The organism is Streptomyces sp. NPDC046712, assembly GCF_040645695.1.
Classification (GTDB): Bacteria; Actinomycetota; Actinomycetes; order Streptomycetales; family Streptomycetaceae; genus Streptomyces.
In genome coordinates this window covers 1-55845 of sequence record NZ_JBEYYW010000008.1, presented here as the reverse complement: position 1 = coordinate 55845, position 55845 = coordinate 1, and the positions used below count along the sequence as shown (strand labels likewise).

General features: G+C 71.3%; 54 protein-coding genes, 1 tRNA gene and 1 pseudogene (1 of these 56 only partly in view). 28 read left to right on the top strand and 28 right to left on the bottom strand.

Annotated elements, in window-relative coordinates; all coding sequences use genetic code 11:
* On the top strand, positions 1 to 875 hold the 3' portion of the coding sequence (locus ABZ939_RS13070; RefSeq protein ID WP_361852777.1) for an EAL domain-containing protein. The gene continues 1291 nt to the left of window position 1, outside the view; the window shows 875 of its 2166 coding nt (coding positions 1292–2166); its start codon lies beyond the left edge, outside the window; the stop codon is at positions 873 to 875.
* Between the two features lie 81 nt (positions 876 to 956).
* On the opposite strand, the gene ABZ939_RS13065 is transcribed toward ABZ939_RS13070, so the two are convergent.
* Positions 957 to 1844 carry a LysR substrate-binding domain-containing protein gene (locus ABZ939_RS13065; RefSeq protein WP_361852774.1) on the bottom strand — a complete coding sequence of 296 codons (888 nt, stop codon included), beginning with the start codon at positions 1842 to 1844 and terminating at the stop codon, positions 957 to 959.
* 72 nt (positions 1845 to 1916) lie between these two features.
* Between ABZ939_RS13065 and ABZ939_RS13060 the strand changes: the two genes are divergently transcribed.
* Genes ABZ939_RS13060 through ABZ939_RS13050 form a run of 3 tightly spaced genes read left to right on the top strand, consistent with a single transcriptional unit; the run spans position 1917 to position 5318 of the window.
* On the top strand, positions 1917 to 2627 hold the full coding sequence (locus tag ABZ939_RS13060) for a succinate dehydrogenase (RefSeq protein ID WP_361852771.1): 711 nt from the start codon (positions 1917 to 1919) through the stop codon (positions 2625 to 2627).
* A 1-nt stretch (position 2628) separates the two neighbouring features.
* Positions 2629 to 4572 (top strand): fumarate reductase/succinate dehydrogenase flavoprotein subunit, encoded by a 1944-nt coding sequence (locus ABZ939_RS13055; protein ID WP_361852769.1) that lies wholly within the window; start codon positions 2629 to 2631, stop codon positions 4570 to 4572.
* Entirely contained in the window at positions 4569 to 5318 is a 750-nt protein-coding gene (locus tag ABZ939_RS13050; protein WP_361852766.1) for a succinate dehydrogenase/fumarate reductase iron-sulfur subunit, read from the top strand. The genes ABZ939_RS13055 and ABZ939_RS13050 overlap by 4 nt, the downstream gene beginning before the upstream one ends.
* Before the next feature lie 141 nt (positions 5319 to 5459).
* Here the strand turns inward: ABZ939_RS13050 and ABZ939_RS13045 are convergent, their stop codons facing one another.
* Positions 5460 to 6314, bottom strand: coding sequence for a helix-turn-helix domain-containing protein (locus ABZ939_RS13045; RefSeq protein WP_361852763.1), 855 nt, complete (start codon positions 6312 to 6314; stop codon positions 5460 to 5462).
* A 100-nt stretch (positions 6315 to 6414) separates the two neighbouring features.
* Between ABZ939_RS13045 and ABZ939_RS13040 the strand changes: the two genes are divergently transcribed.
* Positions 6415 to 7002, top strand: coding sequence for a YceI family protein (locus tag ABZ939_RS13040; protein ID WP_361852760.1), 588 nt, complete (start codon positions 6415 to 6417; stop codon positions 7000 to 7002).
* An 18-nt stretch (positions 7003 to 7020) separates the two neighbouring features.
* Here ABZ939_RS13040 and ABZ939_RS13035 read toward each other — a convergent pair whose 3' ends face one another.
* Positions 7021 to 9375: an excinuclease ABC subunit UvrA gene (locus ABZ939_RS13035; protein WP_361852757.1), complete on the bottom strand. Its 2355-nt coding sequence runs from the start codon at positions 9373 to 9375 to the stop codon at positions 7021 to 7023.
* 9 nt (positions 9376 to 9384) lie between these two features.
* On the bottom strand, positions 9385 to 10416 hold the full coding sequence (locus ABZ939_RS13030) for an MsnO8 family LLM class oxidoreductase (RefSeq protein WP_361852754.1): 1032 nt from the start codon (positions 10414 to 10416) through the stop codon (positions 9385 to 9387).
* A 50-nt stretch (positions 10417 to 10466) separates the two neighbouring features.
* Here ABZ939_RS13030 and ABZ939_RS13025 point away from each other — a divergent pair, with 50 nt between their 5' ends.
* The gene (locus ABZ939_RS13025; protein WP_361852751.1) at positions 10467 to 10952 is read left to right on the top strand and encodes a hypothetical protein; all 486 of its coding nucleotides are present in this window, start codon (positions 10467 to 10469) and stop codon (positions 10950 to 10952) included.
* 10 nt (positions 10953 to 10962) lie between these two features.
* Here the strand turns inward: ABZ939_RS13025 and ABZ939_RS13020 are convergent, their stop codons facing one another.
* Genes ABZ939_RS13020 through ABZ939_RS13010 form a run of 3 tightly spaced genes read right to left on the bottom strand, consistent with a single transcriptional unit; the run spans position 10963 to position 12767 of the window.
* Complete coding sequence (locus ABZ939_RS13020; RefSeq protein WP_361852749.1) at positions 10963 to 11178, bottom strand: dodecin; 216 nt, start codon at positions 11176 to 11178, stop codon at positions 10963 to 10965.
* A gap of 25 nt (positions 11179 to 11203) precedes the next feature.
* Positions 11204 to 11968 carry a GntR family transcriptional regulator gene (locus ABZ939_RS13015; protein ID WP_361852746.1) on the bottom strand — a complete coding sequence of 255 codons (765 nt, stop codon included), beginning with the start codon at positions 11966 to 11968 and terminating at the stop codon, positions 11204 to 11206.
* Between the two features lie 31 nt (positions 11969 to 11999).
* Entirely contained in the window at positions 12000 to 12767 is a 768-nt protein-coding gene (locus ABZ939_RS13010) for a GntR family transcriptional regulator (protein WP_361852743.1), read from the bottom strand.
* 182 nt (positions 12768 to 12949) lie between these two features.
* On the opposite strand from ABZ939_RS13010, the gene ABZ939_RS13005 reads away from it, so the two are divergent.
* The 8 genes and pseudogenes from ABZ939_RS13005 (at position 12950) to ABZ939_RS12970 (ending at position 22263) form a co-directional block, all read left to right on the top strand.
* Positions 12950 to 14209, top strand: a complete 1260-nt coding sequence (locus tag ABZ939_RS13005; RefSeq protein ID WP_361852740.1) for an extracellular solute-binding protein — start codon at positions 12950 to 12952, stop codon at positions 14207 to 14209.
* Positions 14206 to 15104: pseudogene (locus tag ABZ939_RS13000) on the top strand (sugar ABC transporter permease). The gene ABZ939_RS13005 and the pseudogene ABZ939_RS13000 overlap by 4 nt, the downstream one beginning before the upstream one ends.
* Entirely contained in the window at positions 15101 to 15934 is an 834-nt protein-coding gene (locus ABZ939_RS12995) for a carbohydrate ABC transporter permease (RefSeq protein WP_361852737.1), read from the top strand. Before ABZ939_RS13000 ends, ABZ939_RS12995 begins: the two are co-directional and overlap by 4 nt.
* Before the next feature lie 9 nt (positions 15935 to 15943).
* On the top strand, positions 15944 to 17446 hold the full coding sequence (locus ABZ939_RS12990) for a beta-N-acetylhexosaminidase (RefSeq protein ID WP_361852734.1): 1503 nt from the start codon (positions 15944 to 15946) through the stop codon (positions 17444 to 17446).
* Entirely contained in the window at positions 17443 to 18900 is a 1458-nt protein-coding gene (locus tag ABZ939_RS12985; RefSeq protein WP_361852731.1) for a cellulose binding domain-containing protein, read from the top strand. Before ABZ939_RS12990 ends, ABZ939_RS12985 begins: the two co-directional genes overlap by 4 nt.
* A gap of 232 nt (positions 18901 to 19132) precedes the next feature.
* Positions 19133 to 20383 (top strand): extracellular solute-binding protein, encoded by a 1251-nt coding sequence (locus tag ABZ939_RS12980; protein ID WP_361852729.1) that lies wholly within the window; start codon positions 19133 to 19135, stop codon positions 20381 to 20383.
* Between the two features lie 138 nt (positions 20384 to 20521).
* Positions 20522 to 21388 carry a GNAT family N-acyltransferase gene (locus tag ABZ939_RS12975; RefSeq protein ID WP_361852726.1) on the top strand — a complete coding sequence of 289 codons (867 nt, stop codon included), beginning with the start codon at positions 20522 to 20524 and terminating at the stop codon, positions 21386 to 21388.
* On the top strand, positions 21385 to 22263 hold the full coding sequence (locus ABZ939_RS12970; protein WP_361852723.1) for a lysophospholipid acyltransferase family protein: 879 nt from the start codon (positions 21385 to 21387) through the stop codon (positions 22261 to 22263). Before ABZ939_RS12975 ends, ABZ939_RS12970 begins: the two co-directional genes overlap by 4 nt.
* On the opposite strand, the gene egtD is transcribed toward ABZ939_RS12970, so the two are convergent.
* Genes egtD through egtA form a run of 4 tightly spaced genes read right to left on the bottom strand, consistent with a single transcriptional unit; the run spans position 22158 to position 26444 of the window.
* Positions 22158 to 23123 carry an L-histidine N(alpha)-methyltransferase gene (egtD, locus tag ABZ939_RS12965; RefSeq protein ID WP_361852720.1) on the bottom strand — a complete coding sequence of 322 codons (966 nt, stop codon included), beginning with the start codon at positions 23121 to 23123 and terminating at the stop codon, positions 22158 to 22160. The genes ABZ939_RS12970 and egtD overlap by 106 nt on opposite strands.
* A complete protein-coding gene (egtC, locus tag ABZ939_RS12960) occupies positions 23120 to 23872 on the bottom strand; it encodes an ergothioneine biosynthesis protein EgtC (RefSeq protein WP_361852717.1) in 753 nt (250 codons plus the stop codon). The genes egtD and egtC overlap by 4 nt, the downstream gene beginning before the upstream one ends.
* Positions 23872 to 25188 carry an ergothioneine biosynthesis protein EgtB gene (gene egtB, locus ABZ939_RS12955; RefSeq protein ID WP_361852714.1) on the bottom strand — a complete coding sequence of 439 codons (1317 nt, stop codon included), beginning with the start codon at positions 25186 to 25188 and terminating at the stop codon, positions 23872 to 23874. The genes egtC and egtB overlap by 1 nt, the downstream gene beginning before the upstream one ends.
* Positions 25185 to 26444, bottom strand: a complete 1260-nt coding sequence (gene egtA / locus ABZ939_RS12950; RefSeq protein WP_361852711.1) for an ergothioneine biosynthesis glutamate--cysteine ligase EgtA — start codon at positions 26442 to 26444, stop codon at positions 25185 to 25187. Before egtA ends, egtB begins: the two co-directional genes overlap by 4 nt.
* 143 nt (positions 26445 to 26587) lie before the next feature.
* On the opposite strand from egtA, the gene ABZ939_RS12945 reads away from it, so the two are divergent.
* Positions 26588 to 27412, top strand: coding sequence for a TIGR02452 family protein (locus ABZ939_RS12945; protein ID WP_361852709.1), 825 nt, complete (start codon positions 26588 to 26590; stop codon positions 27410 to 27412).
* Between the two features lie 4 nt (positions 27413 to 27416).
* Here the strand turns inward: ABZ939_RS12945 and ABZ939_RS12940 are convergent, their stop codons facing one another.
* A complete protein-coding gene (locus ABZ939_RS12940; RefSeq protein WP_361852706.1) occupies positions 27417 to 27914 on the bottom strand; it encodes a type II toxin-antitoxin system PemK/MazF family toxin in 498 nt (165 codons plus the stop codon).
* A 72-nt stretch (positions 27915 to 27986) separates the two neighbouring features.
* On the opposite strand from ABZ939_RS12940, the gene ABZ939_RS12935 reads away from it, so the two are divergent.
* Positions 27987 to 28151 carry a hypothetical protein gene (locus ABZ939_RS12935; RefSeq protein ID WP_361852704.1) on the top strand — a complete coding sequence of 55 codons (165 nt, stop codon included), beginning with the start codon at positions 27987 to 27989 and terminating at the stop codon, positions 28149 to 28151.
* A gap of 126 nt (positions 28152 to 28277) precedes the next feature.
* Here the strand turns inward: ABZ939_RS12935 and ABZ939_RS12930 are convergent, their stop codons facing one another.
* From ABZ939_RS12930 to ABZ939_RS12915, 4 genes are all read right to left on the bottom strand, one after another.
* Positions 28278 to 29693, bottom strand: a complete 1416-nt coding sequence (locus ABZ939_RS12930; protein ID WP_361852701.1) for an SPFH domain-containing protein — start codon at positions 29691 to 29693, stop codon at positions 28278 to 28280.
* Between the two features lie 82 nt (positions 29694 to 29775).
* Positions 29776 to 29994: a hypothetical protein gene (locus ABZ939_RS12925; RefSeq protein WP_361852698.1), complete on the bottom strand. Its 219-nt coding sequence runs from the start codon at positions 29992 to 29994 to the stop codon at positions 29776 to 29778.
* Positions 29995 to 30008: 14 nt separating this feature from the next.
* Positions 30009 to 30716, bottom strand: a complete 708-nt coding sequence (locus ABZ939_RS12920; protein ID WP_361852696.1) for an alpha/beta hydrolase — start codon at positions 30714 to 30716, stop codon at positions 30009 to 30011.
* Positions 30717 to 30741: 25 nt separating this feature from the next.
* Positions 30742 to 32010, bottom strand: coding sequence for an MFS transporter (locus tag ABZ939_RS12915; RefSeq protein WP_361852693.1), 1269 nt, complete (start codon positions 32008 to 32010; stop codon positions 30742 to 30744).
* Between the two features lie 156 nt (positions 32011 to 32166).
* On the opposite strand from ABZ939_RS12915, the gene ABZ939_RS12910 reads away from it, so the two are divergent.
* The 3 genes from ABZ939_RS12910 to ABZ939_RS12900 all read left to right on the top strand — a co-directional run bounded on the left by ABZ939_RS12910 (position 32167) and on the right by ABZ939_RS12900 (position 34836).
* Positions 32167 to 33189 (top strand): LacI family DNA-binding transcriptional regulator, encoded by a 1023-nt coding sequence (locus ABZ939_RS12910; RefSeq protein WP_361852691.1) that lies wholly within the window; start codon positions 32167 to 32169, stop codon positions 33187 to 33189.
* A gap of 33 nt (positions 33190 to 33222) precedes the next feature.
* The gene (locus ABZ939_RS12905) at positions 33223 to 33492 is read left to right on the top strand and encodes a hypothetical protein (protein ID WP_361852688.1); all 270 of its coding nucleotides are present in this window, start codon (positions 33223 to 33225) and stop codon (positions 33490 to 33492) included.
* 156 nt (positions 33493 to 33648) lie between these two features.
* Positions 33649 to 34836, top strand: coding sequence for a thiolase family protein (locus ABZ939_RS12900; RefSeq protein ID WP_361852685.1), 1188 nt, complete (start codon positions 33649 to 33651; stop codon positions 34834 to 34836).
* Positions 34837 to 34965: 129 nt separating this feature from the next.
* Here ABZ939_RS12900 and trxA read toward each other — a convergent pair whose 3' ends face one another.
* On the bottom strand, positions 34966 to 35328 hold the full coding sequence (trxA, locus tag ABZ939_RS12895; protein ID WP_361852682.1) for a thioredoxin: 363 nt from the start codon (positions 35326 to 35328) through the stop codon (positions 34966 to 34968).
* 163 nt (positions 35329 to 35491) lie between these two features.
* On the opposite strand from trxA, the gene ABZ939_RS12890 reads away from it, so the two are divergent.
* Together ABZ939_RS12890 and ABZ939_RS12885 are read left to right on the top strand one after the other, a co-directional pair.
* Positions 35492 to 36943, top strand: coding sequence for an NAD(P)/FAD-dependent oxidoreductase (locus ABZ939_RS12890; RefSeq protein ID WP_361852680.1), 1452 nt, complete (start codon positions 35492 to 35494; stop codon positions 36941 to 36943).
* Positions 36940 to 37803, top strand: coding sequence for a 3'-5' exonuclease (locus ABZ939_RS12885; protein ID WP_361852677.1), 864 nt, complete (start codon positions 36940 to 36942; stop codon positions 37801 to 37803). The genes ABZ939_RS12890 and ABZ939_RS12885 overlap by 4 nt, the downstream gene beginning before the upstream one ends.
* A 60-nt stretch (positions 37804 to 37863) precedes the next feature.
* Here ABZ939_RS12885 and ABZ939_RS12880 read toward each other — a convergent pair whose 3' ends face one another.
* On the bottom strand, positions 37864 to 38478 hold the full coding sequence (locus ABZ939_RS12880; RefSeq protein ID WP_361853215.1) for a TetR/AcrR family transcriptional regulator: 615 nt from the start codon (positions 38476 to 38478) through the stop codon (positions 37864 to 37866).
* Between the two features lie 141 nt (positions 38479 to 38619).
* Here ABZ939_RS12880 and ABZ939_RS12875 point away from each other — a divergent pair, with 141 nt between their 5' ends.
* Both ABZ939_RS12875 and ABZ939_RS12870 read left to right on the top strand, forming a co-directional pair.
* Positions 38620 to 40014 carry a cytosine permease gene (locus tag ABZ939_RS12875; protein ID WP_361852674.1) on the top strand — a complete coding sequence of 465 codons (1395 nt, stop codon included), beginning with the start codon at positions 38620 to 38622 and terminating at the stop codon, positions 40012 to 40014.
* 30 nt (positions 40015 to 40044) lie between these two features.
* Positions 40045 to 41709, top strand: coding sequence for an amidohydrolase (locus ABZ939_RS12870; RefSeq protein WP_361852672.1), 1665 nt, complete (start codon positions 40045 to 40047; stop codon positions 41707 to 41709).
* Between the two features lie 47 nt (positions 41710 to 41756).
* Here ABZ939_RS12870 and ABZ939_RS12865 read toward each other — a convergent pair whose 3' ends face one another.
* The 3 genes from ABZ939_RS12865 to ABZ939_RS12855 form a co-directional block, all read right to left on the bottom strand.
* The gene (locus tag ABZ939_RS12865; protein ID WP_361852669.1) at positions 41757 to 42389 is read right to left on the bottom strand and encodes a DUF305 domain-containing protein; all 633 of its coding nucleotides are present in this window, start codon (positions 42387 to 42389) and stop codon (positions 41757 to 41759) included.
* A gap of 89 nt (positions 42390 to 42478) precedes the next feature.
* Positions 42479 to 42892, bottom strand: a complete 414-nt coding sequence (locus tag ABZ939_RS12860) for a DUF6153 family protein (RefSeq protein WP_361852666.1) — start codon at positions 42890 to 42892, stop codon at positions 42479 to 42481.
* A 108-nt stretch (positions 42893 to 43000) separates the two neighbouring features.
* Entirely contained in the window at positions 43001 to 43345 is a 345-nt protein-coding gene (locus ABZ939_RS12855; protein WP_361852663.1) for a tetratricopeptide repeat protein, read from the bottom strand.
* 142 nt (positions 43346 to 43487) lie between these two features.
* On the opposite strand from ABZ939_RS12855, the gene ABZ939_RS12850 reads away from it, so the two are divergent.
* Entirely contained in the window at positions 43488 to 44453 is a 966-nt protein-coding gene (locus ABZ939_RS12850; RefSeq protein ID WP_361852660.1) for a pirin family protein, read from the top strand.
* 505 nt (positions 44454 to 44958) lie between these two features.
* Here the strand turns inward: ABZ939_RS12850 and ABZ939_RS12845 are convergent.
* The 3 genes from ABZ939_RS12845 to ABZ939_RS12835 all read right to left on the bottom strand — a co-directional run bounded on the left by ABZ939_RS12845 (position 44959) and on the right by ABZ939_RS12835 (position 47334).
* Positions 44959 to 45036 (bottom strand) — tRNA-Trp (locus tag ABZ939_RS12845).
* A 271-nt stretch (positions 45037 to 45307) separates the two neighbouring features.
* Positions 45308 to 45988, bottom strand: coding sequence for an SMI1/KNR4 family protein (locus ABZ939_RS12840; RefSeq protein WP_361852658.1), 681 nt, complete (start codon positions 45986 to 45988; stop codon positions 45308 to 45310).
* 503 nt (positions 45989 to 46491) lie between these two features.
* Entirely contained in the window at positions 46492 to 47334 is an 843-nt protein-coding gene (locus ABZ939_RS12835) for a LysR family transcriptional regulator (protein ID WP_361852655.1), read from the bottom strand.
* A gap of 72 nt (positions 47335 to 47406) precedes the next feature.
* On the opposite strand from ABZ939_RS12835, the gene ABZ939_RS12830 reads away from it, so the two are divergent.
* Positions 47407 to 48630 carry an MFS transporter gene (locus ABZ939_RS12830; RefSeq protein ID WP_361852652.1) on the top strand — a complete coding sequence of 408 codons (1224 nt, stop codon included), beginning with the start codon at positions 47407 to 47409 and terminating at the stop codon, positions 48628 to 48630.
* 226 nt (positions 48631 to 48856) lie between these two features.
* On the opposite strand, the gene ABZ939_RS12825 is transcribed toward ABZ939_RS12830, so the two are convergent.
* Entirely contained in the window at positions 48857 to 49234 is a 378-nt protein-coding gene (locus ABZ939_RS12825) for a hypothetical protein (protein WP_361852649.1), read from the bottom strand.
* A 322-nt stretch (positions 49235 to 49556) separates the two neighbouring features.
* Between ABZ939_RS12825 and ABZ939_RS12820 the strand changes: the two genes are divergently transcribed.
* Positions 49557 to 50135 (top strand): suppressor of fused domain protein, encoded by a 579-nt coding sequence (locus ABZ939_RS12820; protein ID WP_361852647.1) that lies wholly within the window; start codon positions 49557 to 49559, stop codon positions 50133 to 50135.
* Between the two features lie 272 nt (positions 50136 to 50407).
* On the opposite strand, the gene ABZ939_RS12815 is transcribed toward ABZ939_RS12820, so the two are convergent.
* Entirely contained in the window at positions 50408 to 51892 is a 1485-nt protein-coding gene (locus ABZ939_RS12815; protein ID WP_361852644.1) for a hypothetical protein, read from the bottom strand.
* Between the two features lie 251 nt (positions 51893 to 52143).
* On the bottom strand, positions 52144 to 52485 hold the full coding sequence (locus tag ABZ939_RS12810) for a hypothetical protein (RefSeq protein WP_361852641.1): 342 nt from the start codon (positions 52483 to 52485) through the stop codon (positions 52144 to 52146).
* 600 nt (positions 52486 to 53085) lie between these two features.
* On the opposite strand from ABZ939_RS12810, the gene ABZ939_RS12805 reads away from it, so the two are divergent.
* Positions 53086 to 53388 carry a hypothetical protein gene (locus tag ABZ939_RS12805; protein WP_361852638.1) on the top strand — a complete coding sequence of 101 codons (303 nt, stop codon included), beginning with the start codon at positions 53086 to 53088 and terminating at the stop codon, positions 53386 to 53388.
* A 159-nt stretch (positions 53389 to 53547) separates the two neighbouring features.
* Here the strand turns inward: ABZ939_RS12805 and ABZ939_RS12800 are convergent, their stop codons facing one another.
* Complete coding sequence (locus tag ABZ939_RS12800; RefSeq protein WP_361852635.1) at positions 53548 to 54165, bottom strand: hypothetical protein; 618 nt, start codon at positions 54163 to 54165, stop codon at positions 53548 to 53550.
* Positions 54166 to 54710: 545 nt separating this feature from the next.
* On the opposite strand from ABZ939_RS12800, the gene ABZ939_RS12795 reads away from it, so the two are divergent.
* The gene (locus ABZ939_RS12795) at positions 54711 to 55550 is read left to right on the top strand and encodes a hypothetical protein (protein ID WP_361852632.1); all 840 of its coding nucleotides are present in this window, start codon (positions 54711 to 54713) and stop codon (positions 55548 to 55550) included.
* Positions 55551 to 55845: the final 295 nt, after the last annotated feature.

The window sequence follows — 55845 nt, the reverse complement described above, 5'->3', positions numbered from 1 at the left end:
GCGCCGACATCACGATGTACCGCGCCAAGTCGGCGGGCGGCAACCGCTTCGAGTTCGCCGACGCGGAGGCCGACGCCCGCGCGATCACCCGGCACGGGCTGACCACCGCGCTGCCGGCGGCGCTGGAACGCGGCGAGTTCTTCATCGAGTACCAGCCGCTGGTGCACCTCGGCGACGGCAGTGTGCACGGCGCGGAGGCGCTCGTACGGTGGTGCCACCCGCAGCACGGTGTGCTCGGGCCCGACCGGTTCATCCCGCTCGCCGAGAACACCGGGCTGATCGTGCCGCTGGGGCGCTGGGTGCTCCAGGAGGCGGTACGCCAGGCCCGGTTCTGGCAGACCCGGCACTCCGACGGCGGTCCGCTGCGGATCAACGTCAACCTGTCGCCGACCCAACTGCACCACCCGCGGCTGGTCGCCGACACCGTCGACGTCCTGGAGCGCTCCGGCCTGGAACCGGGCGCCCTGTGCCTGGAGGTCACCGAGTCGGCGCTGATAGGCGCGGACGACGATCTGCTGAAGCCGTTGCGGCAGCTCGCCGAGATGGGCGTGGACATCGCACTGGACGACTTCGGCACGGGGTACTCGAACCTGGCGAACCTGCGCCGGCTGCCGGTGAGCGTCCTCAAGCTGGACCGCTCCTTCACACGAGGCATGCAGCAGCATCCGGCGGACCCGGTCGATCTCAAGATCGTGGAGGGGATCGTCTCGCTGGCGCACAGCCTGTCGCTGGCGGTGACGGTCGAGGGGGTGGAGACGGGGGCGCAGGCGCAGCAGCTCCGCGAACTGGGCTGCGACACGGCCCAAGGCTGGTACTACGCCCGCCCGGGCGCCCCGGACCGCATCCACACCCTGCTCCTCGCGGACGCGGTCTAGCCATCGGGGGCGGTGCCCGTGGGTACCGCGTGCACCGCCTCAGGGGGCGAATGCGTACGGCGCGGGGGCCGGGGGTGGTCGTCAGGTGGCCGCGCGCGAGGCCAGCAGGACCCGCTGGAGCTCCCGCGCCGCGCGGGGTGGGGCCACGTCGCTGCGGTGGGCCAGGGCGATCGTCCGCCGCAGGCCCGGCCGGGCCAGAGACGTGACCCGGAGGTCACGCCCCGCACGCGCGGCGACCATCGCCGGCACCACCGCCACCCCGAGACCCGCCCGCACGAACCCGAGCACCGCGTCCATCTCGCCGCCTTCCACCGTGAACGAGGGCTCGAAACCCTCCGCCCGGCACGCCGCCACGGTCAGCTCCCGCAGGTCGTAGCCGTGCCGGAACATCACCAGCGGCTGGTCCCGCAGATCCGCGATCCGCACCGGCCGCCCGGGCGCCGGGGCCGCCGCGCTCGACACCACCACCAGGTCCTCGCGCAGCAGCTCCACCGTCGTCAGCGCCGGTGACGGCGTCGGCAGCGGCAGCACCACCAGCGCCAGATCCAGCGCGCCGCGCGCCAGCTCCCGTACGAGATCGTGCGAGCCGCCCTCCTCGATGAGGAGCCGGATCCCCGGGTGCAGATCGTGGAAGGCGCGCAGCACGTCCGGCAGCAGACCCGTGCACAGGCTCGGCGTCGCGCCGAGCCGCACCCGCCCGCGCTTCAGCTGCACCAGCTCCTGCACCTCGTGCCGGGCCGTGTCGGTGTCCGCGAGGATCCGCCGGGCCAGCGGCAGCAGCGCCTCGCCCGCGTCCGTCAGCGCGATGTTCCCCCGCGCCCGGCTGAACAGCTCCGCCCCCAGCTCCTGCTCCAGGGCCCTGATCTGCTGCGAGAGCGAGGGCTGGGACACATGCACCCGCTCGGCGGCGCGCGTGAAGTGCCGGGTCTCGGCCACGGCCACGAAGTACAGAAGCTGCTGGAACTGCATAGGCTCAGCCTATCGAGATGAGCCGGACCATGTCTTGGACCTCTCGGGCCCTCCGGCCCTAGCGTCGTCCGTATGGCTCTGGCAACGAAGACGGCACCACCGCCGCCCACCCGCTCCCGCGGCTTCTGGTCATCGACCATCGGCAAGAAGACCGTCATGGCCGTGAGCGGTCTGATCATGCTCGGCTACCTCGTGGCCCACGTCATGGGAAACCTCAAGGTCTTCTTCGGCCCCGAGGAGTTCAACGCGTACGGCCACTGGCTGCGCACCATGGGCGATCCCGTCCTGCACTACTCCTGGGCCCTGTGGCTCGTCCGGATCGTGCTGCTCGCCGCCGTCGTCGCCCACGCCGTCTCCGCGTACCAGCTCAGCAAGCGGGACATCAAGGCCCGCTCCGCCGCCTACGTCCACCGCCGCAAGCGGTCCTCCTACGCCACCCGCACCATGCGCTGGGGCGGCGTGATCGTCGCGCTCTTCATCGTCTGGCACGTCCTGGACCTGACCACCGGCACCGTCCACCCCGGCGGTTTCCAGGAGGGCCACCCGTACCAGAACGTCGTCGACACCTTCTCCACCTGGTACGGCAACGTGATCTACATCGTCGCCATGCTCGCCGTCGGCCTGCACATCCGCCACGGATTCTGGAGCGCCGCCCAGACCCTCGGCGTCGGCAACGCGACCAGGGAGCGGCTGCTCAAGGCCCTCGCGAACGGCCTCGCGCTCGTCCTGACCGCGGGCTTCATCTCCGTACCCGTAGCCGTCATGACCGGAGTGGTGAGCTGACATGAGCTACCTCGACTTCCAGACCGGTGAGCCGGTCGTCGACCACAAGGCCCCCGCCGGCCCCATCGCCGAACGCTGGGACACCCGCCGCTTCCAGGCCAAGCTGGTCAACCCCGCCAACCGCCGCAAGCACACCGTCATCGTCGTCGGCACCGGACTCGCCGGCGGCTCCGCCGGTGCGACCCTCGCCGAACAGGGCTACCACGTCGTCCAGTTCTGCTACCAGGACTCCCCGCGCCGGGCGCACTCCATCGCCGCGCAGGGCGGTATCAACGCCGCGAAGAACTACCGCAACGACGGTGACTCCGTCCACCGCCTCTTCTACGACACCGTCAAGGGCGGCGACTTCCGCGCCCGTGAGTCCAACGTCCACCGCCTCGCCCAGATCTCGGTCGAGATCATCGACCAGTGCGTCGCCCAGGGCGTGCCCTTCGCCCGCGAGTACGGCGGTCTGCTCGACACCCGCTCCTTCGGCGGCGTCCAGGTCTCCCGTACCTTCTACGCCCGCGGCCAGACGGGTCAGCAGCTGCTGCTCGGCGCGTACCAGGCGCTGTCCCGGCAGATCGCGGCCGGAAACGTCGAACTGCACGCCAGGACCGAGATGCTGGACCTGATCGTCGTCGACGGCCGGGCGCGCGGCATCGTCGCCCGCGACCTCGTCACCGGCGAGATCTCCACCCACTACGCGGACGCGGTGGTCCTGGCCAGCGGCGGCTACGGCAACGTCTTCTACCTGTCGACGAACGCCATGAACTCCAACGCCACCGCCGTCTGGCGGGCCCACCGGCGCGGCGCGTACTTCGCCAACCCCTGCTTCACCCAGATCCACCCCACCTGCATCCCGCGCACCGGCGACCACCAGTCAAAGCTCACCCTGATGAGCGAGTCGCTGCGCAACGACGGCCGCATCTGGGTCCCCAAGGCGAAGGGCGACACCCGCCCCGCCGCCGAGATCCCCGAGGACGAGCGCGACTACTACCTCGAGCGCATCTACCCTTCCTTCGGCAACCTCGTCCCCCGCGACATCGCCTCCCGCGCCGCCAAGAACGTCTGCGACGAGGGCCGGGGCGTCGGACCGGGCGGCCAGGGGGTGTACCTCGACTTCGCCGACGCGATCCGGCGGATGGGCCGCAAGGCGGTCGAGGAGAAGTACGGCAACCTCTTCGACATGTACGAGCGGATCACCGCCGAGAACCCGTACGAGGTGCCGATGCGGATCTACCCCGCCGTGCACTACACGATGGGCGGACTCTGGGTGGACTACGACCTCCAGACCACCGTCCCCGGTCTCTTCGCCATCGGCGAGGCCAACTTCTCCGACCACGGTGCCAACCGGCTCGGCGCCTCCGCGTTGATGCAGGGCCTCGCCGACGGCTACTTCGTCCTGCCCTCCACCATCAACGACTACCTGGCCCGCCACCCGTCGAGCGAACCGCTCGATGACACGCACCCGGTGGTGCGCGAGGTCCTCGCCGAGACCCAGGACCGCCTCAACCTGCTGCTCGCCGTGGACGGCGACCGGACACCCGACTCCTTCCACCGCGAACTCGGCGAACTGATGTGGGAGTTCTGCGGCATGGCCCGCACGGACGAGGGTCTGCGCAAGGCGCTCGACCGTATTCCGCAGATCCGCGAGGAGTTCTGGCGCCGCATCAAGGTCCCGGGCAGCGGCGAGGAATTGAACCAGTCGCTGGAGAAGGCCAACCGGATCGTCGACTATCTGGAGCTCGCCGAGCTGATGTGTCTCGACGCGCTGAACCGGGCCGAATCCTGCGGTGGCCACTTCCGCGAGGAGTCCCAGACGCCGGACGGCGAGGCCGCGCGGCGCGACGAGGAGTTCTCGTACGCGGCGGCCTGGGAGTTCAACCAGGGCGCCGCCCCTGTCCTGCACAAGGAAGACCTCGTCTTCGAGTACGTCCACCCCACCCAGCGGAGCTACGCATGAAGCTCACCCTGCGCGTCTGGCGCCAGAAGAACGCCGACGCCCCCGGCGCCATGTCCACCTACGACGTGGACGGAATCTCCTCGGACATGTCGTTCCTGGAGATGCTCGACACGCTCAACGAGGAGCTCATCCTGCGCGGTGAGGACCCCGTCGCCTTCGACCACGACTGCCGCGAGGGCATCTGCGGCGCCTGCAGCCTGGTCATCAACGGGGACGCCCACGGACCCGAGCGCACCACCACCTGCCAGCTCCACATGCGGTCCTTCCGCGACGGCGACACGATCGACATCGAGCCGTGGCGCGCCTCGGCGTTCCCGGTCGTCAAGGACCTGGTCGTCGACCGCTCCGCCTTCGACCGCATCATCCAGGCCGGCGGCTACATCAGCGCGCCGACGGGCTCGGCCCCCGAGGCCCACGCGACGCCGGTCCCGAAGGCGGACGCCGACTTCGCCTTCGAGCACGCCGAGTGCATCGGCTGCGGCGCGTGTGTGGCGGCCTGCCCCAACGGCTCGGCGATGCTCTTCACGTCGGCGAAGGTCAACCATCTGAACGTGCTGCCCCAGGGCGCCCCGGAACGGGAGACGCGGGTCCTGGACATGGTGGGTCAGATGGACGCCGAGGGCTTCGGCGGCTGCACGCTCACGGGGGAGTGCGCGACGGCGTGCCCGAAGGGGATTCCGCTGCCGTCGATCGCGGCGATGAACAAGGAGTGGCTGCGCGCCCAGCGCAAGGCCTCCCGCCGGTAGGTCCCGCCTCTATACTCCCTGTGCTCCACCGGCAGGCGCACAGGAGAGAGACCGGGGACACGGGGGAACCATGGCTGAGGCGTACGTGGGGTCGGCGTTGGGAGATGCCGGTCCGCGCGCAGGGTGCCGGGGAGATGCCGGTCAGCCGCCGACCGCGCGCAGGGTGCCCGGGCGGCGGCCGACGAGCCGGTCCAGGGCCACGGAGGACGCCTCGTCGGCGGGCAGCTGCACGACCATGTTCTGCCCGTCGGTCTCGGCCAGTTCGAGTACCTCGTACGCCAGGCGCAGCTCTCCCGCCTCGGGATGCACCAGGCGTTCCACACCCGAGCGCGCCCGCAGTACGCCCGCGGCGGCGAGCCGGTCCGCGAACGCCGCCCCCGCCGTGATCGTCAACTCCCTGGCCAGTTCGGCCATGTAGGGGTCGGAGCCGGTGACGCCGAAGTACAGCGCCGCCACCTGCTGGTCGGCGATCCGGTCCCAGTCCGGGTACACCGCTCGGGCCCGCGGATCGGTGAAGACGTAGCGGAGCAGGCTCGGCGGGCTGCCGTCGAGCAGCCCCACGGGCCCCGCGAGCCGCGCATAGCCCTCGGAGTACGCGACGATCTCGCCCAGCATGTTCGTCACCGCGGCAGGCGTGGCACCGAGCCGGTCGAGCAGCGCGCGCACCGTCGGCCGCACCTCGCGCGCCGGGGTCGGCGCCACCCCGCACATGTGCCGGCCGTCCTGGGACTTCATCAGGCGCCTCATGTGCACCCGGGCGTCGAGCGGCAGCCGCAGCGCGTCGCTGAGCGCGCCGAGCACCTGAGCCGAGGGATTGCGGTCCCGGCCCTGCTCCAGCCGGGCCAGGTACTCGACGCTGATCCCCGCGAGCATCGCCAACTCGGCCCGGCGCAGGCCCGGCGTGCGCCGCCGCGCGCCGGCCGGCAGACCGACCTCCGCGGGTGCCATGGCCTCACGGCGGGCACGCAGGAACGCCCCCAGTTCGTTGTCGCTCATCCCACGATCGTACGAGCGCCGGGGCTGCCGAGGGTGGCCCTGTCACTACCAGCCTCCGCCCGGCCTTCCTCGCGGCGCGGCGAGGCGCCAGCGTGGAGCCATGACCACTGAATCGCAGAGCACCACCGGATCGCAGAGCACCACCGGTACGCAGAGCAGCACGACCGCACTCCCGCTGACCTCCGGGCGCTGGGCCTTCGACCCGCTGCACTCCGCCGTCGGCTTCACGGTCCGTCACCTCGGGATCTCCAAGGTGCGCGGCCGCTTCAACGACCTGCAGGCCGAGCTCGTCGTCGGCGAGAGCCTCGAGGACTCCTCCATCACCGCGACCGTCGGGCTCGCCTCGATCGACACCGGCAACGCGGACCGGGACGCGCATGTGCGCTCGGCGGACCTGCTCGACGTCGAGAAGCGCCCGACGATGACGTTCCGCTCGACCCGGATCAGCGGTGCGGGCGAGGACTGGAGCCTGGACGGCGAGCTCACCATCGGGGACGTCACCCGCCCGATCACCTTCGACGTCGAGTTCGGCGGGGTCGTGGACGTGCCCGTGGACGGCAGCAGGCATGCGGGCTTCGACGCCACCGGCGAGTTCCGGCGCAGCGACTTCGGGCTCGACTTCGCCCCCGGCTTCCTCGGCGACGTGATCAAGGTGAACCTGGAGGTGCAGTTCGTCGAGCCCAAGTAGGCGCCGACCGAGGTGTGTTCAGGCGTCGAGCCGGGCCGCGAGATACGGCGCCGTCCGGCTCGACGCCGCCCGTGCCACCTCGGCGGGCGGCCCCTCGGCGACGATCCGGCCGCCTTCCTCACCGCCGCCGGGCCCGAGGTCGAGCACCCAGTCCGCCGTCGCGACCACGTCCATGTCGTGTTCGACGACGATCACCGAGTGCCCGGCGTCGACCAGGCCGTGGAGCTGGCGCATCAGGACCTCGACGTCGGCCGGGTGGAGGCCGGTCGTCGGCTCGTCCAGCACGTACAGCGTGTGGCCGCGGCGCAGCCGCTGCAGCTCGGAGGCGAGTTTGATGCGCTGGGCCTCGCCGCCGGAGAGCTCGGTGGCCGGCTGCCCCAGCCGGAGATAGCCGAGGCCGACGTCGAGCAGGGTGCGCAGGCTGCGCGCGGCGGCAGGGGTGTCGGCGAAGAACTCGGCGGCCGACTCCACCGTCAGGTCGAGCACCTCCGCGATGGTGAGCCCGCGCAGCCGGACCTCCAGGGTCTCCGGGTTGTAGCGGGCCCCGCGGCAGTCCGGACAGGGCGCGTACGTGCTCGGCAGGAAGAGCAGCTCGACCGAGACGAACCCCTCGCCCTGGCAGGTCTCGCAGCGGCCACCGGGCACGTTGAACGAGAACCGCCCGGCCTTGTACCCACGGGCACGAGCCTCCTCGGTGGCCGTGAACAGCTTGCGTACGACGTCGAAAAGGCCCGTGTACGTGGCCAGGTTGGAGCGGGGAGTCCGCCCGATCGGCTTCTGATCGACCGTCACCAACCGTTCCACGCCCGACAGTTCTGCGGAGAGTTCTCCTACGAGGGTCGACTTGCCCGACCCCGAGACTCCGGTCACCGCCGTGAGGACCCCCATCGGGAAGGCCGCGTCGAGATCCTTCAAGTTGTGCCGGGTGATCGGGCCCGTCCGCAGCCAGCCCGCCGGCTCGCGCACCTCCCGCTCGGGCTCCGGGGCCCGGTCGAAGAGGAAACGGCGGGTCGCGGACTCCTCGACACCGGCCAGCTCGTGCGGCGGGCCGCTGTGCAGGACCCGGCCCCCGTGCACCCCCGCGCGGGGGCCGACGTCCACGATCCAGTCGGCGTGGCGCACCACGTCGAGGTGGTGCTCGACCACGAACACCGAGTTCCCGGCCGCCTTGAGCCGGTCCAGGACCACCAGGAGCGCCTCGGTGTCGGCCGGGTGCAGTCCCGCGGACGGCTCGTCGAGGACGTACACGACGCCGAACAGGCCGGAGCGCAACTGGGTGGCGAGACGCAGCCGTTGGAGTTCCCCGTTGGACAGGGACGGGGTGGTGCGGTCCAGACTCAGATAGCCGAGGCCGAGTTCGGTGACCGTGCCGATCCGCGCGAGGAGATCCTCGGTCAGGACCCGCGCCGTCTCCGAGCCGTCGTGCGCCGTGAGAATCCCCGCCAGTGCCGTGAGCGGCAGGGCTGCCAGCGCGGCGATCGTATGCCCCGCGAAGGTCACGGCGAGGGCCTCGGGGCGCAGCCTGCTGCCGCCGCACACCTGACACGGCGCGCTGGTCAGGAACCGCTCGGCCTTCGCGCGCAGCGTCGCGCTCCTGGAGTCGGAGAAGGTGTGCATCACATAGCGTCGGGCGCTCATGTACGTGCCCTGGTAAGGGCGTTGGATGCGCCTCGCCTCCCGTACCGGATGGACCGTCACGACCGGCTGCTCGTCCGTGAAGAGGATCCACTCCCGGTCCTTCGGGTCCAGCTCCCGCCACGGCCGGTCGACGTCGTGACCGAGGGTGTCCAGGACGTCGCGGAGGTTCTTGCCCTGCCAGGCACCCGGCCAGGCGGCGATCGCCCCGTCCCGGATCGACAAGTCCGGGTCGGGGACGAGCAGTTCCTCACTGGTGTCGTGGACGCGGCCGAGTCCCTGGCACGCGGGGCAGGCACCGGCGGCGGTGTTCGGCGAGAACGCGTCGGAGTCCAGCCGCGCGGCCCCGTCCGGATACGAGCCCGCGCGGGAGAACAGCATGCGCAGCGAGTTCGACAGGGTGGTGACCGTGCCGACCGACGAGCGGGCGTTCGGCGACGAGCGGCGTTGTTCGAGGGAGACTGCCGGCGGCAGGCCGGTGATCTCGCCGACCTTCGGCGCGCCCACCTGGTGGATCAGCCGCCGCGCGTAGGGCGCGACCGACTCGAAGTAGCGGCGCTGGGCCTCCGCGTAGATCGTCCCGAAGGCGAGCGAGGACTTGCCGGAGCCGGACACCCCGGTGAAGACGGCGATCGCGTCGCGCGGAATGTCGACATCGACCCCGGTGAGGTTGTGCTCGCGGGCGCCGCGGACGCGGACGTACGGATCGTGACGGTGGTCGCGGGAGGTCTCGGGCATTCCTCGATACTAGGCGTTTGCCCTGGTCAGGCCCGTGCCCAGGCCCGCGACATGGGCGAGCCCGCGGTAGGAGTCGCGCAGCGCGTCGCGATCGTACGTACTGGTCGTCACCAGCACCTCCTGCGCCCCGCTCTCCTTCACCACCCGCTCCAGTGCGTCACCGACCTGTTCCTCCGTGCCGTACACATGCCCCGTCAGCCCCGACTCGTAGAATCCCCGCTGCTTCTCCGTCATCGCGAGCCCCTCGATCCGCTCGACGGGCAGGAGCGGCGGGAAGACACCCTGGGTGCGCGAGTACGCGAGCGACCACGCCTCCGGGATCAGCAGGCGCCGGGCCTCCTCCTCGGTGCCGGCCACGGCCACCGTGCCCGCGACCACGACGTACGGCTCCTCGGACCAGGGGGAGGGGCGGAAGGCGGACCGATAGGCGTCGATCGCGCGCAGCATCCGCTCCCGGCCCCGCAGATCCCCGATGACCAGCGGGAGGCCGGCCGCGGCGGCGATCGAGGCGCCTTCGCCGGTCGCGAGGACGTACGGCGGTACGCGCAGGCCCTCGGCCGGGCGGGCGTGCACCTGCGGGTGGGCGGTCTGGGTGCCCGTGAACCAGCCGAGCAGCTCGGTCAGCTGTTCCCCGAACCGCTCGGCGTCGTCCTTGTCCCGGCCGAGCGCCCGGCGGATCCCGTCGGTGAAGCCGACCGAGCGGCCGAGCCCCATGTCGATCCGGCCGGGGAACAGCGACTCGAGGACGCCGAACTGCTCGGCGACGACCATCGGCTGGTGGTTGGGAAGCATCACCCCGCCGGTGCCGACCCTGATGGAGGACGTGGCGGCGGCGACGGCGGCGGCCAGCACGGCGGGCGCGGAGCCGGCCACGCCGGGCACGCTGTGGTGCTCCGAGACCCAGAAGCGGTGGTACCCGAGCGCCTCCACCTCGCGTGCGAGGTCGACGGTGGCGCGCAGCGCGGCGGAGCCGTCCTCACCCTCCCGGGTCCGGGAGCGGTCGAGGACGGAGAAGCGGATGCCGTCGAGCGAAGGGGTCACGCAGGGTTCAACGCAGGGGAGCGCCGAGGATTCCCTAGTCTGTCCGGGTGATGCGACACGCCAGGCCCATAGCCGTCTTCGACCTCGACAACACCCTCGCCGGTACCGCCCACCGCCAGCGCTTCCTGGAGCGGCGCCCGCGCGACTGGGCAGCCTTCTTCGCCGCGGCGCCCGAGGATCCGCCGCTCGCGCGGGGGGTCGCGCTGTGCCGGCAAGCTGCGGAGGAGTGCGAGATCGTCTACCTCACCGGGCGCCCCGAGCGCTGCCGCCGGGACACCGTCGCGTGGCTCACCGCGCAGGGACTGCCGGAGGGCCGGATCCACATGCGGCGCAACAGCGACTTCCGCCCCGCCCGCCACACCAAGCTGGAGGTCCTGCGCCGGCTCGGCCGCGACCGCGAGATCCGGATGCTGGTCGACGACGACGAGCTGGTCTGCGACGCGGCCGAACAGGCCGGCTTCCGGGTCGTCCGCGCCCGCTGGGCCGTGGCGTCCGAGGCCCTCGAGGACGCGCAGGAGAAGGAGGGCCGGACCTGACCCGACCGGGTCAGTCGCCGTCCTCCAGCCGGAAGCCGACCTTCAGACCGACCTGGAAGTGCCCGATCCCCCCGTCGACGAGGTGCCCGCGCACCTGCGTCACCTCGAACCAGTCGAGGCCGCGGAGCTTCTGCGAGGCCCGCTCGATGCCGTTGCGAATGGCCTGGTCCACGCTCTCCGTGGAGGTGCCGACGATCTCGGTGACGCGGTAGGTGTGGTTCGACATGAGGGCCGAACTCCTCTCCTTCGGGTTACTCCACCGTGCCCCACCACGCCCCGGTCCGCGACACGTCGGGCGCCGGGTGATCGGCGGCGCCGTCGGCGAGGGCGAGCCGGGAGACGATCCGGTAGCGGTCGCCCCGGTACAGCGAGCGGACGTACTCCACCGGCCGGCCGGCCGTGTCCGAGGTGATCCGGTCGAAGAGCAGGGCGGGGGAGAGCACGGGGACGTCGAGCAGCGCGGCCTCCTCCTCACTCAGGACGGTCGGCTCGATCGACTGGACCGCGTGGGCCGTCCTGATGCGGCACTTCTCGCGCAGAAGGGCGTAGAAGCCGCCCTCCATGTCGGCGGGTGTCAGGCCGGGGACCAGTTCGGCGGGGACGTGCAGATGCTCAAGGGCGATCGGAGCCCCGTCGACGTGCCGCAGCCGCGCCACGTACACCAGCTCCGCCGCGGGGGAGACCCTCAGCTTCCGCCCGATCCGGGCGCCCGCCCGTACGGTACGGAACTCCAGCACCGTGCTCGTCCAGCTGCCGCGGCTCCGGGGCGCGCCCGCCGCGTGGTCCTCGGCGACGAGCTCCTGGGTGATCTTGGCCGGTGCGACGAACATGCCGCGTCCGTGCTCCCGTACCAGCACGCCCGTGGCCACCAACTCGTCCACGGCGGCGCGCAGGGTGGGGCGTGAGACGCCGAGCGTGGCGCACAGGGTGCGCTCGGAGGGGATGGCGTCCCCGGGACGGCGCCCGTCGATCACGGTCAGCAGATGTTCTCGTACCCGCTCCCGCTTGAGCTCCATCGTGTGCCCTCCCCGGCCTGTCGTCCGGCGGTCAGTATGCATCCCCGGCCGTCGACGAGGTCACGACGCCGTCGCGGGTGAAGTCCAGCCGGGAGACGATCCGGTAGCGGTCGCCGCGGTACACCGAGTGGACGTACTCCACCGGTCGGCCCGAGGTGTCGAGGGTGAGGCGCTCGATCAGCAGGGCGGGGGAGAGGACGGGGACGTCCAGGAGGGCGGCCTCCGCCTCGCTCACGACGGTGGGCTCGATCGACTGCGTGGCCTCCCGGACGTGGACGCGGTGGTGGTCCCTGAGGTGGTCGTAGAGGTCGCCGGCCTCCAGTTCCTGCGCGGTGAGCGCGGCGGGGACCAGGTCCGCCGGGATGTGGAGGTGCTCGATCGCCATGGGGGAGCCGTCGACCAGGCGGAGGCGGGCGATGTAGAGCAGCTCGGCGGCGGGGGAGACGCGGAGCTTGCGGCCGATCCGCGCCCCGGCCCGGAGCGTGGCGGACTCCAGCACCGTGCTGGACCAGCTGCCGGAGGCGCGCGGAACGGTGAAGGCCGCGTCGTCCGGGGCGAGTTGCTGGGTGATCTTGGCCGGTGCGACGAACATGCCGCGTCCGTGCTCCCGTACCAGCACGCCCGTGGCCACCAACTCGTCGACAGCTGCGCGCAGGGTGGGGCGTGAGACGCCGAGCGTGGCGCACAGGGTGCGCTCGGAGGGGATCGGTTCGCCGGGTCGGCCCGCCTCGATCAGGCCCAGCAGATGTTCCCGTACACGCTCCCTCTTCAGCACCCCGCCCGAGGGGCCGTCCTTCATGCGTTCTCCCTGGCTGGTCAACTGGTAAGGCTCATCCTAACCAGAGTCCTGGCCATCGAGAGGTCGTCGGTGAGTGAACGACGCATATTTTTCAAGGGGTTGACGGCTCCATTGGTCCATGCCACCTTCTGGTCACGCTTCTGACCACTTGACCAATTGGTCAATCATCCTTCGAGGTGCCCGTGAACATCCGCTCCCTCGCCGGCCCCGTCGCCCTCATGGCGACGCTGGCCCTGTGCGCCACCGCCTGCGGCACGACCGACGACCCCGCGACCGCAGGCGGAGCCGGGAAGGTCACCGTCTGGATCATGAAGGACAGCGTCACGGACGACTTCCTCACCCGCTTCCGCACCGACTTCGAGGCGACCCGCAAGGGCGTCACCCTCGACATCCAGATCCAGGAGTGGGACGGCATCGGCGAGAAGGTCACCGCGGCCCTGGCCAGCAACGACGCCCCGGATGTCATCGAGGTCGGCAACACCCAGGTCGCCCAGTACGCGGCGAGCGGCGGCGTCCGCGACCTCAGCGCCAAGGTCGCCGAGCTGAACGGGGCCGACTGGCTGCCCGGACTCGCCGAGCCGGGAAAGATCGACGGGAAGCAGTACGGCATCCCCTGGTATGCCGCCAACCGTGTCGTCATCTACCACAAGGAGCTCTTCGCCCGGGCCGGCATCAGCGCCCCGCCGAAGACCCGCGCCGAGTGGCTCACCGTCACCGCCAAGCTCAACAAGGGCACGACACAGGGCATTTACCTGCCCGGACAGAACTGGTACACCCTGTCGGGCTTCATCTGGGAGGACGGCGGCGACCTCGCCGTGCTGGCCGGCAAGGAGTGGAAGGGCGTGCTCGACACCCCGCAGGCCCTGGCGGGCATGGAGTTCTACCGGCGGCTCCAGGCTCTCGGCAAGGGCCCCAAGGACTCCGACGAGGCCAAGCCGCCGCAGGCCGATGTCTTCGCCAAGGGCGACGTCGCCCAGATCATCGCCGTACCCGGCGGCGCGAAGATCGTCGAACAGGCCAATCCGGCGCTCAAGGGCAAGCTCGGCTTCTTCCCGATCCCCGGCAAGGCGGCGGACAAGCCCGGCGCGGTCTTCACCGGCGGCTCCGACCTCATCGTCCCCGAGGCCTCCGCCCATCCCGACGCCGCGTACGAGGTCGTCAAGGCGCTCGCCGGCGAGAAGTGGCAGACGGAGATGGCCAGGACGATGAGTTACGTCCCCAACCGGACCTCGCTCGCTCGTGTGATCCAGGACGACGAGGGCACCGCGGCCATGGCCGCAGGCGCCGCGCAGGGCCGCGCGACGCCCAACTCCCCCCAGTGGGCCGCCGTCGAGGCCACCAACCCGATCAAGCAGTACATGACCGCCGTGCTCACCGGCACCGACCCGGCGCAGGCGGCCAAGTCCGCGTCGGAGAGCATCACCAAGACCCTCGGCTCGTGAGCGGGCCGCGTCGCGGGGCCCTCTGGCCCTACCTCCTCGTCGCCCCGACCGTCCTCGGCGGCGCCCTGCTCCTCGCCTACCCTCTGGTCCGCAACCTGCTGATCTCCTTCCAGCACTACGGAATGGGCGAACTGATCCGGGGCGGCGCCGCGTTCGTCGGCCTCCGGACTACCGAACGGTCCTGGCCGACCCGGAGTTCTGGGAGGTTGTCCGGCGCACCTTCTGGTGGACCCTCGTCAACGTCGTCCTGATCATGGTGATCGGCACCCTCGTCGCCCTCATGATGCGCCGGCTCGGCCGGCGGATGCGGATCCTGGTCACGAGCGGGCTCGTCCTCGCCTGGGCCAGCCCGGTCATCGCCACCACCACCGTCTTCCAGTGGCTCTTCGCCTCCCGCCTCGGCATCGTCAACTGGGTCCTCGTACGGCTCGGGTTCACCTCCTTCGAGGGGTACTCCTGGCTCGCCGACGGCACGGCCGCCTTCACCGTCCTCGTGCTGCTCGTGGTGTGGCAGTCGGTCCCCTTCGCCGCCATCACCCTGCACTCGGCCCTGCTGACCGTCCCCGAGGAGCTGTACGAGTCGGCCCACCTGGACGGAGCCGGGGCCTGGCGGATCTTCCACTCGATCACCCTGCCGCTGCTGCGGCCGATCTTCGGTCTGGTCCTGTGTCTCGAAGTCATCTGGGTCTTCCGCTGCTTCGCCCAGATCTGGGCCGTCACCCGGGGCGGGCCCGGCGAGGCGACGACCACCCTGCCGGTCTACGCGTACCGGGTCGCCCAGTCGCTGCACCGCTACGACCTCGGCGCGGCCGTCTCGACCCTGACGGTCCTCATCCTCGTCGCCGTGCTGATCGCCTACTTCCGCCAGATGCTCCGGCAGGAGGCCGACCGGTGAAACCCCGCTCCCTGCGCCGACTCCCCTTGAACACCGCCGCAACGGCCGTCTTCGTCCTGGCCGTCTTCCCGGTGTACTGGATGGTCTCCACCGCCTTCAAACCCACTCCGGACATCCAGGCCGAGACCCCCGTCCTCGTGCCGACCTCCCTCACCCTGGAGCACTTCGCCCACGCCGTCGAGGCGGACGGGTTCTGGCTCTTCTGGCGCAACAGCCTGATCGTCACCGCCGGGTGCGTGCTGCTCGCGCTCGTCGTGGCGCTCGGCGCCGCCTTCGCCGTCGCCCGGATGCGCTGGCGGGGCCGGCGAGCCTTCGTCCTCATGGTGTTCATCGCTCAAGTGGCGCCGTGGGAGGCGTTGTTGATCCCGATGTACGTCATCGCCCGGGACGCCGGCCTGCTCGACCGGCTGGCCACGCTGACCCTGATCTACTTCATGATCACTCTGCCGTTCACCATCGTCACCCTGCGCTCCTTCCTCGCCGCCGTCCCCGCCGAGCTCGAAGAGGCCGCCCAGGTCGACGGCTGCACCCGCGCCGAGGCCTTCCGCCGCGTGACCCTCCCCCTTCTCGCCCCCGGGCTGCTGGCCACCTCGCTCTTCGGCTTCATCACCGCCTGGAACGAGTTCGCCTTCGCCAACATGCTCATCATCAAGAACCAGGACGACCGGACCCTGCCCGTCTGGCTCTCCTCCTTCTCCAACGTCTTCGGCACCGACTGGGGCGCCACCATGGCCGCGTCCACGCTCTTCGCCCTGCCCGTCCTCGTCCTCTTCCTGGTCCTGCAGGGCCGGGTCGCCGCCGGAACGACCGGCGGAGCCGTGAAGGGATAGCGCGCCGCCATGCCCGTGCCCCAGCTCGTCCCGCAGCCCACCCAACTCACCGTCCTGCCAGGCAGGTTCACCTTCGACGCCACCACCGCACTCAAGATCGCCCCCGGTGCCCGAGGCGCCGCCGAGCTGCTGCGCACCCTCCTCCGGCCGGCCACCGGGCTCCGGCTGCCCGAGCGCCCGGACGGCCCCGTCGTCCTCGCACTCGACCCGGCCCTCACCGGCCTCGGAGACGAGGGGTACGGACTCACCGTCGGCCCCGAGGGAGTCCTGCTGCGCGCCGCCCGCCCCCGGGGCCTGCTCGCCGGTGTCCAGACACTCCGTCAACTCCTGCCCGTCCAGGTGCTTCTCAACGAACCCGTCACCGGTGTCGAGTGGTCGGTGCCCTGCGTACAGATCACCGATGTACCCCGGTTCTCCTGGCGCGGAGCCATGCTCGACGTCGCCCGGCACTTCCGTCCCGTCCGCTTCCTCCGGAGGTACGTCGATCTCCTCGCCCTCCACAAGCTCAACGTCCTTCACCTCCACCTCACCGACGACCAGGGCTGGCGCATGCCGGTCGCCGCCCGCCCCCGGCTCACCGAGATCGGCGGGCTCCCGCACGGCGGCGCCTACACCCGCTCCGAACTCGCCGGTCTGGTCCGGCACGCGGCCGAGCGGGGGATCACCGTCGTGCCCGAGATCGAGATGCCCGGTCACGCCCGAGCAGCCCTGGCCGCATACCCCGAACTCGGCAACCGCCCGGACCGCACCCTCGGCGTCTGGGACCGCTGGGGCGTGTGCGACACCGTCCTCGGCGTCCACGACGGGGTCCTCGACTTCTGCCGCGAGGTGCTCGACGAGGTGCTCGACGTCTTCCCCTCGCCCCACGTCCACATCGGCGGCGAGGAGTGCCCCACCACCGAATGGCACGCCTCATCCGTCGCCCGCCGGCGCGTCGCGGAGCAGGGACTCGACGGCCCGGACGCCCTGCACGGCTGGTTCATGGAACAGGTCGGCCGCCATCTCCTCGACGCGGGACGTCGGCCGCTCGGCTGGACCGAGACCGGCGCCGACCTCCCCCCGTACTTCACGGTCATGCCCTGGCGGGACACCTCCCACGGACGCACCGCCGCCCGCCGCGGCCATCAGGTCGTCATGGCGCCCCACCGCTCCACCTATCTCGACCACCCCCAGTCGGCGAGCCCCGACGAGCCGCCGGGCCAGCCGGGTGCCGTCGTCGACCTGCGCGCCGTCCACGACACCGATCCCGCCCCCGCCCACTGGGGCGCCGAGGAGACGGCGCGGGTCCTCGGCACCCAGGCCCAGCTGTGGACCGAGTACGTCCCCACCGCCGCGCACGCCGAGTACCTGACCTTCCCCCGCCTCTGCGCCCTGGCCGAGACCGCCTGGACCGGGCGCCGCGACTGGCCCGGCTTCCAGGCCCGGCTGCACCACCACCGGACCCGGCTCGACACCCTCCGGGTGCCGCGCCGCCTTTCCCCCACCTCCGTCCAAGGAGAGGAATCCTCATGAGTACCCGAACGACGAGTGTCCAGCCGGCCACCGGCCGACCGACCGGCGCCGGCCTGCGGATACGCGCCGCGCTGGCCGTCGCCGCCGTGACCGGCCTCGGTGCCACCGCGCTGACCCCCCTCCCCGCCGCCGCGGCCGGCGAGGCCGTGACCGTCCAGTACCGGCAGAGCGCCACCGGGAGCGACCAGGTCGAGCCCTGGTTCAAGGTGGTCAACACCGGTTCGTCGAGCATCCCGTTGAGCCAGGTGAAGGTGCGGTACTACTTCAAGGCCGACGCGGGAGCCTCGTACACCTACGCCTGTTCCTGGGCCGTGAAGGGCTGCGCCAACCTCACCGGCACCTTCGGCACCCTCGCCCACCCCACCGCCACCGCCGACCGCTATCTGGAGGTCGGCTTCACCGCCGGCGCGGGCAGCCTCGCCCCCGGCGCCGACACGGGCGACATGCAGTTGCGCTTCCACCGCTCCAACTGGCAGCCGCTGAACCAGAACGACGACTACTCCTTCGGCCCGAGCCAGACCACGTACGCGAACTGGAGCAAGGTGACCGCCACCGTCGGTGGCGTCCAGGTCTGGGGCACGGCCCCCGCGGGCAACGAGCCCACTCCGACGCCGACGGATCCGACCACACCGCCGCCCACCGGCGGGCCCGCGCTCTTCGACGACTTCGACTACACCGGCCACACCGACCCGGCGATCGCCGCCCACGGGTGGAGCGTGCGCTCCAACTCCGGCGGACCGGGGGTGCCCGGCGCCACCTGGGCGCCCGAGAACGTGACCTTCGCCAAGGAGGGCGCCAACTCGATCATGAACCTGAGGACCTCGACCGCCGGCACCGCCGAGTCCACCCGGCAGACCGAGATCCTCACCCGCTCCATGAAGTTCAGGAACGGCACCTACGCGGCCCGGGTCCGCTTCTCCGACGCGCCGCTCTCCGGACCGGACGGCGACCGCCTGGTCCAGACGTTCTTCACCATCAACGACCTCAAGGCGCCGATGGCGGACGACTACGCCGAGTACGACTTCGAGTACCTGCCCAACGGCGGCTGGGGCGAGCCCGCCAACATCCTCTACACGACCTCGTGGGAGACCTACCGGCCCGATCCCTGGGAGGCCGTCAACCAGCACTCCGAGGTCCGGGCGAGCTACGCCGGCTGGCACGACCTCGTCCTGACCATCGACGACAGCTCGATCGTCTACTACGTCGACGGCCAGGAGTTCGGCCGGCACGACGCCCGCTATCTCCCCGAACGCCCGATGTCCATCAACTTCAACCAGTGGCTGATCGATCTCGCCGGACAGAGCTCCACGACCGCGCGTGCCTACGACCAGAAGGTCGACTACGTCCTGCACGTGAAGGACCAGGTGCTGACGCCGGCCCAGGTGGCCGCCAAGGTCGCGACGTACCGCTCGGCGGGCACGGCCTTCGAGGACTCCGTCCCGGCCGTCCCGTAACGCCCACAGGCCGCGGCCGGTTCCGACCCCACCGGCCCCGCGCCTACCGGGGGTAATGGGCAGGCGTGCCCGGCGCGCCTGCCCGGAACCGGATCGTCCAGGGCTTGACCAACTGATTGGTCCAGACCAGAATCCAGGCCACATACCCGCGCGAACACGCTGTTCGGTCCCCCCACGACGGGTCAGCTCCCCATGCCGCACTCCATGTCATGGAACGCAGAAGGTGACCTACGTGAAGAACCGCCATCTCGTCTGTCCCCTGGCCGCCGCCACCGCCCTCGCTCTCGCGGGCTGCGGGCTCCTGCCAGGCGACGCCGACCAGCACCGCACGGTCAACGTCTGGCTGATGCGCGACAGCGTCAGCGAGGACTTCCTCCAGCGCTTCACCGTGGCGTACGAGGCCGAGCACGAGGGCATCGAGCTGGAGTTCACCATCCAGGAGTGGACGGGCATCGGCAAGAAGGTCACCGAGGCGATCAGCGGCACCGGAGGGCCCGACGTCATCGAGGTCGGCAACACCCAGGTCGCCCAGTACGCGGACACCGACAAGCTCTACGACCTCACCCTGGAGTCCGTGCGCGACCTCGGCAGCGAGGACTGGCTGCCCGGTCTCGCCGAGCCCGGCCGTATCGGCGGGTCCCAGTACGGCATCCCCTGGTACGCCGCCAACCGCGTCGTCATCTACCACAAGGACCTCTTCGCGCAGGCAGGCGTCACCAAGCCGCCCGCGACCCGGGCCCAGTGGCTCGACGACACCGAGAAGCTCAACCGCGACGGCACCCAGGGCATCTACCTCGCCGGACAGGACTGGTACACCCTCGCCGGGTTCATCTGGGACGAGGGCGGCGAGCTCGCCGAGGACAAGGGCGGCGAGTGGACCGGCGCCCTGGACAGCCCGGCCGCGCTGCGCGGCATGGACTTCTACAAGGAGCTGCAGTCGCTCGGCTCCGGGCCGAAGGACGCCGACGAGCAGACCCCGCCCCAGGCCGAGGTCTTCGCCAGGGGCGATGTCGCCCAGATCATCGCCACCCCCAGCGCCGTCGCCGCCATCACCAAGGCCAACCCGGGACTCAAGGACAAGCTGGGCTTCTTCCCGATACCCGGCAAGAAGGCCGGGCAGCCGTGCGCCGTCTTCACCGGCGGCTCCGATCTGATCGTCCCCGAGAACGCGCCCGAGCGGACGGCGGCCATCGACGTCGTCAAGGCCCTGGCGGGGGAGAAGTGGCAGGCCGAACTCGCCCGTGCCATGAACTACGTCCCCAACAAGACCTCCCTCGCCTCCGTCGTCGAGGGCCAGGAGGCCACCGCCGTCATGGCCGTCGGCGCGGCCCGCGGCAAGGCCACACCCAACTCCCCGCAATGGGCCGACGTCGAGGCGTCGAACCCGATCAAGCCGTACATGACCGCCGTCCTCCAGGGCGACGACCCGAAGCAGGCCGCCGGCTCGGCCTCGGAACAGATCACGCAAGCCCTCGCCGAATAGCATTCAGCGACCGCACACCCGCGATCCCCCGAACGGTCATGTCGAATCCAGCCGGTCACGGAAGAAGTAGGGAGCCGGACCACCGCGCACGCGGTCCGGCCCTCACCGTCCCCCTTCCGTACGCCGGAGGAGCCCGACATGCCCGCACCGTCGCCCGCAGCCGCCGCGGCCCCCGCTGTCCCCGTCCCCGCCGGTCTCCCCGTCACGGCCGCCCCGTTCGCCGGGGTCCCGGCCCAGCCGCAGCCCCGGTCCGCGGTCCGGTCCGCCGAGGAGGAGCCCCGCTACGTCGTCACTCTCGCCCGCACCCAGGAGGAGGTCCGCGCCGCGCAGCGGCTGCGTCACCAGGTCTTCGCCGGTGAGATGGGCGCCCGGCTCGACGGCCCCGAGCCGGGCCTCGACACCGACGCCTTCGACGCGTACTGCGACCACCTGCTGGTACGCGAGGAGGCCACCGGCGAGGTCGTCGGCACGTACCGCGTCCTGCCGCCCGACCGCGCCCGGATCGCCGGACGCCTCTACTCCGAGAGCGAGTTCGACCTCGGCAGGCTCGCACCCGTCCGGGACGACCTCGTCGAGGTCGGCCGCTCCTGCGTCCACCCCGCCCACCGCAACGGCGCCGTCATCGCCCTGATCTGGGCCGGGCTCGCCCGCTACATGACCCGCACCGGCCACAACTGGCTGGCCGGCTGCTGCTCGATCCCGCTCGCCGACGGGGGCACCCTCGCCGCCGCCACCTGGGACACCGTCAAGGCCAAGCACCTCGCCCCCGAGGAGTACTGGGTCACCCCGCACAAGCTCTGGACCCCCGACGGCGTCACCCGCCCCGAGGGCCGCGTCGAACTCCCGCCGCTGCTCCGCGGCTATCTGCGGCTCGGCGCGTGGGTCTGCGGCGCGCCCGCCCACGACGCCGACTTCGGCGTGGCCGACCTCTACGTCCTGCTGTCGCTGCGCAACACCAACCCCCGCTACCTGCGCCACTTCCTCTCCCTCGCACCGGCGCAGTGACCGGAACCGGCTCCGTCTCGCCCTGGCTGCCGGCCTCGCCGTGCGCCCCCGACCCCTGCGCACGGAACACGGGTCGGGCCGCCGGGCCCCTACGGGCCGTGGCACGGCTGGCCGCGGGCGTCGCCGCCGTCCTCGCCGGGGTGCTGCTCGCACCCCTGGCGGCCCTGCTGCCGGCGGCCGGCCGGCGGGCGCTCGTCCGCCGCTGGTGCCGGCTGGTGATCCGGGCCTTCGGCGTCCGGCTGAAGGTCACCGGAGTCCCCGTCCCCGCCGAGGGACCCCTGCTGATCGTCGCCAACCACATCTCGTGGCTGGACATCCCCCTCGTCGCCGCCGTCCTGCCCGGCCGCATGGTCGCCAAGCGGGAGATCCGGACCTGGCCGGTGCTCGGGCCGGTCGCGGCGCGGGGCGGCACCCTCTTCATCGACCGTGACCGGCTGCGGGCCCTGCCCGCCACCGTCCGCTCGATGGCGCGGGCGCTGGCGGGCGGGGGCCGGGTGATCGTCTTCCCGGAGGGGTCGACCTGGTGCGGCCGGGGCGGGGGCGCCTTCCGGCCGGCCGCGTTCCAGGCCGCCCTCGACGCCTCCGTCCCTGTCCAGCCGGTACGGCTGGAGTACCGGCCGACCGGACCCGCCGCGTTCGTCGGGGACGATCCGCTCGCCGCCTCGCTCTGGCGGATCGCGGCCGCCCGCGGACTCACCGCGGAGATCCGGATACTGGATCCGATATCCAACGTCCAATATCCGGACCGCCGCGCCCTGGCCTGGGCGGCTCAGCGGGCCGTCGCCAGCGACAGCGCGAACCGCCCCTCCTCGTCCGTCCACCAGCGGGTCAGCTCGAGCCCGGCCTCCGCCAGCTCCGCACGCACCCCCGCCTGACGGAACTTCGCCGACACCTCCGTCCGTACTTCCTCACCCGCCTCGAAGGGCACCACCAGATCCAGCTCGGGAATCTTCACCGTGAGCGCGTGGCGCGCCCGCAGCCGCATCTCGATCCACTCCCGCTCGCGGTCCCACAGCGCCACATGGTCGAAGTCCTCCGGCTGCACATCCGCGTCGAGCTCGCGCGCGATCACGGCCAGCACGTTCTTGTTGAACTCCGCGGTCACCCCGGCGGCGTCGTCATAGGCGGCGACCAGCGTCGCCTCGTCCTTCACCAGGTCCGTGCCGAGCAGCAGGGCGTCGCCCGGCGCCAGCATCGCCCGCACCGAGCGCAGGAACACCCCGCGCTCGGCGGGCAGCAGATTGCCGATCGTGCCCCCCAGGAACGCCACCAACCGCGGACCCGGCGTACCGGGCAGCGCGAGCCCACGGGTGAAATCGGCGACCAGGGCGTGGATATGGAGCCCGGGCCGCTCCGCGAGCAGCGCCTCGGCGGCACCCGTCAGCGCCGATTCGCTCACGTCCACCGGCACGTAGCTGTCCAGCTCGGGCAGGAGCGCGTCGATCAGGAACCGCGTCTTCTCGGAGGAGCCGGAGCCCAGCTCCACCAGGGTCCGCGCCCCCGTCGCCGCAGCGATGTCATGGGCCCGGGCGATCAGGATCTCCCGTTCCGCACGGGTCGGGTAGTACTCCGGGAGCCGGGTGATCTCCTCGAACAGTTCACTCCCGCGCGCGTCGTAGAACCACTTCGGCGGCAGCTCCTTGGGTATGCGCGTCAGGCCGTGCAGGACATCGGCGCGCAGATCGGCGCCGGTGGCGTCCTCGGGAAGGGTGCGGGTCATCTGGAACGGACTCACGAGGAGGGCTCCTTGAGCGAGGTGAGGGTGACATCGGCGCGGGTGGCGGTCAGCAGAGTGCGATCCGGCACCTCGCGCCAGAGCGGATCGTCGTCGTACGGCTCCGAGGCCACGACCGTGCGGTCGGGACGCCTCAGGTACCACAGGGAGTTCCCCCAGGTCGTCGCGGTGATCGCGGTGCCGTCGGTGAGCAGGAGGTTGAGCCGGGACTCCGGGTCGGCCTCGGCGACCTCCCTTACGGTGTCGGCGAGCGCCGCCCCGGGCGCGTCACCGGCCCGCAGCCGGTGCAGTACGAGAGCCCACACCAGCGCCGAGTCCGTGCGGGCCTCCATCGCGAGCAGCTCCCCGGCCGTCAGGGCCGCGGCCGGGCCGGTCAGCGAGTCGGGCCAGCCCGCCACCGCTCCGTTGTGACTGAACAACCACGGACCCGCCGCGAACGGGGCCGCCGCGGCCTCCCCGTCCGCGCCCGGCCGGGTGGCACCCCGGACCGCCGCGAGCAGCGCCTTCGTGCGCACCACCCGCCCGAGATCGGCCAGGGAGAGATCTCCCCAGATGGGGGCGGCCCGGCGGTAGCGGGCCGGCACCGGATCGCCCTCGGCGTACCAGCCGACGCCGAAGCCGTCCGCGTTCACCAGTCCGCTGCTCTGACTGCGCGGCTGCCAGGCCTGCCGCTCCAGGGAGTGCGGCGGCCGAAGCAGCAGCTCCCCGAGCGGCACGGGCTCACCGACGAAGGCGAGATGGCGGCACATCAGGCGAGCTCCGCGTCCCGTGCGGTCCGGAACCCGGAGAAGATCTGCCGGCGCACCGGGAGGTCCCAGTTCCGGAACGTCCCCCGGCAGGCCACCGGGTCCACCGCGAACGACCCGCCCCGCAGCACCTTGTGCGCCGGGCCGAAGAAGACCTCCGAGTACTCCTTGTACGGGAAGGCCGTGAAACCCGGGTACGGCAGGAAGTCGCTGGACGTCCACTCCCACACGTCCCCGATCAACTGCCGTACGCCGAGCGGCGAAGCACCCTCCGGATAGCTTCCGGCCGGAGCCGGACGCAGATGCCGCTGGCCGAGATTGGCGTGCACGGGCGCGGGGTCGGCATCGCCCCACGGATAGCGGCGCGAGCGCCCGCTCGCCGGGTCGTGCCGGGCCGCCTTCTCCCACTCGGCCTCGGTGGGGAGCCTGCGTCCGGCCCAGCGGGCGTAGGCATCGGCCTCGTACCAGCTGACATGCACCACCGGCTCGTCCTCGGGCACCGGCTCCGTCACACCGAACCGGCGGCGCAGCCACTGCCCGCCGTCGCGCCGCCAGAACAGCGGAGCTCCGATGTCGTGCTGCCGGATCTGCGCCCAGCCCTCCGCCTGCCACCAGCGCTCGTCCGTGTAGCCGCCGTCCGCGACGAACGCCATGTAGGCGCCGTTGGTGACGGGGACGGTGTCGATGAAGAACGCCGGGACGACCCGGGTGTGCGCCGGGCGCTCGTTGTCCAGCGCCCACGCCTCGTCCGAGGTGCCCATCGTGAACGACCCGCCGGGGACCAGGACTTCGGCAGCCAGCGGGCCGATGTCCGTGACCGGCGGCGGGGGAGCGGTCAGCGCCCGAGGTCCCTTCCTCAGCTGATGGGTGATCAGCATCGTCTCGTCGTGCTGCTGTTCGTGCTGGGCGATCATCCCGAAGGCGAACGCCGACTCGATCAGCGGCCGGCCCTCCAGCGGGGTGGCCGCCAGGATGTCCAGGACCCGACCGCGGACGTCGGAGGCGTACGCCCGGGCCTCCGCCGGAGGCAGCAGGGGCAGGGACGGGCGGCTGGCGCGCGGGTGCTCGAAGGCGTCGTAGATCGAGTCGATCTCCGGGCGCAGCGCGTCACGCCCCGCCACGGCCCGCCACAGCCACTGCTCCTCCTGGTTGCCGATGTGCGCCAGGTCCCACACGAGCGGGGACATCAACGGAGAGTGCTGGGCGGTGAGTTCGTCGTCCTCGACACAGGAGGTGAGCAGCGCGGTCCGCTCCCGGGCGGTGGTGAGCGCGTCGAGGGCCCGCCGCCGCAGGGCCGAGGGATCCGTCGTCACGGTCATGACGCCACCTCCTGGAGTTCGTCGGCGGGACAGCTGCCGGGGAGTACGTACCGTTCGTGGAAGGCGGCCACCGCCCGCTCCACGGCGGGGCCGGCCCCGATCCGGGGGAGCGCCTCCAGCGCGGCGGGGAACGCCACCAGGGCGGCGGCGTGCAGATCGGGGTCGGCGAGCCCGTCCCGGGCGGCGGCCAGCCAGAGCGGATTGCGTGGCGCCGCCTGCGAACCGGCCCGCTCGGCCAGGGGTTTGACCGCCCGGTAGACCAGCTCGGTGGCCTCCGGGTCCTCGAAGAGCGCCGTGGTCACGGCCACCGGCACGATCCAGCCGTCCGGACCGGGCTGGGCGTCGATCATCCGCAGCTCCAGATGCCCGCGCGGTCGCACGGGCGGGAAGAGCGTGGTCAGGTGGTAGCGCAGATCGTCCTCACCGGCCGGGCGGGGACGGCCGGTCCGCAGCCACTCCCGGAACGTCAGCCCCTCCGGCACCACCCACGGGGCGTCCTCACCGCGTATGCACATCACCGGGGTGTCCAGCACATGCGCCGCCCACGCCGCGCGGGGCTCCCCGTCCGGGGCCGGCGCGAGCGCCAGGGCGGGGTCGAGATCGGTCCACAGCGCCTGCCGGGTCGACCGCCAGCCGGTCCGGCGGCCGCCGTGGACGGCGGAGTTGGCGAACGCGGCCACCAGCACCGCGCCCAGCAGATGGGCCAGTTGCCAGCGGCGGTGGTAGCCGAGCGGCCCCGGCTCCTCGTGACCGGCGTCCAGACAGATCTGCACCGACGCCGAGTCGCACATCATGGCCCGGCCGGCGGGTCCCGTACGGTCGAGCGCGGCCTCCATCGCGTCGTACCGGGGCTCGCGCAGCAGCCGGTCCCGCGGCGCGTGCCAGGGATCGACCCCGTAACCGCTGAGGGAGAGTCCGAGCGGGGCGAGCGCGCCGCGTACCGCCCGGAGATCGGCCGAGAGGGTGTCGAGGCACCCCATGAGCGAGTCGGCGGGCGGCGAGCTGAGCTCCAGCTGTCCGCCGGGTTCGAAGGTCAGTGCCGAGGCCAGCGGCAGGGACCGTACGGTGTCGATGGCCGAGGCCAGCCGCTGCGGGCGGACGGGGAGCCGCGGGTCACGCAGCTCGTGGACGAGCCATTCCACCTCCACCCCGACCACGCGGGGTGGGCCCGTCTTGAAGCAGATACATCGCAGCAGGTCCTCGGCCTCGTCCTCGGTGAGGGCGGGGCCGCTCTGCGGTATGCCGCTCGACGACATGTCGTTCCTCCTGTTCGGAAGGCGCTGATTCCACCTAAAGCCACCGCCGTCAGGCGTGCAAGAGCGCCCCTTCGGTCACACGGTGAACATCGCGACGAATATTCCGTTGCCCGGGAGGAGCCGATTCGATCAAGCTTGCGGGCATGAGTGCACGACTGCGGGGGATCGCGAAGCAGACCGAGGAGATCGTCGAGGCGGGCCGCTACCGCGCCCCCGACGGCCGGACGGTCTCGATCGAGGCGGAACTGACCGCCGCGGTGGCCGGAACCAGGCTCTACGGCCCCGAACCCGTCGCCGTCGCCCCGGACACCGACCGGACCGCCGTCATCACGGTCACCGACGAGAGCAGCCTCGTCGCCGCCCAGCGGCTGACCAGGGCCGACGCGGCCCCGGTGGCCGTCCTGAACTTCGCCTCCGCCCGCAACCCCGGCGGCGGCTATCTGAACGGCGCCCAGGCCCAGGAAGAGGCCGTCTGCCGGGCCTCCGCCCTCTACACCACGCTTTTGCGCGCCCCCGAGTACTACGAGCACCACCGGGCAGCGCGGGACGCCTTCTACACGGACCGGGTGATCCTCTCGCCCGGCGTGCCGGTCTTCCGCGACGACCGCGGCGGGCTCCTGAACGAGCCGTTCACGGTCGGCTTCCTCACCTCGCCCGCACCCAACGCGGGCGTGATCCGTCGGCAGACCCCCCAGCTCGCCGGCCGCGTCCCCGCGGCCCTCGCGACCCGCGCCGAACGCGTCCTGGAGACCGCCGTGGCCGGCGGCTACCGCCGGCTCGTCCTCGGCGCCTGGGGCTGCGGCGTCTTCCAGAACGACCCGGCCGAGGTCGCCGGCGCCTTCCGGGCGCTGCTGACCGGCGGGGGCCGGTTCGCCGGACACTTCGACGAGATCGTCTTCGCGATCCTCGACCGCACCAGGGACCGGGCGACCCTCGGCGCGTTCCAGCGGGTCTTCTCGGGCGCCTGACCGGCTACGACCAGCCGTAGCGCTCGATCAGCCGCTCCACGAGCCGGTCGAAGCGCGCCCGGTCCAGGGCGCACGCCTCGCGCCTCATACCCGCCTCGTGCACCCGCAGTACACGATCGAGGTCCACCCAGGACTCGCGACGCGCGCTGTCCCAGGCACCGACGCCGATCGCCACCCTCCCCCTACCTTCGGCCGGGGGTGCCCCCATCTCGCTCCGCTCGCCATCGTGATCGTGCCGCTTGCTGGACAACTGCACGGCGAGGAGCGTCCCCGCCGGCTCCCGGGCCACCACCAGGACCGGACGGTCCTTGCCCCGCCCGTCGTTCTCCTCGAAGGGCACCCAGGTCCACACGATCTCCCCGGGATCCGGGGCGCCGTCGCGGTCGGGGGCGTAGGACGTGCGGACAGGGCCGATCGCGTGGGGGTCGGCCTCGGTCGTGGAGTACTGGAAGGTTGTCACGGGGACCACCGTAGAGCCCGCCGGGCACGCGTTCCCTGACATGCGGTGTTCGTACCCGCGTGCGAGGCTGAAATCGGCCCCAGCGTCCGAGTTCCGGCTACAGGAGGCACGATCGTGGGCAAGAAACAGACCCGGGTGAACCGCGGTGCCCGTACGGGCGGCCACGAGCACAGGACCGAGGCGACGGCGAAGGAACAGACACCGGTCGTACGGGAGACTCCACGGCCGATCATCGAGCAGGTCTCCCACAAGAAGGAGCGGAAGTTCGGCCACAACTGACCTTCAGGTCACGACTGACCTCCCGGTCACAAGTGCCCTCCGGTCACCACCGGCCTTCCGCGGACGCACGACCGGGGCCCGACGCCGGTACGGCGCCGGGCCCGGCCCTCTGCTCGTGCCGCGCGGCTACTCCTGGTCGTCGCCGACCGGGATCGCCTCCGTGCGGGGAGCCGGCGCCACGCCGTTGACCGAAGGCGCGACCGCCGGACGGCCGTCCGGATTCATGGTGGCGAGCAGCTGACGGGCCAGGCCGAGACCCGTCCCGCCCATGGTCAGCGCCTTGGCGAACATCTCCGCCATCCCGTCGGCGCCGTTCAGCAGGACCATCTGGTCCACGTTGCCGAAGGCGGACGCGCCCGCCTCGACGATCTCCGGCCACCTCTCGGCCAGTTGCTGGGCGACCACGGCCTCCTGGTTCTCGGCGAGCGCCGCCGCCCTGGCCTTGATCGACTCGGCCTCGGCGAGCCCCTTGGCCCGGGTCGCCTCGGCGATCGCGAGACCCTTCGCCTGCTGGGCCGCCGCCTCCGCCTCACCGGTCAGCCGGGTCGCCGTCGCCTGGGCGGCACTGGCCAGCTCGGTCTCCTTGGCCTCCGCCTGCGCCGCCGAGATCCGGGCGTCGCGCTCGGCCTCGGCCCGGGTCCGGGTCTCGTACGCCTTAGCGTCCGCGGGCTTGCGGACGTCCGCCTGGAGCTGCTGCTCCTTGCGGTGCGCCTCCAGCTCGGCGACCCGCGTCTCCTGGACGACGACCTCCTGACGCGCCCCGGCCTCGGCCAGCGGACCGGCCTGCCGCGCCTTCGCGGACGCCTGGTCCCGCTCGGCCTGGTAGCCGGCCTGCAGGATCTCGCTGTCCCGGGTGGCCTCCGACATCCGGGCCGCGGCCTGCTGTTCGGCCTCGGTCGCCCGCCGGTTGGCCTCCGCCTGCGCGATCCGGGCGTCGCGCTGGACCGCCGCCGCGTGCGGCGCGGCCAGGTTCTTGATGTACCCGGTCGGGTCCTCGATCTCGTGGATCTGCAGCGAGTCGACGATCAGGCCGAGCTTCTCCATCTCCGTGCCACAGGCCGAACGGGCCTGCCCGGTCAGCTTCTCCCGGTCACGGATCATGTCCTCGACCGTCAACCCGCCGACGATGGCGCGCAGATGACCGGCGAAGACGATGTGCACCCGCTCCGACATCAGCTTCTGCTGGTCGAGGAAACGGCGGGCGGCGTTGGCGATCGACACGAAGTCGTCGCCGACCTTGAAGATCACCACACCGCGGACCTTGAGCGGAATGCCCTGGTGGGTGACGCACTCCACCTGCAGCTGGGTCTCGTTGAGGTCGAGCGACAGCTTCCGTACCGCCTGGACGCCCGGCAGCACGAGCGTGCCGCGCCCGGTGACGATCCGGAAGCCCATCCCCTCGCCGAGCCCCTCCATCTTGTGGTTGGAGCCGGAGATGATGAGCGCTTCGTTGGGTTCCGCGACGCGCCACATCAGTTTGAACAGTGCGATGAGAACGAGGACGGCGCCGACCGCGCCGCCCGCCAGGATGCCGATGCCCATGGGCAGCTCCCCCTTCACCGGAGCCGTGCGGATCCGGTGAAGGGAGTGTGCGCCTCCTCGCGGCCGGCGCTCAATGGATCGGTCAACTGTCGTACGCGGCTGTGACATAGACGGTGCGTGGAGGGAGATGTTCCATGACCATCACGACCGTTCCGGTCTCGATCCGCTCCTTGGCGTTGGCGGGGTGGGCCAGGAAGTGCTCGGCGCCGCCCCGGATCCGGACGATCACCTCACCGACGAGGCCCGGTCCGACGGTGCCGGTGACCCGGCCGAGCATTCCGACCATCGAGACGTCGTCCATGAACAGAAGGTACGTCAGATCCAGCCCTCCAGGGCGGTCATGAACCCCTCGAAGTCGTCCCGGTGGATCGTATGACCCGCGCCGACGACCGTACGGAGTTCAAAACCGCGCTCCTTGAGCATCCGGGCGTTCTCGGGAGCGACCAGGAAGCTCGGGTCGGCCAGCGTGACCAGCGAGGGGACGAGCGGTCGCACGGGCCACAGGTCCCGGCCGACGACGTCCACCAGACCGTGGGCGGTCCGCTCGTCCCAGAGCTGCAGCGTCTCGAACTCGATGTCGAGATCCTCCTCCGCCCAGCGGGGGTTGAGGATCCGGATGTGCTCGCGGGTGAGGGACTTGCCCTGGGTGAACAGCTCCGGGCGGTAGCCCCCGTCCCCGGCCGGCAGATGCCAGGCGGGGTCGGAGTAGACCGCGCGGCGCGGCGCGAGCCGCTCCACGGCGGCCGCGAGGGCCAGCCCGCCGAGCGAGTGGCCCACCGCCAACTCGGCCCCGGTGGGCAGGGTTTCGGCGAGGTCGTCGGCGTAGTCCCACGGCGTGTAGCCCTCGGGGCCTTCGGCGCGTGGACTCGCGCCGTGGCCGCGCAGGTCCACGGCGATCACCCGGTAGCCGCGCTCGGCCAGGGCCGGTCCGACCCGCCGCCAGGTGCGGTGGTCGGCCATGATGCCGTGGATCAGGAGCGCGATCCGGTCACCGGATCCCCAGGTGGTGGTGTTCAGTCGCACGTCGATGCCTCTCGGGGTGTCGTCTTCAGCGCACGGTACGGATCGGGCGCACGGCGAGCGCCCCGAGGACCGACAGTACGGCGGCGACCAGGAAGAGGACGGTGTATCCGCCACTCAGCGAGACGACGAGCGAGGCGACGAACGGCGCGACGATCTGCGGCCCCGCGTTGGCGACGTTGAGCACACCCATGTCGCGGGCCGCGTCCTCGGCCTTCGGCAGCACCATGGTGACCAGCGCCGTGTCCACGGCCATGTAGCAGCCGAATCCGAGGCCGTTGACGACGGAGAAGGCGAGCATCGCGGTCCAGCTCGTCGAGACCGCCGGGATGACGAGGGCGACCGCGGCGAGCGCGGCCGAGGCGCCGACGAAGAGCTTGCGCCGGTCGTAGCGGTCGGAGAGCCAGCCGCCGAGCACGGTGGAGACGACCATGGCGACGGCGTTGAGCGGCATCAGGATCGCCACGGCCTCCTCGGCGGTGAGTCCGGCCGGCAGATCCGTGTGGTCCTTGAGGATGTACAGCTGGAAGCCGGAGACCGCGAAGTAGCCGAGGACCAGCAGCGCGCGGCCGATGAACGCCCAGCGGAAGTCGTGGTCCTTCAGCGCGCTGCCGAAAGCGGCGATCTGCTGCTTCACCGGCAGCGGGGCCTTCGGGGGCATGCGCTGTTCGCGGGCGCAGGTGGTGAACAGGACGGCCGCGGCCGCGACGATCGCGCCGAAGACGAGGTAGCCGGTGCGGTAGTCCTCGGAGAAGGCCGCACCGAGCAGCGCGCCGACGGTGGAGCCGATGGGCAGGCCGAGCCCCACGGCCGCAGAGGCCTTGCCACGCGAGGCCATGGGCACCCGGTCGGGCACGACCGAGGTGATGGCGGCCTGGTAGATGTTCATGACGGCCTGGCCCAGACACCAGGCGATCATCACCAGCAGGATCGTGTGCACGCTGCCGAGCAGGAACATCACGGGTATCGCGAGCAGGCCGCCCGCCAGGATCCAGGGGTTGCGCCGCCCCGTGCGGTCCGAGAGCGCGCCGGCCACCGGGTTGAAGACGGTGGCGAAGATGGCCGAGACGCCGGAGATCAGCCCGAAGTTGGCCACCTTGTTCGCGGGATCGATGTCCTCGATCTGGAGCGCGAGGAGCATTCCGGGGACGCCGACGTACAGCGCGTACATCGCCGTGTTGCCGGTCAGGAGCAGGGACAGCAGACCGCGGGTCGGCCGGGGAGCCGAGGGCGAGTCGACTCCGGGGGCGGTGCCGGTGTCCGTGCTGGTGCCGGAGTCCGGGGAGGAAAGGGCCACTGTGCCCTCCTGATGAGATCGCCCGGTGCGGGGGCGAGGAGCGGAAGTGAAAGGATCGGTTACACGTGTCAGTGACACGGGTAAGCACTGTGTAGCATCCAATTCCGGCCATCCGCCAGACCCCGGGCCGGATTGGTCTGGAAAGATGCCGAAGCGATGAGCCAGTCACCCAGACAGTCCGCCGAACGTGCCGTCCCGACCAGCGCCGACGTCGCGCGCCTCGCGGGCGTCTCCAGAGCCACCGTCTCGTACGTGCTGAACAACACCGCGGCCGTACGGATCAGCGAGCCGACCCGCCAACGCGTGCGCGAGGCGGCCGAGGAGCTGGGATACGTCCCCCACGCCGCGGCCCGCAGCCTGCGCGCCGGCCACAGCCGGATGGTCCTGCTGCCGACCGCGCACGTGCCGGTCGGACCGCTCTACAGCCAGTTCTTCAACGAACTGCAGTGGGCCCTGCGCCGCCTCGACTACACGGTGGTGCAGTACGGGAGTCTCGGCCTGGACGGGGACGAGGCGGCCCGTGCCTGGGCGGAGCTCCGCCCGGTCGCGGTGGTCTCCTTCGGCGAGGTCGATCTGACCCCGAACGGTGTGGAGATCCTCAAGCGCTCGGGCGCGAAGGCCGTGATCACCGTCGGCCCGCAGCGGGTCGCGGGCACGCACGCCCTGGTCATGGACCAGGGGAGGGTGGGGCGCGTCGCCGCGGAGCATCTCCTCGAGCGGGGCCGGCGCCGGATCGGCGTGGTGGTTCCCGAGGAGCCGGGCCTGGACATGTTCTCCGGCCCCCGGCTGGACGGCGCGCGGCAGGCGGTCGCGGGGACGGACGCCACCGTCGTGCCCCTGCCGCTGCGGTACGAGGAGGAGGCGGCGAACGAGCTCGCCGGGCGGTGGTGCGAACTCGGGCTCGACGCGGTCTTCGCGTACAACGACGAGTACGCGATGCTGCTGATGCGCGCCTTGCAGGACGTCGGCGTCTCCGTACCGGAGGAGACGGCGATCGTCGGCTCCGACGATCTGCTGCTCGGGCGGCTGCTCCGGCCCCGGCTGACCACGGTCCGGATCGACATGGTGATCGGCAGGCAGCTCGCGGAACTCGTCGACAGCGCGGTGCGTGACCCGGAGGGCACACCGGAGGCGCGGGACCTGATGGCCTCGCAGGTCGTCCCGCGGGAGTCCACCTGAGCGTTCGGCGACGCGGCGGATTAGCGTCGAAGCATGAGCAGAGTTCCGAGGCGTTTCGAGATCCTCCTCGTTCCCCAGCACGTGGAGGACCGGGGTGGCGCGTCCGTGGAGGACAGCGCGGTCCGGTCGGCGGTCGTCGAGGCCACCGGCCACACGGGCTCCTCGGGGTATCCGCGTTACGAGGGCCACGGCCTGGCCGCGGACATCGACCCCGAGACCCGCACGGTCGAGGCGCTGCTGGTCGACGGCAGGGAGCTCGACTACGGTCTGACGGCGCTGATCCGGCATGCGGAGGGGTCGTGATCCGCGAGGTCCGGCGAAATCGGTTCATCCACCACGTATCGGCGTCCCGGACCGTTGACAGAAGGCGCGACCCGGCGGAGACTCGGCGCGCACGGTAATGAAGGAAAATTCACCAGGCGAACGCTGGCGTACCGAAGGTCACGTGGGAGAGAACCGATGAGCATCCGCGACGTCTACATCGTCGACGCCGTCCGCACGCCGATCGGCAAGTTCGGGGGCGCGCTCTCCTCCGTACGCCCCGACGACCTCGCCGCGCACGTGGTCAAGGCGCTCGTGGACCGCACGCCCGACCTCGACCCCGCCCGGATCGACGACGTCTACTTCGGCGACGCCAACGGTGCCGGCGAGGACAACCGTGACGTGGCCCGCATGGCCGTCCTGCTCGCCGGGCTCCCCACCTCCGTCCCGGGCGTCACCGTCAACCGTCTCTGCGGTTCGGGTCTGGAGGCGGTGATCCAGGCCGCCCGCGCCGTCGCGCTGGGCGACGCCTCCGTGGCGATCGCCGGCGGCGTCGAGTCGATGTCCCGCGCCCCCTGGGTCCTGCAGAAGCCCGAACGCGCCTTCCCGGCCGGCCATCAGCAGCTCCACTCCACGACGCTGGGCTGGCGCATGACCAACCCGAGGATGCCCGCCGAGTGGACGGTCGCGCTCGGCGAGGGTGCGGAGCTCGTCGCCGACAAGCACGGCATCACTCGCGAGCAGCAGGACGCGTTCGCCCTGGCCAGCCACCAGAAGGCCGCCGAGGCGTGGGGCAAGGGGCTCTACGACGGCGAGGTGGTCCCGTACGAGGGTGTGGACCTCGTCCGCGACGAGTGCATCCGCGACACCACCTCGCTCGAGGCTCTGGCCAAGCTGAAGCCCTCCTTCCGGCGCGAGGGCGGCACCGTCACCGCCGGCAACGCCTCGCCGCTCAACGACGGCGCCGCGGCCCTGCTCCTGGTGGACGAGGAGGGGCTGCGGGAGTCCGGCCGTGAGCCGCTCGCGCGCATCCGTGCCTCCGCCGTGAGCGGGATCGAGCCGCAGCTCTTCGGGCTCGGACCGGTCGAGGCGGTCCGGCGCGCGCTGGAGAAGTCGGGACGCTCTTTCGCCGACCTGACGACGTTCGAGCTGAACGAGGCCTTCGCCGCCCAGTCGCTCGGCTGCCTCGCCGAGTGGCCGGAACTCGACCCCAAGATCGTCAACCCCCGCGGAGGCGCCATCGCCATCGGTCACCCGCTGGGCGCCTCCGGCGCGCGGCTCGCCGGCTCGGTGGCCCACCAGCTCGCCGCGGCGGGCTCGGGTACGGGTCTCGCGGCCCTGTGCATCGGCGTCGGCCAGGGCCTGGCCCTCGTCCTGGAGCGCTGAGAACGGGAGCACCGAGGGCGGACGATCCGAGGGCAGAGGCTCCGAGGACGGAGGATCCGAGGACGGGCGAGCCGGGAACGGACGAAGGGGCGGTACGGGTCTCCCGTACCGCCCCTGCGCCGCGTGCGTCTACTGCTTGGCGTTCTCGATGGACTTGCGCACCTCGTCCATGTCGAGCTTGCGCGCCTGACCGATCACATCCTCGAGCGCCGCCTCCGGCAGCGCCCCGGGCTGTGCGAACACGGCCACGTTGTCGCGCACGATCATCAGCGTCGGGATCGAGCGGATCTCGAACGCGGCGGCCAGTTCCTGCTGCGCCTCGGTGTCGACCTTGGCGAACACCAGGTCCTCGTGGCGCTCGGACGCCGCCTCGAAGACCGGCGCGAACTGGCGGCACGGACCACACCAGGAAGCCCAGAAGTCGATCAGAACGAAGTCGTTGTCACTCACGATCTGGTCGAAGTTGTCCTTGGTGAGCTCAACAGTGCTCATGCTTTCTACCTCTCCGGGTCTCCTGGCGGGTTTCCTCACGGTCCCCTGGGGACTCGCCCCGCACAACGGCGGATCGAGCCGCGCTATTCCGCGCCGTTTCGGGGGCGCAGGGCCGCACCTTCCCTGGTGGCCGTCGCGCACACCTGCCGCCAGACTGGGGCCCATGACGCGAGCGGTGGAGCACGAGTACGACGTGGTGGTCCTGGGAGCGGGGCCGGTCGGCGAGAACGTGGTGGACCGGGCCCGGGCGGCCGGACTGAGCGTGGCGGTGGTGGAGAGCGAGCTGGTCGGCGGCGAGTGCTCGTACTGGGCCTGCATGCCCAGCAAGACGCTGCTGCGCCCGGCCATCGCCCGCTCCGACGCCGCGAAGGTGCCGGGGCTGCGCCAGCTCGTCCAGGGACCGCTGGACGCGGCGGCGGTCCTCGCCCACCGCGACTACTACGTCTCCGACTGGAAGGACGACGGCGCCGTCCGCTGGCTCGACTCCACCGGCGCCCGCCTCTACCGCGGCCAGGGGCGGCTGCGCGGCGTCCGCAAGGTCGCCGTCGAGGGACCCGAGGGCGAGCACCATCTCCTCTCCGCGCGGCACGCCGTCGCCGTCTGCACCGGAACCCGCGCCGCGCTGCCCGACCTGCCCGGCCTGACCGGGGCCAGGCCCTGGACCAGCCGCGAGGCCACCAGCTCCCACCACGTCCCGGGCCGGCTGATCGTGGTCGGCGGGGGAGTGGTCGCATCGGAGATGGCGACCGCCTGGCAGGCGCTCGGTTCCCGGGTGACGGTCCTGGTACGGGGCAAGGGGCTGCTGCCCCGGATGGAACCCTTCGTCGGTGAACACGTCGCCGACGCCCTCACCGAGCGCGGCGCGGACGTCCGTACCGGCGTCACCGTGGCCGCGGTCGTACGCGACGGGGGCACGGGGCCGGTGACCGTGGTCCTGGAGGGCGGCGACCGGGTCGAGGGCGACGAGGTCCTCTTCGCCACCGGCCGCCGCCCGCGCACCGACGACATCGGCCTGGAGACCGTCGGCCTGGAGCCGGGCTCGTGGCTGCCCGTGGACGACACCCTCCGTGTCACCGGAAGCGACTGGCTGTACGCCGTGGGGGACGTCAACCACCGTGCCTTGATGACCCATCAGGGCAAGTACCAGGCCCGGATCGCCGGGGCCGCGATCGCCGCCCGCGCGGCCGGCGCCTCCCTCTCGGAGACCGACCGCTGGGGCGCGCACACGGCGACCGCCGACCACGCGGCCGTTCCCCAGGTGGTCTTCACCGATCCCGAGGGCGCGTCGGTCGGACTCTCCCTCGCCGAGGCCGAGCGCGCCGGACACCGCGTCCGCGCCGTCGACCTCGACCTCTCGGGCGTGGCGGGCGCCGGCCTCTACGCCGACGGATACCGCGGCCACGCCCGCATGGTCGTCGACCTGGACCGCGAGACCGTCCTCGGTGTCACCTTCGTGGGCCCGGGCATCGGGGAACTGCTCCACTCGGCCACCGTCGCCGTCGCCGGAGAAGTGCCGATCGACCGGCTCTGGCACGCCGTCCCCGCGTACCCGACGCTGAGCGAGGCGTGGCTGCGGCTCCTGGAGGCGTACCGGGACGGTGCGGGGACGTCATGAACCCCGGGGCCCCGGACCTGACCAATGACTACGACGGGCCCTGCGCCGTCTGTGGTGCGGTCGTGCCGGCCGGGACCGGAGTGCTCCGGCACGGCCCGAACGGCGGCTGGGAGGTCTTCCACCCCGGGCATGTGCCGGAGCCCGCGCCGCCGGCCCGGCAGGATCTGCCGGGCTGGCACCGGCGCCGCCTCATGGCGCTGGACATCGAGACCACCGGCAACCGGGTGGCCGTGGACCGGATCCTCGCCGTGGCGGTCCGCCTCACTGACGGCACGACCGGAGATTGGATCATGGATCCTGGATCCAATATCCATTCATCGGCGCCGGACAGGATCCAGGGCGTCACCGTCGAGCGTGCCCGCGCGAACGGTGTGCCCGCCGCGCCCGCCCTGGACGAGGTGGCGACCCTGATAGCGGACCACCTGGCGTCGAACGAGATCCTCGTCGTCTGGTTCGCCCCGTACGTCCTGACCACGCTGCACGCCGAGCTGCTGCGCCACGGCGTGCCCCCGCTGAGCGACCGGCTCCCACACGGCGTGGCACCGGTCTGCGATCCCCTCGTCCTGGACCGCCACGCCGACCGCTACCGCCCCGGCCGCCGCTCCCTGCGGGCCGTCACCGACTGGTACGGCATCCCGCACGCCCACCCCGGGGAGGCCGCGTCCGACGCCGAGGCCACGCTGGAACTCGCCCAGGCGGTCGCGGACTCGTACCCGTCGATCGCCCGGCTCTCCCGCCCGGCGCTCCACACCGAGCAGATCCGCTGGAACGCCGAGCAGTCCCGCCGCCACCCCGACGCCCTGGAGTGGCCCTTCGCCGCCGTCGAGCCACTGCCCTGGGAGGCCCCGCCGGCCGACTGACCACGGCGCCGCCTCATGCCCTCGGGATCAGCCGGTCCGCGGCTGAGCGCGGCGCCTGCCTCATGCCCGCGGGATCAGCCGGTCCGCGGCCGCCCGTGCCGCCTCCAGCGCCGGGCGCGCGTCCCGTCCGGACTCCTGGCCGAGCACCACCCGGGTGCTCAACCCGTCCAGGAGGGCGAGGAGTTCGGAGGCGCGGGCGGTGACGTCCGCCGCGTCCATCGGAGCGAACCGGGACTGGGCCACGCCCTTGGCGAGCAGCGCCTCCAGGTCCTCCTGCCAGCCGCGGTCCAGCTCCCGCTGCGCCTCGCGCAGGGCGTCGTTCGCCGGGGTGCGGGGCCAGAGCTCGATCCAGAGCGTCCAGCGCGGATCGCGCGGGCCGCGGGGGAGGTAGAGCCGCAGGAAGAGGTCCAGCTTGCGCTCCGCCGTCAGCCGCCGGGCCAGCAGCGCCCGGCGTTCCTCCGCGAGCGCGGCCTCGCTCCAGCGCAGTGCGGCCAGCAGCAGCAGATCCTTGCTGCCGAAGTAGTACAGGATGTGGCCGCCGCTCGTGCCCAGGCGTTCGGCCAGCGCCGACATGGTCAGCGACGCCAGACCGCCTTCGGCGATGGCCGCCATGGCCTCCTCGAGCATCCGCTCCTGGGCGATGTGCCCGTCGCGCCGTCGCGCTGCCCCTGCCACTCGTTCCGCCTCCGTCGCCCCTGACCCGATGGTCACGACTTTAACCGTGGGCCCCAGGGGTCTTGACGCGGCGGTGCCCCCTCCCACATCTTGAATGCCGTTCTAAGTTCTAGAACGGCATTCAAAGTCTGGGGAGTGCGCATGCTGCAGGAGCAGAGAGCGGCGGACGTCGGCCGCGACGAGGTCTTCCAGGTCGAGGGCCACGGCATCGACCCCATTCCGGACGCCGAACGCCATGGCAGCGCCAAGGACGTCTTCTGGCTCTGGTTCGGCTCCAACCTCACCTTCACCTACGTGATCAACGGCGCCCTCGCCGTCGCCTTCGGCCTCTCCTTCTGGCAGGCCACCGCCGTCGTCGTCATCGGCGGCCTCGCCTTCTTCGCCATCGGTGCCGCCGGACTCAGCGGCGTCCGCACCGGCACCGCCACCCTCGTCGTCTCGCGCGCCGCCTTCGGCGTCCGCGGCAACTGGCCCGCCGGACTGCTCAACTGGGTCGTCAGCATCGGGTACACCATCGTCAACACGGTCGTCGGCACCCTCGCCCTCGACGCCTTCTTCGCCGATCTCGGCTGGGCGGGCGGCCACACCTCACGCGCCCTCGCCCTGTTCGTCACCCTCGCGATGACCTTCGCCGTCGCCCTGTGGGGCCACGCGACCGTCCAGTTCGCCGAACGCTGGATGGCGTACGTCCTCGCGCTCGGCTTCGCCGCCCTGCTGATGTTCGTCCTCCCCGGCGCCGACACGTCCGCCCCGGCCGCGGGGCCCGGCGCCGCCGGCTGGAGCCTCGCCTTCGTCGTCATGCTCGCGGGCCCCTTCTCGTACCTCCCGATGCCCGCCGACTACACCCGCTACCTGCCCCGCGACACCTCGCTCAAGGCCCTCACCTGGAGCGGTGCGCTCGGCGGGTTCCTCTCCTCCGTGGCCCTGGGCGTCGCCGGCGTCGCCGCGGCGACCCAGGCCGACATGACGGACGCGGTCGCCGGTGCCGAAGGGCTGCTCCCCGGCTGGTTCCAGCCGCTCTTCCTCGCCCTCGTGCTCGGCGGCTCCGTGACCAACTCGATCATCACGCTCTACTCCTCCAGCCTGAACCTCCAGGTCCTCGGCATCCCGTGGAGCCGCGCCCGCGCCATCGTGATCAGCGCCGCCGTCACCGCCCTCGGCGCGCTCGGCGCCCTCTTCCTCACCGACTTCACCACCTCGCTGCTCTCGTTCCTCTCCCTCCTGATCATCGTCTTCGCCCCCTGGGGCGGCGTCTTCCTCGCCGACATGGTCCTGCGCCGCTGCACCTACGACTCCGACGCCCTGCACGGCGCGGAGCGCGGCGCCTACTGGTACCGCTCCGGCTGGCACCCCGCAGGGACCGTCGCCCTGCTCTCCGGCATGGTCTTCGCCGCGCTCACCTGCGACTCCGAACTGTGGACCGGTCCGCTCGTCGCCCCGCTCGGCGGCGCCGACCTCACCCTCCTCGGCGCGGCCGTCTCCGCGCTCGTCTACGTCCTCCTCGCCCGCCGCAGCGTCACCCCCGTGCGGCCGTAACACCCCTGAAAGAAGCTGGAGTCCGTCCGTATGAACAGCCCCGCCCCTGCCGATCTGGTCCTCACCCGGGCCCGCGTCCACACCGTCGACCCCGCGCTGCCCGAGGCCGAGGCGCTCGCCGTGCGCGACGGACGGATCGTCTGGCTCGGCGCGGACGCCGAGGCGGCCGCCTGGGTCGGACCCGACACCCGGATCCTCGACGCGGGGGGCCGACTCGTCCTGCCCGGGTTCATCGACGCCCACAACCACGTACGCCTCGGCTCCGACGACGCCTGCGTCCAACTCGCGGGCGCCCGCACCCTCGACGAGATCCACGAGCGGATCCGCACCTGGCGCGCCGCTCACCCCGACGCCGCGTGGATCGAGGCCGAGGCCTTCGACTACTCGGCGATCCCCGGCGGACGGATGCCGACCGCCGCCGATCTCGACCCGGCCACCGAGGGCACACCCGCCCTCGTCCTCAGCTACGACGTGCACACCGCCTGGCTCAACACCGTCGCCATGCGCCGGCTCGGCATCGACCGGGACCACGTCGACCTCCCGTTCGGCACCGCCGTGACGGACCCCGAGACCGGCGAACCCACCGGGTTCGTCAAGGACTTCGCCGTCAAGGGACTCTCCCGCGCGGGCCACCGCGCCCTGCGCGAGCTCGGTGTGCCGTGGGCCGCACCCGACCGCCAGTACGGCAGGCTCGCCAAGAGCCTCGACGACGCCATCGGCTACGGCATCACCACCGTCGTCGAACCCCAGAACTCCCTCGACGACCTCGCCCTCTTCGAGTGGGCCCGCGCCGAGGGCCGACTCCGCTCCCGGATCGTCGCCGCCCTCTTCCACCCGCGCGGCACCACCGAGGAAGACCTCGACGAATTCGCCGCCGCGGCACGGAAGTTCGACGACGACCGGCTGTGCGTCGGCCCCCTCAAGCTGTACATCGACGACGTCGTCGAACCCCGTACGGCCGCCCTCCTGGAGCCGTACGCCGGCTGCGGGCACCACCGCGGCGACACGTTCTACCCGCCGGAGGAGTTCGCCGCACTGCTCACCCGACTCGACGCGCGCGGCTTCCAATGCTTCGTGCACGCCACCGGAGACCGCGGCATCCGTACGGTCCTCGACGCCGTCGCCAGTGCCCGTTCCGCCAACGGGCCGCGCGACGCCCGCCACCAGATCGTCCACGTCGAATGCCTCGACCCGGCCGACACCCCGCGCTTCGCCGAACTCGGTGTCATCGCCTGCATGCAGCCCCGGCACGCCGCCCCCGACATCGCGGGCCCGGGCCAGGACTGGGCCGAGAACATCGGCCCCGACCGCTGGCACAAGGCGTGGCCGCTGCGCAGCCTGCATGCCGCCGGAGCCGTCCTCGCCCTCTCCAGCGACTGGAACGTCGCCGAGATGGACCCCATGGTCGGCATCTACACGGCGGTCACCCGCCGGCCGCTCGTCGGAGGCGGGGAGCCCTGGACGCCGGAGGAGACGATCGACGTCGCCACCGCGATCGAGGGCTACACCATGGGTTCGGCGTACGCCAATTTTCTTGAGACGGAGCGGGGTTCCCTGAGCGTCGGCAAGCTCGCCGACTTCGTCGTCCTGTCCCGCGACATCCTCCGCATCGACCCGGAACACATTGTGGGAACGGTGGCCGAGACCGTCGTGGTGGGTGGCGAGGTCGTCGTCCGTACGGCCACGCACGGCTGAAGGGGCCGGCGGCCCCCCGGAAAAGGGGGGCCGCCGGTACGGGCCGGTCAGAGCCGGTCGAGGATCTTCCGCAGCTCGGCGATCTCTGCGGACTGCGTCCGCACCACGTCGTCGGCGAGCTTCTTCGCCGTCGCGTCGCTACCGTCCTTCTGCTCGGTCCTGGCCATCTCGACCGCACCCTCGTGGTGGGCGATCATCAGCTCGGCGAACTTCCGGTCGAAGGCCTTGCCCTTGAGGGACCTCAGGTCCTTCATGTCCTGATCGGACATCATCCCGGCAGCCGTGCCGTGACCGCCATGCCCGCCCTGGCCGGCGGACTCGGGCTTGCCCCAGCTCTTGAGCCAGGACTTCATCGTCCCGATCTCGGGGTCCTGGGCCTTCTCGATCGCGGCGACGATCTTCTTGACCTCAGAGTCCTCGGCCCGACCGTCGGCGAGCTTCGCCATCTCCAGCGCCTGCTGGTGGTGCGGGATCATCCCCTGGGCGAACGTCACGTCCGCGTCGTTGAACGATGCGGACGTGGAGGGGGACGGGGACGCGGAGGCGGAGGTCTTCCCGCCGTGGTCCATTCCGCTCATGGAGTCGCCGTCGGAGCCGCAGGCCGAGAGCAGAAGGCCCAGGGCGGCGACGGAGCCGGCCAGGGCGACCTTGCGGGCGGCGGGGTTCTTGAAGGCACGCATGTGTGTCACACCTCGTGTGCTGTCTGTGGAGAAAAGGCTGAGTGATCACGTCTGCGGGCAGCGCGAGGCGCCCGCGGTGGCGGTTCGGCCTAAATCCGCAGGATGGACAGCTGAGCGAGGTCGGGAGGTCTGAGCGGCGGGGCGTTCGGCCCCAGCGCGCGGGTGAGCCGGCCGAGCAGGCGCACCAGCCAGTCGGGGCGGCGCCCGAGCGCGGCCAGGACGAGCCGGGCCAGCGCCCAGATGCCGAGGACGGCCACGCAGAGCGTGGTCATGTCCATATTCATGCCGGAGTCGTGGGAGGTGGAGGCGGGCGCCTCGTCCTCCATGTGGTGCGCGGAGGCGGAGACGTGCGTCATGCCGTCCGCCGCGGAATCCGACGAGCTCTCCGGGTGGCCCACGGCGTGCATCACGAAGACACCGAGGGCGAGCACCACGACGAGCAGCAGGTGCGCCAAGGCACCGCCCGCTCCCATGCTGCTGCGTCCCGCTGGTCCCGTACGCACTGCTCGAACCTCCCGCGACGACCTTACCGAACCGCCTCCAGCTCGTCGCGCGGGGGCACGGCACCTGGCCGGCCGCTTGGCACACGAATCCGCACACCGGGCCGAGACTCAGTCCGTCGGCTCTCCGGACATCGCGGCCGCGAGCCGCAGGTGCGGAGCGGCCTCGGCGGCCCGGCCCTGCCGCTCCAGGGTGCGGCCGAGCATCAGCCGGGCGTAGTGCTCCACCGGGTCGCGGTCGAGGACGGCGCGCAGCTCGGTCTCGGCGCGGGACAGCTGAGCGGAGTGGTAGTACGCGCGGGCCAGCAGCAGGCGCTGGGCGGTCTGCTCGGGGTGCTCGGCGACCAGGCCGCGCAGGATGCGGGCGGCCGTCAGGTACTCCTTCGCGTCGAAGAACAGCTGGGCGCGGTCCCAGCGCTCTCCGGCCGTTCCGAACTCGTAGTACGTGTCGTTCACTTGCGCTCCCTCGTGGCGTCCCTACCCTGCCACCCGGTGGGGTGGCACTGTCCTCAACACCGCATGATGGTTGAACATTCCACTACTATTTCCGCGTGGAGACACGCCCCCGTGGTCCCCGGACAGGAATAGGTTGAGTGTCATGAGCAATCTTGATCGTCAGGCCGCCCTCAGCGTCTGCGGCGGCCGCGGCTTCGTCGTCGCCGAGCCGGTGCGGGAACTCCTCAGCCCCCGCCACGTCCAGCTCGGCGAGTCGACCGAGGTCCGCCGCCTGCTCCCGAACCTCGGCCGCCGCATGGTCGGCGCCTGGGCGTTCGTCGACCACTACGGCCCGGACGACATCGCCGACGAGCCCGGCATGCAGGTCCCGCCGCATCCGCACATGGGGCTCCAGACGGTGAGCTGGCTCCACGAGGGCGAGGTCCTGCACCGCGACAGCACGGGCAGCCTCGAGACGATCCGCCCGCGCGAGCTGGGCCTGATGACGTCGGGCCGGGCGATCTCCCACTCCGAGGAGAGCCCCAAGCCGCACGCCCGCTTCCTCCACGGCGCCCAGCTGTGGGTGGCGCTACCGGACGCCCACCGCAACGTCGAGCCCCACTTCCAGCACCACGCGACGCTCCCGCAGGTCACCGCCCCCGGCCTGACGGCCACGGTGATCCTGGGCGAACTCGACGGCGCGCAGTCCCCGGGCACCACCTACAGCCCCCTGGTCGGCGCCGACCTCGCCCTGGCGGCGGGCACGGAGACGAACCTCCCGCTGGAGCCGGACTTCGAGTACGCGGTTCTGTCGATGTCGGGCGAGGCCCACGTCGACGGTGTCCCCGTCCTCCCGGGCTCGATGCTCTACCTCGGCTGCGGCCGCACGGAACTCCCCCTGCGCGCGGTCTCTGACGCGGGCCTGATGCTCCTGGGCGGCGAGCCGTTCGAGGAGGAGATCGTCATGTTCTGGAACTGGATCGGCCGGTCGCAACAGGACATCGAAGAAGCCCGCGAGGCGTGGATGACCGGCACCAGGTTCGGCGAGGTGAAGGGCTACGACGGCGCCCCGCTCCCGGCCCCGGAACTGCCCGCGACGCCGCTGAAGCCGCGGGGTCGGGTGCGCTGACCTGCGGCTTCCGGTATGAAGGTCCGGGCGAGGGGGCTGGGGACCGCTCCGGATGTTCGTAGGGCCGGGGTCTGCCGGAACCTGCCCGTCCGGCGGAGTTCTGGCAGAACCGCACCGCCGACGCCGAGCGCCTCGCCGGCCCGCCAGACTAGGAGGAGGGCACCGGCGGTGGCACTCAACCCGACGCTGCCCGGTACGGGCTGAGCGTCGAGCCCCGCGGCTGGACGACGGCGTGGGTCGACTCGCCCACGGCCGTCGTCGCCACGTGCTGATCGGCGGGCCTACGCGGCAGCCGCGGGTGTCGATCGACGTGGTCGATGCGGCACCTGCGTGCGTGTTCCGACACCTGCCCGATCTGCGGGGGCACTTCGCCGTGGCGTACTTCGAGCACTGCCTACGCGGACTTCGCAGGGAACTGCCGGACCGCGTGAAACGATCCCTCGCTGAGGACCCGCCGCCGGAGTGTGCTGAGAAGGTCGACGGAGTCGTCCTGGTCGAGGTGTAGTGGCAGGGGCGGCAGGATTCGAACCTGCGGCGTACGGGTTTGGAGTCCGCTGCTCTGGCCGGGCTGAGCTACGCCCCTTCGGTGAGGTGAGCTTGGCACCCCGGCTGCCCGCTTCGCCACCGGATATCGCGCCGGCCGGCGCAGCCGCGGCGTCCCGCTCAGGGGAGCACGGTCTCAGGGGTGGTTGTCGACGCCGCGGCGGTCACCGTGGGCGGGCTTCCGCTCCGGCCGACGCCGCCTGCGCGACATTCATCGTCCGCCCGCCCAAGGTCAGTTCGAACGCATGCCCCGAGCAGTGAGTGAGGGCGCGCATTCCACCAGGAATGCGGGCCCCTTCGTAGTGCACGGCTTACCGCGGGGGTCCCTCCCAGACGAGAGAGGGTTCGCCGGCGGTCCGTGTGAAGCGTTCCAGCCGGAGGGGTCCGGGGTAGAACACAGAACTGTCCGGCCCGACCATGTCACCACCCGTCAGCCAACCGTGTAGCCACTCCGCGAACCCCATCCGGTATTCGTAGAAGTCCTGTTCGTTGCCATCGCAGGTGAGGATCCTCCAAACGTCCCCGTCTCGCGCCGCGAAGACATAGTCACCCCTGTCGGTGCCGGCAAGGGGGACCAGACCCGTCCTCCCGCCGAACTGAGGTCCTGTTTCCTCGAACCCGGGGCACGCTACGTCATCGCCCCAGACCGTGTCCCGAAAGGCCTCGATGGTTCTGCCGATCCACATCCCGAGATCTTCCGAGGGGTGGAGGAGGTGCAGATGCCAGTTCACCTCTACCGGGGCGTATGCCTCCACGATGCTTTTGTAGTCGTCCGGGACTGCCACGTCGCAACTTGCTTCGAGGTGCTGCCACGTTCCGGCGGAGTGGTCGTGGGTCCTACGCGGCTCACCCATCATGGCCAACACTGCTGCCAAGTGATCCATGAAACGCCTCTCTCCTGCTACTGTGGACAGTCGGGAGTACCCACCGTTCGCCTCGGCGGCCATCAAGACGATGTTGCCTGCAACCGCCGTGAATACGGCGCTGGTCACCGCACTACGGACTCCGGGAGCCTAGCCCGCCAGGCCGCCGTCCGACTTCTCGAGAGCCGCCGTCGTGTAATGGTCCCTCTGCGGGCAGCGGACGGTCCCGCGGCGCGGCAGCGGCGCCGCCGGCCGGGCTTCCCGCCGCCGTACGGACCCTGGAAGCCGCACACCGCAAGCTCCTGCCACCGCCCTCGGCTCGCCACTCCTCCTGGAACAGTTCTGCGCAGCCGAGCACCCGCAGGAGACAGCCGACGGCTCATGAAAGGCCCGTCCACCTGCACGTGGTCGGGGCCACGCTGGCGGGCATCAACTCGCCGCGCCCACGATGAAGCGGTCCTCACTGTGCACAACAAGGGCGGCCGGCGCCCGGCCGTCGAGGACGAGAAGAATGACGCCGTGCGTGTCGCGTACCTGGGCGGCCAGTCCATCGCCGGCCTGGCCCGCGAGCACCGCGTCAGCAGCCGCTGTTGTGGGTTGGACGCAAACGGCGCGCCGGCCGGCCGCGAAACTCAGATCATGCGTCGTAGCGCGGTCTCGACGGCATCGATCAGCGGATCACCTTCGGATCGCGGGTGTCGTGCGAGGCCGAGCTCGACGTCCGGCAGAGCGGGCAGGGCGTCCGCGTAGTGGCAGGCCATGGCCGGTTCGAGGTTGGTGGGCATGAGCGCCGCGACGCCGAGCCCGGCCCGTACCGCGGCGAGCACACTGACCAGGCTGTTGCTTTCGAAGGCCACCCGCCAGGGTCGATCGGCGCGTTCCAGGGTTTCCAGCACCGCCGTACGCCAGGAGCACGTGTTCGAGAACAGCACCACCGGCAGCGGATCGGCAGTCACGTCCACGCCCTGGCCGATCGCCCAGACCAGCGGGCGGCGTACGGTCCAGCGCGGCGGTCCGGGAATGGCCGGCACCTCGTTGAGCACGAGTTGGACGCGGCCCGTGTCGTAGGCCTCCCGCATGGCGGCGTTGGACATGCTGAGCACCTCCAGGGTTGCGCCGGGGTGCAGCCGGGCGAGGTCGGCGAGGGCCTGCGGAAGCTGGGACGCGGCGAGGTCTTCGAGCAGCCCGACGCCGCAGCGGCCGGTGAGCGTGCGCCCGGTTTCGGTGAGTGCCTGTGCGGAGAGCGAGAGAATGCGTTCGGCGTACGGCAGGAGCTCCTCGCCCGCCCGGGTCAGCGAGACACCGGACGGTGATCGGTGGAGCAGTGGACGGCCGATGGCCCTCTCGAGCTTGCGCACCTGCTGGCTGAGCGCGGGCTGGGTATGTCCGAGCGTGGTCGCGGCGCGGCTGATGCTGCCCGCCTGAACGATGGTGACGAAGGACCGCAGCAATGCGGTTTCAAGATCCCTGGCCATAACGATTCATTATGTCGGTCGCAGTAAATGAACCACTACCTATGGTCTGACGCAGGATTTAGCGTCACGTGAGTGACCGGATACCGACAGATCCTCGCCGTGCCGGGGATGGCATCGCTGTTGGGCGCTTCCTTCCTTGCCCGTACCGCGATCACGGCTGACGTGATGGCACTGACGATGTATGTCGTGCTTAGCCTGAATATGAGCTACGTGGCGGCCGGTGGTGTAGCGGCGGCTCTGACCACCGGGCTGGCGCTGGGCGGGCCGCTGCTCGGCCGCATGATCGATCGGCGGGGTCTGCGTAGTGTGCTGCTGCTGACTGTCGTAGCGCAGCTTCTGTTCTGGCTGAGCGTGCCGATCCTGCCGTACGGGATCCTGCTGGGCGCCGCCTTTGCGGCGGGTCTGCTGATGGTGCCGGCCCAGCCGGTCACCAGGCAGGCGATCGCCGCGATGACGACGACGGAACAGCGCCGGGCCGCGTTCGCGCTGGAGTCGGTGCAGGGCGAGCTGTCGTACATGGTGGGCCCGGCAGTCGTGATCCTGTGCGCCGCGAAGGTGTCCCCCGGTGTGGTGGCGTGGGGGCTCGGCGCCGCGATCGTGGTCGGCGGAACCGGGATCGCCCTGCTCAACCCGCCGCTGCGTGCCGAGGACGAGGCGGATGCCGGCGCGGCCGGACGGCCCCGGCGAAAGGAGTGGCTGAGCGGCGGCATGATTGCCGTACTGACGATCGCGTTCGGTACTACGACGCTGCTCAGCGGCATCGACCTCGCCATCGTTGCCACGCTCGAAGAAGCAGGTCAGGTGTCCTGGGCCGCCCTGGTCGTGGCCGTGCTCGGCGTGACCTCTGTCGCCGGCGGGCTGATCTACGGCGCGCTGTCCCGGTCGCTGCCCACGTGGTTGCTGCTCGGCTTGCTCGGTCTCGTGACGATTCCCGCAGGGCTTGCCCACGACTGGCCCTGGTTGTGCGTGGCCGTCGTCGGCACCGGGTTTCTCACCGCGCCGACCCTTTCCGCGGTGGCCGACGCGGTGAGCCGACTGGCGCCGGCCGGCGTGCGGGGTGAGGCGACAGGCCTTCAATCCTCGGCGCAGAGTGCGGGTTTCGCGCTCGGATCCCCGATCGTCGGGGTGGCGATCGACGTCTCCGCGCCGGCGGGCGGCTTCGCGGCGGCCGGGCTGGCCGGCCTCGCCGCCGCGCTGACTGGATGGCTGCTGTCGCGCCGCTGTCCGTCGCCTCGGCCGCCCACTTCAGCTCGTCGCGAGTCGGCGAGAGGAACAGATGCAACTCATGTTCAGTGATCAGCCGCTCAAACCGCGGAGCACCGAGCCAAGCGGGTGAAGTTCAAGGTGCTCCGCGCCGCGCTTGGGGCCCCACTCGCGCCCCCAGGCTGAGAAGCCGGGGTGCAGGTCTTCTCATTTGATCTGGACTCCGGTGCGGAGGTCGGTCGTTGTCTCAGTGGATCTGGTCCGTCGCCGTCGGGCTGCTGCCCCGACTGGACGCAGGAGAAGGGATCCGGGTGCAGGGTCAGCTCTCGTGGGGTGGGGCGGCGGCGAGGAGTTCGCGTTTCACATGCTCGTAGTCGGCCAGGGCCTGCGGGTCGCCGTGGTGATAGTCGGTCCAGAATCCAGGGCGCTGCCAGCGGGCGTCCGCGAGGCGGGTGCGGCCGTCGGCGATGACCAGGGTCCAGCCGGGGGGTATTTCGCTGTCCACCGTCTCGAAGTCGGCGGGGTCCCAGAGCAGTCCTGGGTCCGGTGTACCGGGGCCGAGTACGCGGATCTGGCAATCGATGTCGTAGGCGACCATCTCCAGAACCGGGTAGACAGCACCCACCCGGATCCCGTCGTACTCCGCGACTGGGATATCGGCCGCGGGGTGGAGGATCTGCAGGCATCTGACTCTCATAGGAAAAGTCTCGCCCCCAGTCGATTTCGGTCGTCGTCCAGGTTGCCGCAACGGAAATCCAGCGAGTTGGCCACGTCCGACATTTACCGCGGCACCATGCTGACGGCCCGTCGGTTGAGCAGAGGTGCGACAGACCGACTCGGAAGCGGAGCATCTACTGCCGGCATCCACCGTACGGCTCGCCGTTACGCCGACCTCAGCCCCGAGTGTCATGCAGCGTTACATCGACCCCGTGGCTGGTGAGGTCGCATGTTGAGTGTCGCGTATTCATGGCTGACGCTCCCTGCCGTGGCGCTGAGCGAGGGTCTGGGATGATCGCGCGGTGAGTGATGCGAGGCTGCTGGCTGTGGAGGCCGTCGAGTCACATGTCCGGGCGTTCTTCGTGGGGCATTCCGTGGAGGTCGTCGACTACGACCTCGGGCCAGAACGGCGAGAGGTGGTGCCCGACCTGCGGGTTCTCGTTGTGGGGCCCGGCCCCCGCTGTGACAGCTGGGCCTATGTGACCGCCGGGTGTTGGGCCGCGATGGAGAAGGACGGCCAGGGCCTTGAGTTTGTCATGACCGCTCATGTCCGCGACCAGCGGTTCATCGAGCTCATGGCCATGACCGCTTACTACCACTGCGGAGGGCATCAGCTCGATGTGGAGCACAGCATGCCGATCGGTGAACCGTGGGTGCCAGGGTCGACCTGCGATCACCTGCTGATCAGCCTGCCCTATCTCCACGGACCCGACCTTGAGCACTGTCCGCTCCCTGGGGGACACGCCCGAATCCTGTGGACGCTGCCTGTGACGACCGCCGAGATCGAGTTCCGCAGGCGTCACGGACACGAGGCGCTTGAGCAGCTTTTCGACGAGGCGGAGATCATTCCCACTGATCCCTTCCGGGCGTCGGTCGCCTGACTTCTCGGTCGAACCCCCTTCCGGCGGTCACCGCTTGTGGTCGCCAGGGGCGTATCGGCTCCAGGTTCCGCGCCCTCGGTGACCAGGCGGGTGCTGGCCTTGTCGTGTGGCCTCGGCTCGGCGCCGGCGCCGGCGCGGGCCGGGCTACGCCTGGGCAAGCTTCTCGGCCGGCGCGATGTCGTACTCCTCGATCAGCCACGCCTTCGCGACGTGGCTGAGGGCGCCTGTGATCGCTATGTGAGTGTCGTCTCTCAGCGTCGGGCCGTCGTAGGTCAGTTGGCGGCGCCGTTCAGGCAGCGGTCGAGGAGTGCGTGCATGCGGGGGACGGGGAGGGACGGGTTGGCCGCAGCGCCCTCCGCCGTGCGGGGGTCGACGAGGAGGGGCTCCAAGGCTTCCGGTGTCAGGCTCGGGTTGGCAGCGGCCGCCCGGCACACCGACTCGTCGGGGTCGTCCACCGGGGGTTCGGGCAGGGTGGGATCGGCTGCGGCCAGAGCGCGTACCGCGGGGTCCGGGTGGGCGATGAGGTGGGCCAGGCCGGTGCGGGGGAACGCGGGCAGGGTCAGCAGGTGCGGACGGTGGACCGGGCGGCTGACGAAGACGTCCAGGAGGAGGTGTGGCGGAGTGAGGGGGTGGTGGCAGGCCAGGCGGATCCGTACCTCCTCGTCGTCGTCCTGCGCGAGTGTCTCGACGAGTTCCGCGGGCAGGCCGGGCCAGCTGGCTGCAACCCGGCGGAGCGCTGGTACCTCGGACGCCGCGCAGGCGGCGAACCAGTCGGGCGACAGCTCGGGGGCCGGGTCGGTGATCGGGCAGGTGCAGTCCGGACCGTGCCCGATGACCCTTTCGATCGCCCAGTACTCGGCCCAGGTGCGGGGGAAGGGGTGGAGGCGTGCGCGCATCCGCACGTCCTCGTCCGGGTCCTCCCTCAGCTCGGTGACCAGGTCCGGTCCCACGTCGGGCCGGGCGGCGATCATCTCGCGGACCTTTGCCTCGGGGTGGCGGGCGAGCCGGGCGACGGCGTCGGCCGGGGTGTGGCGGTTCCAGGTCAGGGGGTGCACCGTGTCGTCCGCGAAGCATTGCTCGACGAGTGCGGGGGACAGGGCGCACGTGCCGACCACGAACGACTTGCCGTGCGAGCCAATGGACGGCAGCTTGGCCTCCACCGCTTCCGGGTCCAGCTCCCAGCGGCTCTCCTGCGCCGCTTCCCGTACGGCGGGGTCGGGGTCGTCGAGCAGGGCCTTCCGCTGCGCAGGGGTGAGTGACTGCCACCTCCAGGTGGCGCGTTTGCGGATTTCGGGGTGGTCGTGCCCGGCCATGGCGCGGTAGAAGGACAGAGGGATCTGCCGAGAGGAACTGAGCTCCTGGACGATCTCGTGCTCGGTGAGCATGCCGTCCTCGCCCCCGTCCTGGGCGGTCATGAAGGTGACGAGGATGTCGTCCGGCAGCGGTCGGACCCGTCGGGGCCGAGGGTAGCGGGACCCTCCGGCAAGCCCAGCGCGGATGATCCCCGACGGGTCGGTTGCCAGGGGGGCGAGTTGTGCGGGGTCGACGTGCTGGTTGCGGGCGAGTCGGCCGCGGATCGCCATGGCCGGGTGCCGCAAGGCTGCGTCGATGACGGCAGCGGGCAGGTCACGGCCCTCACACATCAGCTGGCCGGCCTCACCGGCCGCTCGATCCAGCAGGCGTATCAGTACGTCGGAGGGCGCCGCCGGATTGAAGGCGATGCCGCGCAGCCACGGTTCATGCAGAGAGTCGGACACCGCGTCATCCTGCCACCTCGCCTCCCGGACCGGGCCACGTGGCGAAGGGAACGCGGGGCCGCCCAGCAGCAGGACCATCGGAAGGGTGTGTCACCGCGCGGGCTCGGCTACTGCGCGACCAGCTCGGCCAGGTGCTCTCGCGAGCAGCCCACGACCATGCGCTAGCCGTCCTTCTCCAGGTCGCATGACACATGGGCGTTCTGAGGAACTCGGTTCCGGGTTCCGTCCCCCCATCCCTCTGCGGCGTACGGTCACCGACTTCTACGGGCCGTGGCACGGGGCCCCCAGGGGGTGCTTGCGACGGTCGACGGAGAGGTGAGGCCCAGCGCGGGGTTGTCCATACCGTCCCGCATGTGGTTGAGCCAGCGTTCATACCAGCTCAGGAAGTCCTGGGCCGAGGAGACGTTCGCGTGCCAGAGGCCGTCCGCGTTGCCGGTGACCATGCGGCCGGTGAGGGGCCCGGTCACGCCGATGAGGCACAGGTCGGTGCATCCCATCTCAACGATGTGGAGGAACCGATCTCCTTGCAGCGCGTCCGGGTGGTCCACGTGATGGAATCCCCGCGGGGTGCCGTCCGGAGGCTTTCGGTCCATGGTGAACAGCCTGCAATCCTCCAGCGGAAGCAGGCCGTAGAAGGGGCCCGCACCGCTGCCTCCGAGTCCGACGAGGAACTCTCGGTAGGCCAACGGCAATGCGATGTGGTGTTCGCGCTCGAAGGCATCCGCCTGTGCGGAACTGATGCGCGGGCCAACGCGAAACCGGTGGCGCTCGGCACCCAACGAGTGGCTGCGCTGCGCTTGGTACGGCGCCCTCGCCAACTTGGAGCGTATGCGCGCTATGCGGGAGTCCATCGAGGATCTCTTCTCTCGTCTGCTCCACTCTACTGGCACCTGAATGAGACACCTCCGAACGTCTGGAGAACCGTCGAGCCGTGGGCGACGACGAAGACGGCCGACGAGTCCGGACCACGGAATACCAAGCGGTGTTGTCCGCCATCGCCGCCCCGTACAGATCGCACAGCTAGGGCAGGACCTCGCCTTCGTCGTCGGCATCCGGCTCACCGCGGCCCGTCAAACCACCCGTCTATCGCCCGACGCGAGCCGACACAGTCGCGCTGACCTGCACAGACTCGCAGTCGGCGTTCAAGAACACCACTCACCCCGCCGCCGTACGGCCTCCGACCGCTGATGCACATGCCCTGCACGAATCGCCTCCACCGCCGACGGATGCACGGCCAGCGCCGCAATCTCCTCCACACGCCCAGGCGGAGCCTGCTGCGGACGGCGCCGGATCCCCACCACCCGCTGCTCGCCGGCTACATCGGCAAGGCGCAGCGCGGCCAGCTCCCCGGACCGGCACCGCGAATCGAGGACGATCCCCAGCCATTGCCGGCAGCAGGGGAGCGCTTCGCGGTAGTGGTCGGCCAGCTCCGACTGCCGACGTCGGTCGGGTGCTGCACGGACATGGCCTCCAAGGCCTCCCGCGAAGGGGTGTGACGCTTGGCGGCCACGGGGCCGTCGGCGGAGATGAAATAGGCGGAGACAGGACCGAATCGGGTTCTTGGTGAAAGGTGCCGGTCATGCAGCAGATGTCGAAGGGCGAGCTGTACGCAGCGATCCGGCGTGATCAAGTCGCGCGAGGCGACCAGTCGCGCCCTACTCGCTCAGCCCTATGAGTCCCCAGCCCTTCCGGGCGGCTTCGGAAAGAACGCGGCCCCAGTCGTCCAGCAGCTCGGTGAACTCGGCGAAGTCGCGGACCCAGCCCTCAGGCGCGGCAGCATGCTCGTCAAACGGCCCACGCAACCCGTCGAGCCAGGGCCGTACCTCCTCCGACGTCGTGGCCAGTTCCCGCACGCCGGCCGGCGACCTCGCGAGCAGCACGCCGTACGTGACGGCGGGGTCATCGCAGAAGAAGCCCTGATCCACGTGCTCCGCCTCACCGTCCAGCCCTCCCCAGATCAACCCGAGCAGCAAGGTATCCAAGCGGGCCCGTACCAGCGGGTCGGCATGGTCGCGTACGGACTCCCACCGTTCCCCAGCCCAGAAGTGCGGCTTGTACGAACCCAGGGTGCCCCGAAACTCGTAGACGGCGAAGGAGGCGCTGCTCGCCCCTCGTGGCCACGCCCAGTCGCCTTCGACCACTGGCGCATCGTGATCCCACAGCCCCGTCTCGTCGGCGTACCAGGCATCCCTCAACCGCGACAGCCTGTCCCTGGGCGGAACCTCACCCAGCCATGACCAGTCGGCGATTATCACAGTGATGTCCAGCCCCATGCACGTGAGAATATCGATCACCCGTGCTGCGGGGTGCCGGTGACGGAGCCCGGCCTCGGCTGCATGTTCGGCGACTGTGAACGGACAGCCCGGGGCCTTCTTTTCCCGTGTTCTCCGTGACTGGTGCCGTCCTTCTCGTCGACAGCCCGAATCGGGTTGATCAACAACTGTCGTCGGAATCCGTCAACACACGCCGTCCTTAGAAATCAACGAAGCAACTTTCACGTACGACCCGGCGGCGGAGATCGCGGCCGAGCTGGACCGCCTGCAGGCCGAGACGTGCCTCGAACAGGGGCGTCCGCACGACGCGGACCGCGTCGGCTTCCACCACTGAGGGCCAGGCCGGACTGAGTTGACCACCTGTGGCTCTCCTGTACGTGCGTTGACCTGCTCTGCGGTTCCCGGACGCACGGCCAGTCGAGGCTCCAGGCTGTCCGGACCCGGGCGGGCAGAGGCCGGCCGCCTCAAGGACCGGCTGCCTCCGGGGTGGGGCCGGGTCGGCGTTTCGCCGGGAGAGGGCATGCTCGGCGATCTAGTCTCGGGCCGTGAGGCAAGCCGAGCAGCGCGCCGAGGGCGCGGGACCGTTCACCACCCGGGTCACCTGGCGTCTGGCCGGTGGCGGGGAGGCGGTCTGGGAGTCGCGGCTCGCGCGGCGCCGCGGAGTCCTCGCCGTTCGGGCACCGGGCTCGGAGGCCGGCCGGCATGCTCGTGCCGACGAGGTGGCGGTCCGCCGCCTGCGCAGGCTCAACGTCGTCGCCGCGACCGCCTTCGTCATCGGCGGGGCCCTGTTCGCGGCCGGTGCCGCCGTCGCCCAGTTCGGCTCCGGCGACGCCACCCAAAGCGCCTCGATCTACTTCGCGGGCGGCCTCTTCTTCAACACCGGCGGCTACGCCTCGCTGCTGCAGGTGATCAACGCGCCCCGCCATGTGGTCGGCGGCCAGGCGCTGGTCACCCACCGCTGGCGGTGGTGGAGCTACGAGCCGACGCGGGTGGACTGGCTGAGCGTCTTCATCTTGTTCACCGGCACCCTGGTGTTCGGCGTCAACCTGCTGGACTCCTTCCTCCAGGGACTGAACGTCCACCAGGTCAACCGGCTGATCTGGGTACCCGACGTGGTGGGCTGCGTGCTGTTCCTGGTCTCCGGGCATCTCGCCCTGGTCGAGGTCTGCCACGGTGGGCCTCGCCTGCTCCCGCGCAGCCTCGGCTGGTGGATCGTCGCGGTGAACCAGTTCGGGTCCGTCCTGTTCATGGTCTCGGCCCTCGCCGCCTACACCCGGCCGGCCACCGGCAGCCCGGTCAACATCGACATCGCCAACTGGGGCACTCTCACCGGCGCCCTGTGCTTCTCCGTCGGCGGCGTCCTCCAACTCTTCGAACGGCCGTAGAGCTCCGCCGGCCTCAACGCCCAACGCGGCCCCTCGGACACCGCCCTGCCCCGGGAACCGGCGCTTCCCCGACACTCCTCGAATTGGCCGACCGACAGGGGGCGCTCCGGCTGCATCCCGGGCCGCCGGACGACGGCCCGTGGTGGGTGCCGGGCGCCGCGCGCCCCGGTTCGCTGCCCAGCTGCGGTTCCGGGTCAACGGCGAGGACGTGGTCGAAGACGCGGACCGGGTGGTGTGCTGCTCCCACCCCTCGCTGCACTCGGCGGCCGGGTGGTGAGCGCTGCGCCGCGGCGGG

Coding starts and splice junctions, on each gene's coding strand:
- ABZ939_RS13065 (WP_361852774.1), bottom strand. CDS start 1,844: ATGCAGTTCCAGCAGCTTCTGTACTTCGTGGCCGTGGCCGAGACCCGG.
- ABZ939_RS13060 (WP_361852771.1), top strand. CDS start 1,917: ATGGCTCTGGCAACGAAGACGGCACCACCGCCGCCCACCCGCTCCCGC.
- ABZ939_RS13055 (WP_361852769.1), top strand. CDS start 2,629: ATGAGCTACCTCGACTTCCAGACCGGTGAGCCGGTCGTCGACCACAAG.
- ABZ939_RS13050 (WP_361852766.1), top strand. CDS start 4,569: ATGAAGCTCACCCTGCGCGTCTGGCGCCAGAAGAACGCCGACGCCCCC.
- ABZ939_RS13045 (WP_361852763.1), bottom strand. CDS start 6,314: ATGAGCGACAACGAACTGGGGGCGTTCCTGCGTGCCCGCCGTGAGGCC.
- ABZ939_RS13040 (WP_361852760.1), top strand. CDS start 6,415: ATGACCACTGAATCGCAGAGCACCACCGGATCGCAGAGCACCACCGGT.
- ABZ939_RS13035 (WP_361852757.1), bottom strand. CDS start 9,375: ATGCCCGAGACCTCCCGCGACCACCGTCACGATCCGTACGTCCGCGTC.
- ABZ939_RS13025 (WP_361852751.1), top strand. CDS start 10,467: ATGCGACACGCCAGGCCCATAGCCGTCTTCGACCTCGACAACACCCTC.
- ABZ939_RS13020 (WP_361852749.1), bottom strand. CDS start 11,178: ATGTCGAACCACACCTACCGCGTCACCGAGATCGTCGGCACCTCCACG.
- ABZ939_RS13015 (WP_361852746.1), bottom strand. CDS start 11,968: ATGGAGCTCAAGCGGGAGCGGGTACGAGAACATCTGCTGACCGTGATC.
- ABZ939_RS13010 (WP_361852743.1), bottom strand. CDS start 12,767: ATGAAGGACGGCCCCTCGGGCGGGGTGCTGAAGAGGGAGCGTGTACGG.
- ABZ939_RS12990 (WP_361852734.1), top strand. CDS start 15,944: ATGCCCGTGCCCCAGCTCGTCCCGCAGCCCACCCAACTCACCGTCCTG.
- ABZ939_RS12985 (WP_361852731.1), top strand. CDS start 17,443: ATGAGTACCCGAACGACGAGTGTCCAGCCGGCCACCGGCCGACCGACC.
- ABZ939_RS12975 (WP_361852726.1), top strand. CDS start 20,522: ATGCCCGCACCGTCGCCCGCAGCCGCCGCGGCCCCCGCTGTCCCCGTC.
- egtC (WP_361852717.1), bottom strand. CDS start 23,872: ATGTGCCGCCATCTCGCCTTCGTCGGTGAGCCCGTGCCGCTCGGGGAG.
- egtB (WP_361852714.1), bottom strand. CDS start 25,188: ATGACCGTGACGACGGATCCCTCGGCCCTGCGGCGGCGGGCCCTCGAC.
- egtA (WP_361852711.1), bottom strand. CDS start 26,444: ATGTCGTCGAGCGGCATACCGCAGAGCGGCCCCGCCCTCACCGAGGAC.
- ABZ939_RS12945 (WP_361852709.1), top strand. CDS start 26,588: ATGAGTGCACGACTGCGGGGGATCGCGAAGCAGACCGAGGAGATCGTC.
- ABZ939_RS12940 (WP_361852706.1), bottom strand. CDS start 27,914: ATGTCAGGGAACGCGTGCCCGGCGGGCTCTACGGTGGTCCCCGTGACA.
- ABZ939_RS12930 (WP_361852701.1), bottom strand. CDS start 29,693: ATGGGCATCGGCATCCTGGCGGGCGGCGCGGTCGGCGCCGTCCTCGTT.
- ABZ939_RS12925 (WP_361852698.1), bottom strand. CDS start 29,994: ATGGACGACGTCTCGATGGTCGGAATGCTCGGCCGGGTCACCGGCACC.
- ABZ939_RS12910 (WP_361852691.1), top strand. CDS start 32,167: ATGAGCCAGTCACCCAGACAGTCCGCCGAACGTGCCGTCCCGACCAGC.
- ABZ939_RS12905 (WP_361852688.1), top strand. CDS start 33,223: ATGAGCAGAGTTCCGAGGCGTTTCGAGATCCTCCTCGTTCCCCAGCAC.
- ABZ939_RS12900 (WP_361852685.1), top strand. CDS start 33,649: ATGAGCATCCGCGACGTCTACATCGTCGACGCCGTCCGCACGCCGATC.
- trxA (WP_361852682.1), bottom strand. CDS start 35,328: ATGAGCACTGTTGAGCTCACCAAGGACAACTTCGACCAGATCGTGAGT.
- ABZ939_RS12890 (WP_361852680.1), top strand. CDS start 35,492: ATGACGCGAGCGGTGGAGCACGAGTACGACGTGGTGGTCCTGGGAGCG.
- ABZ939_RS12885 (WP_361852677.1), top strand. CDS start 36,940: ATGAACCCCGGGGCCCCGGACCTGACCAATGACTACGACGGGCCCTGC.
- ABZ939_RS12875 (WP_361852674.1), top strand. CDS start 38,620: ATGCTGCAGGAGCAGAGAGCGGCGGACGTCGGCCGCGACGAGGTCTTC.
- ABZ939_RS12870 (WP_361852672.1), top strand. CDS start 40,045: ATGAACAGCCCCGCCCCTGCCGATCTGGTCCTCACCCGGGCCCGCGTC.
- ABZ939_RS12865 (WP_361852669.1), bottom strand. CDS start 42,389: ATGCGTGCCTTCAAGAACCCCGCCGCCCGCAAGGTCGCCCTGGCCGGC.
- ABZ939_RS12850 (WP_361852660.1), top strand. CDS start 43,488: ATGAGCAATCTTGATCGTCAGGCCGCCCTCAGCGTCTGCGGCGGCCGC.
- ABZ939_RS12835 (WP_361852655.1), bottom strand. CDS start 47,334: ATGGCCAGGGATCTTGAAACCGCATTGCTGCGGTCCTTCGTCACCATC.
- ABZ939_RS12825 (WP_361852649.1), bottom strand. CDS start 49,234: ATGAGAGTCAGATGCCTGCAGATCCTCCACCCCGCGGCCGATATCCCA.
- ABZ939_RS12810 (WP_361852641.1), bottom strand. CDS start 52,485: ATGGACCGAAAGCCTCCGGACGGCACCCCGCGGGGATTCCATCACGTG.
- ABZ939_RS12805 (WP_361852638.1), top strand. CDS start 53,086: ATGCCCTGCACGAATCGCCTCCACCGCCGACGGATGCACGGCCAGCGC.
- ABZ939_RS12800 (WP_361852635.1), bottom strand. CDS start 54,165: ATGGGGCTGGACATCACTGTGATAATCGCCGACTGGTCATGGCTGGGT.